At 55.3% G+C, this 56,617-nt stretch carries 55 protein-coding genes, 1 tRNA gene and 1 pseudogene (2 of these 57 only partly in view); 11 read left to right on the forward strand and 46 right to left on the reverse strand.

All coding sequences use genetic code 11. The features are described 5' to 3' along the window. On the forward strand, positions 1 to 619 hold the 3' portion of the coding sequence (locus tag VI01_RS11065) for a glycosyl transferase (RefSeq protein ID WP_045815138.1). The gene continues 602 nt to the left of window position 1, outside the view; 619 of the gene's 1,221 nt are visible here — the last part of the coding sequence; the start codon falls outside the window, past its left edge; its stop codon occupies positions 617 to 619. Here the strand turns inward: VI01_RS11065 and dgcQ are convergent. The 4 genes from dgcQ to VI01_RS11080 all read right to left on the reverse strand — a co-directional run bounded on the left by dgcQ (position 616) and on the right by VI01_RS11080 (position 3,843). Further along, on the reverse strand, positions 616 to 2,268 hold the full coding sequence (gene dgcQ / locus VI01_RS11070) for a cellulose biosynthesis regulator diguanylate cyclase DgcQ (protein ID WP_045815139.1): 1,653 nt from the start codon (positions 2,266 to 2,268) through the stop codon (positions 616 to 618). The genes VI01_RS11065 and dgcQ overlap by 4 nt on opposite strands. 132 nt (positions 2,269 to 2,400) lie before the next feature. Then, positions 2,401 to 2,580 (reverse strand): YodC family protein, encoded by a 180-nt coding sequence (locus tag VI01_RS11075; protein WP_034824498.1) that lies wholly within the window; start codon positions 2,578 to 2,580, stop codon positions 2,401 to 2,403. Between the two features lie 180 nt (positions 2,581 to 2,760). Further along, positions 2,761 to 2,895 (reverse strand): hypothetical protein, encoded by a 135-nt coding sequence (locus tag VI01_RS25835; protein ID WP_255253243.1) that lies wholly within the window; start codon positions 2,893 to 2,895, stop codon positions 2,761 to 2,763. Positions 2,896 to 2,931: 36 nt separating this feature from the next. Further along, on the reverse strand, positions 2,932 to 3,843 hold the full coding sequence (locus VI01_RS11080) for a DUF808 domain-containing protein (protein ID WP_038646314.1): 912 nt from the start codon (positions 3,841 to 3,843) through the stop codon (positions 2,932 to 2,934). Between the two features lie 75 nt (positions 3,844 to 3,918). Here VI01_RS11080 and VI01_RS25925 point away from each other — a divergent pair, with 75 nt between their 5' ends. Further along, positions 3,919 to 4,047, forward strand: a complete 129-nt coding sequence (locus VI01_RS25925; RefSeq protein ID WP_353604531.1) for a Vmc-like lipoprotein signal peptide domain-containing protein — start codon at positions 3,919 to 3,921, stop codon at positions 4,045 to 4,047. A gap of 153 nt (positions 4,048 to 4,200) precedes the next feature. Here VI01_RS25925 and VI01_RS11090 read toward each other — a convergent pair whose 3' ends face one another. Then, the gene (locus VI01_RS11090) at positions 4,201 to 4,677 is read right to left on the reverse strand and encodes a very short patch repair endonuclease (protein WP_045815140.1); all 477 of its coding nucleotides are present in this window, start codon (positions 4,675 to 4,677) and stop codon (positions 4,201 to 4,203) included. Between the two features lie 127 nt (positions 4,678 to 4,804). Between VI01_RS11090 and dcm the strand changes: the two genes are divergently transcribed. After that, complete coding sequence (gene dcm / locus VI01_RS11095; protein ID WP_045815141.1) at positions 4,805 to 6,205, forward strand: DNA (cytosine-5-)-methyltransferase; 1,401 nt, start codon at positions 4,805 to 4,807, stop codon at positions 6,203 to 6,205. Positions 6,206 to 6,327: 122 nt separating this feature from the next. Next, complete coding sequence (locus VI01_RS11100; protein WP_045815142.1) at positions 6,328 to 7,929, forward strand: methyl-accepting chemotaxis protein; 1,602 nt, start codon at positions 6,328 to 6,330, stop codon at positions 7,927 to 7,929. 45 nt (positions 7,930 to 7,974) lie between these two features. Here VI01_RS11100 and VI01_RS11105 read toward each other — a convergent pair whose 3' ends face one another. Both VI01_RS11105 and VI01_RS11110 read right to left on the reverse strand, forming a co-directional pair. Continuing rightward, entirely contained in the window at positions 7,975 to 8,223 is a 249-nt protein-coding gene (locus VI01_RS11105; protein ID WP_034824521.1) for a hypothetical protein, read from the reverse strand. Positions 8,224 to 8,299: 76 nt separating this feature from the next. Beyond that, positions 8,300 to 8,998: a phosphohydrolase gene (locus VI01_RS11110; protein ID WP_045815143.1), complete on the reverse strand. Its 699-nt coding sequence runs from the start codon at positions 8,996 to 8,998 to the stop codon at positions 8,300 to 8,302. A gap of 590 nt (positions 8,999 to 9,588) precedes the next feature. Here VI01_RS11110 and VI01_RS11115 point away from each other — a divergent pair. From VI01_RS11115 to VI01_RS11125, 3 genes are all read left to right on the forward strand, one after another. After that, positions 9,589 to 10,269, forward strand: a complete 681-nt coding sequence (locus VI01_RS11115) for a hypothetical protein (RefSeq protein ID WP_045815144.1) — start codon at positions 9,589 to 9,591, stop codon at positions 10,267 to 10,269. Positions 10,270 to 10,439: 170 nt separating this feature from the next. Continuing rightward, the gene (gene mtfA, locus VI01_RS11120; protein ID WP_045815145.1) at positions 10,440 to 11,207 is read left to right on the forward strand and encodes a DgsA anti-repressor MtfA; all 768 of its coding nucleotides are present in this window, start codon (positions 10,440 to 10,442) and stop codon (positions 11,205 to 11,207) included. A gap of 103 nt (positions 11,208 to 11,310) precedes the next feature. Next, positions 11,311 to 11,386, forward strand: a tRNA-Asn gene (locus VI01_RS11125). A gap of 61 nt (positions 11,387 to 11,447) precedes the next feature. Here the strand turns inward: VI01_RS11125 and VI01_RS11130 are convergent. The 12 genes and pseudogenes from VI01_RS11130 to VI01_RS11175 form a co-directional block, all read right to left on the reverse strand. Next, positions 11,448 to 11,780, reverse strand: a complete 333-nt coding sequence (locus VI01_RS11130) for a type II toxin-antitoxin system PemK/MazF family toxin (protein WP_045815146.1) — start codon at positions 11,778 to 11,780, stop codon at positions 11,448 to 11,450. Continuing rightward, complete coding sequence (locus VI01_RS11135; protein WP_045815147.1) at positions 11,781 to 12,038, reverse strand: antitoxin; 258 nt, start codon at positions 12,036 to 12,038, stop codon at positions 11,781 to 11,783. A 360-nt stretch (positions 12,039 to 12,398) separates the two neighbouring features. Continuing rightward, positions 12,399 to 12,528: pseudogene (locus VI01_RS24930) on the reverse strand (helix-turn-helix domain-containing protein); the annotation flags it as partial. Between the two features lie 114 nt (positions 12,529 to 12,642). After that, positions 12,643 to 13,320 carry a PKHD-type hydroxylase YbiX gene (gene ybiX / locus VI01_RS11140; RefSeq protein ID WP_038646295.1) on the reverse strand — a complete coding sequence of 226 codons (678 nt, stop codon included), beginning with the start codon at positions 13,318 to 13,320 and terminating at the stop codon, positions 12,643 to 12,645. A gap of 47 nt (positions 13,321 to 13,367) precedes the next feature. Then, the gene (locus VI01_RS11145) at positions 13,368 to 15,647 is read right to left on the reverse strand and encodes a catecholate siderophore receptor Fiu (protein WP_045815148.1); all 2,280 of its coding nucleotides are present in this window, start codon (positions 15,645 to 15,647) and stop codon (positions 13,368 to 13,370) included. Between the two features lie 359 nt (positions 15,648 to 16,006). Next, on the reverse strand, positions 16,007 to 16,174 hold the full coding sequence (locus tag VI01_RS25590) for a hypothetical protein (RefSeq protein ID WP_197079586.1): 168 nt from the start codon (positions 16,172 to 16,174) through the stop codon (positions 16,007 to 16,009). Between the two features lie 135 nt (positions 16,175 to 16,309). Beyond that, positions 16,310 to 17,722 (reverse strand): EmmdR/YeeO family multidrug/toxin efflux MATE transporter, encoded by a 1,413-nt coding sequence (locus tag VI01_RS11150; RefSeq protein WP_045815149.1) that lies wholly within the window; start codon positions 17,720 to 17,722, stop codon positions 16,310 to 16,312. A gap of 120 nt (positions 17,723 to 17,842) precedes the next feature. Further along, positions 17,843 to 18,592, reverse strand: coding sequence for an ABC transporter ATP-binding protein (locus tag VI01_RS11155; RefSeq protein WP_038646291.1), 750 nt, complete (start codon positions 18,590 to 18,592; stop codon positions 17,843 to 17,845). Then, complete coding sequence (locus tag VI01_RS11160) at positions 18,585 to 19,460, reverse strand: ATP-binding cassette domain-containing protein (RefSeq protein WP_045815150.1); 876 nt, start codon at positions 19,458 to 19,460, stop codon at positions 18,585 to 18,587. Before VI01_RS11160 ends, VI01_RS11155 begins: the two co-directional genes overlap by 8 nt. Then, positions 19,453 to 20,736 carry a high-affinity branched-chain amino acid ABC transporter permease LivM gene (gene livM / locus VI01_RS11165; protein ID WP_045815151.1) on the reverse strand — a complete coding sequence of 428 codons (1,284 nt, stop codon included), beginning with the start codon at positions 20,734 to 20,736 and terminating at the stop codon, positions 19,453 to 19,455. Before livM ends, VI01_RS11160 begins: the two co-directional genes overlap by 8 nt. A gap of 10 nt (positions 20,737 to 20,746) precedes the next feature. After that, the gene (locus tag VI01_RS11170; protein ID WP_045815152.1) at positions 20,747 to 21,661 is read right to left on the reverse strand and encodes a branched-chain amino acid ABC transporter permease; all 915 of its coding nucleotides are present in this window, start codon (positions 21,659 to 21,661) and stop codon (positions 20,747 to 20,749) included. An 80-nt stretch (positions 21,662 to 21,741) separates the two neighbouring features. Next, positions 21,742 to 22,800, reverse strand: coding sequence for a branched-chain amino acid ABC transporter substrate-binding protein (locus VI01_RS11175; protein WP_197079590.1), 1,059 nt, complete (start codon positions 22,798 to 22,800; stop codon positions 21,742 to 21,744). A gap of 402 nt (positions 22,801 to 23,202) precedes the next feature. On the opposite strand from VI01_RS11175, the gene VI01_RS11180 reads away from it, so the two are divergent. Beyond that, positions 23,203 to 24,651: an AMP nucleosidase gene (locus VI01_RS11180; RefSeq protein ID WP_045815154.1), complete on the forward strand. Its 1,449-nt coding sequence runs from the start codon at positions 23,203 to 23,205 to the stop codon at positions 24,649 to 24,651. 48 nt (positions 24,652 to 24,699) lie between these two features. Here VI01_RS11180 and VI01_RS11185 read toward each other — a convergent pair whose 3' ends face one another. Both VI01_RS11185 and VI01_RS11190 read right to left on the reverse strand, forming a co-directional pair. Next, positions 24,700 to 25,323: a hypothetical protein gene (locus tag VI01_RS11185; protein ID WP_231638502.1), complete on the reverse strand. Its 624-nt coding sequence runs from the start codon at positions 25,321 to 25,323 to the stop codon at positions 24,700 to 24,702. Positions 25,324 to 25,581: 258 nt separating this feature from the next. Next, entirely contained in the window at positions 25,582 to 26,880 is a 1,299-nt protein-coding gene (locus VI01_RS11190) for an NCS2 family permease (RefSeq protein WP_231638511.1), read from the reverse strand. 417 nt (positions 26,881 to 27,297) lie between these two features. Between VI01_RS11190 and VI01_RS11195 the strand changes: the two genes are divergently transcribed. After that, a complete protein-coding gene (locus VI01_RS11195) occupies positions 27,298 to 28,044 on the forward strand; it encodes a response regulator (protein WP_045815156.1) in 747 nt (248 codons plus the stop codon). On the opposite strand, the gene VI01_RS11200 is transcribed toward VI01_RS11195, so the two are convergent. The 6 genes from VI01_RS11200 to VI01_RS11225 all read right to left on the reverse strand — a co-directional run bounded on the left by VI01_RS11200 (position 27,981) and on the right by VI01_RS11225 (position 34,159). Beyond that, the gene (locus tag VI01_RS11200; RefSeq protein ID WP_045815157.1) at positions 27,981 to 29,033 is read right to left on the reverse strand and encodes a carbohydrate kinase family protein; all 1,053 of its coding nucleotides are present in this window, start codon (positions 29,031 to 29,033) and stop codon (positions 27,981 to 27,983) included. The genes VI01_RS11195 and VI01_RS11200 overlap by 64 nt on opposite strands. A 1-nt stretch (position 29,034) precedes the next feature. Next, a complete protein-coding gene (locus VI01_RS11205) occupies positions 29,035 to 29,895 on the reverse strand; it encodes a ketose 1,6-bisphosphate aldolase (protein WP_038646276.1) in 861 nt (286 codons plus the stop codon). Between the two features lie 11 nt (positions 29,896 to 29,906). Next, complete coding sequence (locus VI01_RS11210; protein WP_038646274.1) at positions 29,907 to 30,590, reverse strand: D-lyxose/D-mannose family sugar isomerase; 684 nt, start codon at positions 30,588 to 30,590, stop codon at positions 29,907 to 29,909. A gap of 50 nt (positions 30,591 to 30,640) precedes the next feature. Then, positions 30,641 to 31,579 (reverse strand): ABC transporter substrate-binding protein, encoded by a 939-nt coding sequence (locus tag VI01_RS11215; RefSeq protein ID WP_038646272.1) that lies wholly within the window; start codon positions 31,577 to 31,579, stop codon positions 30,641 to 30,643. A gap of 80 nt (positions 31,580 to 31,659) precedes the next feature. After that, the gene (locus tag VI01_RS11220) at positions 31,660 to 32,643 is read right to left on the reverse strand and encodes a ribose ABC transporter permease (RefSeq protein ID WP_038646270.1); all 984 of its coding nucleotides are present in this window, start codon (positions 32,641 to 32,643) and stop codon (positions 31,660 to 31,662) included. 10 nt (positions 32,644 to 32,653) lie between these two features. Next, positions 32,654 to 34,159, reverse strand: a complete 1,506-nt coding sequence (locus tag VI01_RS11225; RefSeq protein WP_045815158.1) for a sugar ABC transporter ATP-binding protein — start codon at positions 34,157 to 34,159, stop codon at positions 32,654 to 32,656. A 146-nt stretch (positions 34,160 to 34,305) separates the two neighbouring features. Between VI01_RS11225 and VI01_RS11230 the strand changes: the two genes are divergently transcribed. Then, entirely contained in the window at positions 34,306 to 36,891 is a 2,586-nt protein-coding gene (locus VI01_RS11230; RefSeq protein ID WP_045815159.1) for an ATP-binding protein, read from the forward strand. On the opposite strand, the gene phnE (VI01_RS11235) is transcribed toward VI01_RS11230, so the two are convergent. From phnE (VI01_RS11235) to phnF, 14 genes are all read right to left on the reverse strand, one after another. Beyond that, the gene (gene phnE / locus VI01_RS11235; protein WP_045815160.1) at positions 36,845 to 37,729 is read right to left on the reverse strand and encodes a phosphonate ABC transporter, permease protein PhnE; all 885 of its coding nucleotides are present in this window, start codon (positions 37,727 to 37,729) and stop codon (positions 36,845 to 36,847) included. The genes VI01_RS11230 and phnE (VI01_RS11235) overlap by 47 nt on opposite strands. After that, on the reverse strand, positions 37,726 to 38,589 hold the full coding sequence (gene phnE / locus VI01_RS11240) for a phosphonate ABC transporter, permease protein PhnE (protein WP_045815161.1): 864 nt from the start codon (positions 38,587 to 38,589) through the stop codon (positions 37,726 to 37,728). The genes phnE (VI01_RS11235) and phnE (VI01_RS11240) overlap by 4 nt, the downstream gene beginning before the upstream one ends. A 179-nt stretch (positions 38,590 to 38,768) precedes the next feature. Further along, positions 38,769 to 39,695, reverse strand: coding sequence for a phosphonate ABC transporter substrate-binding protein (gene phnD, locus VI01_RS11245; protein WP_034824564.1), 927 nt, complete (start codon positions 39,693 to 39,695; stop codon positions 38,769 to 38,771). A 26-nt stretch (positions 39,696 to 39,721) separates the two neighbouring features. Continuing rightward, the gene (gene phnC / locus VI01_RS11250; RefSeq protein WP_045815162.1) at positions 39,722 to 40,552 is read right to left on the reverse strand and encodes a phosphonate ABC transporter ATP-binding protein; all 831 of its coding nucleotides are present in this window, start codon (positions 40,550 to 40,552) and stop codon (positions 39,722 to 39,724) included. A gap of 79 nt (positions 40,553 to 40,631) precedes the next feature. Further along, positions 40,632 to 41,402, reverse strand: a complete 771-nt coding sequence (phnP, locus tag VI01_RS11255) for a phosphonate metabolism protein PhnP (RefSeq protein WP_045815163.1) — start codon at positions 41,400 to 41,402, stop codon at positions 40,632 to 40,634. After that, complete coding sequence (gene phnN, locus VI01_RS11260; RefSeq protein WP_045815164.1) at positions 41,399 to 41,935, reverse strand: ribose 1,5-bisphosphokinase; 537 nt, start codon at positions 41,933 to 41,935, stop codon at positions 41,399 to 41,401. Before phnN ends, phnP begins: the two co-directional genes overlap by 4 nt. Next, positions 41,935 to 43,071 (reverse strand): alpha-D-ribose 1-methylphosphonate 5-triphosphate diphosphatase, encoded by a 1,137-nt coding sequence (gene phnM, locus VI01_RS11265; RefSeq protein ID WP_045815165.1) that lies wholly within the window; start codon positions 43,069 to 43,071, stop codon positions 41,935 to 41,937. The genes phnN and phnM overlap by 1 nt, the downstream gene beginning before the upstream one ends. Further along, positions 43,068 to 43,772, reverse strand: a complete 705-nt coding sequence (gene phnL / locus VI01_RS11270; protein WP_045815166.1) for a phosphonate C-P lyase system protein PhnL — start codon at positions 43,770 to 43,772, stop codon at positions 43,068 to 43,070. Before phnL ends, phnM begins: the two co-directional genes overlap by 4 nt. 18 nt (positions 43,773 to 43,790) lie before the next feature. Next, entirely contained in the window at positions 43,791 to 44,552 is a 762-nt protein-coding gene (gene phnK / locus VI01_RS11275) for a phosphonate C-P lyase system protein PhnK (RefSeq protein ID WP_045815167.1), read from the reverse strand. Further along, entirely contained in the window at positions 44,542 to 45,390 is an 849-nt protein-coding gene (locus tag VI01_RS11280) for an alpha-D-ribose 1-methylphosphonate 5-phosphate C-P-lyase PhnJ (RefSeq protein WP_038646244.1), read from the reverse strand. Before VI01_RS11280 ends, phnK begins: the two co-directional genes overlap by 11 nt. Further along, entirely contained in the window at positions 45,383 to 46,459 is a 1,077-nt protein-coding gene (locus tag VI01_RS11285; protein WP_038646242.1) for a carbon-phosphorus lyase complex subunit PhnI, read from the reverse strand. Before VI01_RS11285 ends, VI01_RS11280 begins: the two co-directional genes overlap by 8 nt. After that, complete coding sequence (gene phnH, locus VI01_RS11290; protein ID WP_038646239.1) at positions 46,459 to 47,034, reverse strand: phosphonate C-P lyase system protein PhnH; 576 nt, start codon at positions 47,032 to 47,034, stop codon at positions 46,459 to 46,461. The genes VI01_RS11285 and phnH overlap by 1 nt, the downstream gene beginning before the upstream one ends. Continuing rightward, positions 47,031 to 47,480, reverse strand: coding sequence for a phosphonate C-P lyase system protein PhnG (gene phnG / locus VI01_RS11295; RefSeq protein WP_045815168.1), 450 nt, complete (start codon positions 47,478 to 47,480; stop codon positions 47,031 to 47,033). The genes phnH and phnG overlap by 4 nt, the downstream gene beginning before the upstream one ends. Beyond that, positions 47,477 to 48,193 carry a phosphonate metabolism transcriptional regulator PhnF gene (gene phnF / locus VI01_RS11300; protein ID WP_045815169.1) on the reverse strand — a complete coding sequence of 239 codons (717 nt, stop codon included), beginning with the start codon at positions 48,191 to 48,193 and terminating at the stop codon, positions 47,477 to 47,479. Before phnF ends, phnG begins: the two co-directional genes overlap by 4 nt. A gap of 309 nt (positions 48,194 to 48,502) precedes the next feature. On the opposite strand from phnF, the gene VI01_RS11305 reads away from it, so the two are divergent. Next, entirely contained in the window at positions 48,503 to 50,668 is a 2,166-nt protein-coding gene (locus VI01_RS11305) for a bifunctional diguanylate cyclase/phosphodiesterase (protein WP_045815170.1), read from the forward strand. A gap of 109 nt (positions 50,669 to 50,777) precedes the next feature. Here the strand turns inward: VI01_RS11305 and VI01_RS11310 are convergent, their stop codons facing one another. From VI01_RS11310 to VI01_RS11330, 5 genes are all read right to left on the reverse strand, one after another. Further along, a complete protein-coding gene (locus tag VI01_RS11310; RefSeq protein ID WP_045815171.1) occupies positions 50,778 to 51,620 on the reverse strand; it encodes an oxidoreductase in 843 nt (280 codons plus the stop codon). Between the two features lie 83 nt (positions 51,621 to 51,703). Beyond that, the gene (locus VI01_RS11315) at positions 51,704 to 53,719 is read right to left on the reverse strand and encodes a hydantoinase B/oxoprolinase family protein (protein WP_045815172.1); all 2,016 of its coding nucleotides are present in this window, start codon (positions 53,717 to 53,719) and stop codon (positions 51,704 to 51,706) included. 1 nt (position 53,720) lies between these two features. Then, positions 53,721 to 55,769 (reverse strand): hydantoinase/oxoprolinase family protein, encoded by a 2,049-nt coding sequence (locus VI01_RS11320; RefSeq protein WP_045815173.1) that lies wholly within the window; start codon positions 55,767 to 55,769, stop codon positions 53,721 to 53,723. 18 nt (positions 55,770 to 55,787) lie between these two features. Further along, positions 55,788 to 56,234, reverse strand: coding sequence for a GNAT family N-acetyltransferase (locus VI01_RS11325; RefSeq protein ID WP_045815174.1), 447 nt, complete (start codon positions 56,232 to 56,234; stop codon positions 55,788 to 55,790). A 322-nt stretch (positions 56,235 to 56,556) separates the two neighbouring features. Next, positions 56,557 to 56,617, reverse strand: partial view of an Lrp/AsnC family transcriptional regulator gene (locus tag VI01_RS11330; protein WP_045815175.1) — the 3' portion only. The gene runs 452 nt beyond the window's last position; 61 of the gene's 513 nt are visible here — the last part of the coding sequence; its start codon lies beyond the right edge, outside the window; it ends in the stop codon at positions 56,557 to 56,559.

Below are 56,617 nucleotides of genomic sequence, written 5' to 3' on the forward strand. Positions count from 1 at the left end.
GCGTTCGCTACAAAAAGTGTATGGCCATTCTGAGTATCTGGATTACCTTACCAGCTTCCGCTACCCACTTTCCGGCGAATTTGCCATGCGCACCCATGTGCTGAACGGCATCAAAATTCCTGGCGACTGGGGGCTGGAAATTGGCGTGCTATCGGAGATTTACCGCAACTACACCACGCGACAAACCTGTCAGGTGGAGATTGCCAATAACTACGATCACAAGCATCAGCCGCTGGCAGAAGAAGATGGCACCGGCGGCCTGAAACGTATGAGCAATGATATTGTGCAATCGTTGCTGCGTAAGCTGGCGACCATGGGCGTGCCGCTCACCAGTGATTCGTTCCGGGTGCTCAAAGCCACTTATTATCGCAACGCGCTGGATATGATGGAGATTTACAACCACGAAGCGACAATGAATGGCCTGAAGTTCGATCAGCATATTGAGGAAGCGGCGGTCGAGATGTTCACGCAGGCGATACTCGATGCCGGACAATCCTTTATTGAGCGGCCTAATGAAAAACCTTTCATTCCGAGCTGGAGCCGCGTGCAATCGGCTTTCCCGGATATTCTGCAGCGCATTTATCAGGCAGTGGAAGAGGATAACGAAGGCAACGTTTAATCTTCTGCTACCACGCGGTTGCGACCGCCGGTTTTCGCCAGATACAGGCGGCGATCGGCGGTGGCTTGCAGGCTCTCCGCATGATAATCGCCTTGCTCCTCACTGCCGGTCACGCCAGCTGACAGAGTGATGTTGAACGTCGAATTACAATTGACCAGAATGGTTTTTGCCGCTAAACGCGTACGGATGCGCTCAGCGACGGCAATCGCATCCGCCAGCGTGGTTTCCGGCAACACGATGCAAAACTCCTCCCCACCAATACGACCCGCCACATCATATTTGCGCAGTGTATGACTAATCACGCCTGCCACTCTGATCAGCGCCTGATCGCCCGCCGCATGGCCCCAGGTATCGTTCACTTTCTTGAAGTGATCGACATCCAGCTGAATCACCGCAAGCGGCGTTTGCTGCTGCTGACAGTGGGCAGAGATCGCGACAAACTGTTCAAAAAACGCATTACGATTGAGTAGTCGCGTCATACCGTCGTAGTTGGCGCGCCAGGTGAGTTGGGCGGAAAGATCGTCCATACGACGTACCAGACGAATAATGACCTGATGCGCCACCAGCAGCAGCAGAACAAACAGCAGCCACATGCTGAGTAAGAAGAGTGAAACGCGGCCCAGCTCCTGTGACATCCCCTGCCTCAGGCTCTGAATATTAACGATATACGCGTCCACATTCTTTAATTTGCTCCAACTGGCAAACTGAGTGCCAAGGCGCATGACACCACCGGGCAGTTGCCGGATTCGGCTCTCCAGACGCGCCTGCTGTTCAGGCGTCAGCGGCTCATCGTTGGGTGCATGCAAGCGGGTGATTTCTTTCAGCGAGCGGTCTACTATCAGCAGCTTGCCTTGCAGCAAGCTGTGTCGTGCTTCGGCCATCAACGCATGGATGCGTGACTGGGTGAAATCCATTGACAGCACACCATACCAATAACCATTACTGACGATCGGCGTGCTTACCGTCATCATCAGCCCTTCGTTGAATTCACCCTGATAGGCTTCCGTCCAGCGCAACCTGGCATGCGACGGATTATTGGGTGCCTGGTCGCGAAAATAGGGACGTTGCGTCATGGTGCTATAACTCTCTTCCAGCTCTTGCGGGCTTTGCGGCGGACGTGAGCTGATAAAGAAACCGGCGCGCGAGATATACCAAAAGCGTGAGTGAAAATCCTGAGCGGGATCGCTGAACTGCATGATAAAGCTGAATTCCATTGCAGCGCGCAGTTCTGCAATCAATTGATCGTTTTTTCGCAGCAGCAAGGGATCACGCGCCAGCCAACTGTCACTCACCCCATTGAGCGGCATACTGCGCAGGCTGGCCAACTTTAATTGCCAGGTGGTTTGCTGGCGCAGTTGCTCAAAGCGGGTAATCGCTTCGCGCGTTTGGCTCGAATCGAGCGGATGCATCAACGCATAGTTGAGCATTTTCTCGTAAAACATCAGCTCATCGATACTTTCCTGAAACTGACTGTCGAGGTTTTTCTGGATTTCAGCCAACTGTGCGCGCTGACGTGCTTCATAGTTATTTTTCAGTTCAATCGCTTCATGCACGGTGAGAAAAGCAGAGAACAAAAAGACCGCCAGAAAGCAGAGATGCACCGGTAAAAAAGGATTACCTGTGCGTGGCGTCAAAGGCGAAGTGGGCATGGGCAACAGTTATTCGGTAAAGGGCGGATGCGAAAAGTGTAGTCAGCAGGAGAAAAGTCGTACAGGCAGGGATCAAAGGAAAATCAAATAGGTAAAAAACGCAACGGGACGGCATCACCGTCCCGCACACGCTTAGCTGGCCAGCTGGCGCGCTCCGGATAAGTGACTCAGTTCGTCACTACGGAACGCCTCACGGCGCACGCTGTAGCCATCATACCAACGACACTCTACCATTCCGCTGGCATAGCCGGTCACCACCATCGTGGGTCCGCCCTCTTTATGCTGAACTTCGTCACTGATCGCAAAGGTCATACCGCGCCCTCCCTTTTTCCGTTGAATGAACGAATAAAGTTATAGCAGCTGAACCCCATTTGTGCCTATAGGATAATGTTATTACTGTGACGAAATCGGAATAAGCAGTGTAAAATGTTGTTTATAAAAAAAGCCGATAAAAATTATTATCGGCTTTGAATGCTTTCCCGGGTGGGAAAATCAGATTTTGCAACCTTCACAGTCTGCTTCATCACTGATATCAGCCGGGACTTCATTGGCTTTTTCAGCTGCTTTCGCTTCAGCCTGTTCCAGCTGCGCATCGATATCAAATTCAAACATATCGTCGTTCATCATCGTTCTCCTGACCCGTGATTGATAAATTCCTGCGCTTTATACCGATTTACCGCGCACTTTCGCAACCAGATTTACCGCCAACAGCACGATCGACCCAATGATAAAGCCGAGTACCAGATTGGCACCGTTGCTCAGCAAGGCGGAGATAACGCCATGGAAGCCGCTGCTGTACTCACTGATGGCATGATGTAACGGGGCAATACCGTGCACAATGATGCCGCCACCGACCAGAAACATCGCTACCGTACCCACCACCGATAACACCTTCATCAGCCAGGGCGCCAGGGCTAATAGCGCACTGCCGATCGCCTGCGCCAGCGTGGAGGATTTTTCCCGCAGCCAGTACCCGAGGTCGTCGATTTTCACGATCATCGCCACGATGCCGTAAACGCCAATCGTGACCAGAATCGCGATCCCCGCCAGAATCAGTACCTGATTCAGCAGCGGTGCTTCAGAGACAATCCCTAAGGTAATCGCCACAATTTCCGCTGAAAGAATAAAATCGGTGCGTACAGCGCCTTTCACTTTGTCTTTTTCGAACTGGCGCGGATCCTGCTGCGCCAGCTTGTCCAGACGCTGTTGACGTGCCTCCGGACTGCTTTCAGCCTTATCGTGATTCAGGCTATGCAGCACCTTTTCCACGCCTTCATAGCAAAGGTAAGCGCCGCCGAGCATCAACAGCGGTGTAATAAGCCAGGGCGCAAACGCCGAGATAATCAGCGCCAGCGGTACCAGGATTAATTTATTGAGAAAAGAGCCTTTCGCTACGCTCCAGACCACGGGTAATTCACGGTTGGCTTTTACGCCGGTGACCTGCTGCGCATTGAGTGAGAGATCATCCCCCAATACGCCAGCGGTCTTCTTTGCCGCGACCTTGCCCATCACTGAAATATCATCAAGCAGCGTTGCAATGTCATCCAGAAGCGTGAGTAAACTGGTTCCTGCCAAAATAGTTATCCTTATTCCGGTTCGTGATCCTGACAACAGGGGCATCGCTCAACCGCCGTCACTGACATATCAGCGATGCCCGCACAGTCCCATTCGACGCGAAGTGTTTGCCCGGCAAGATCGCCAGCGTGCACATATTTGCTCACCGGACTTTCCGTCATTCCGCTGATCTCCTCGGTGGCCACCAGTTGCTCGCCCAAATAAATGCGTGCCGTTGCGTGGGTGTTCACCATCCGCTCATCACGGAGTTGATACAGGCGTTTGACAGTCAGTTTGATGCTGCTCATGGCTCGATTCCGCGTCCCAGAGAAAGAGAAGATCTAAACCGTTATGGCGGCTAAAAGCAACAATCACACGCTATTCAAAGCGATAGTGACGCAAGCCTTGATGATCGATTTCGCCACTGTGCGTAGCGGCCAGCAGCCACTCTTCCAGTCGTTCAATCAGCGCCTCGTCTTCAAGGCGCAATTTACCGCGCAGCGCGCATTCCCAGACAATCAGCACTTTCCAGCCGCTTTGTTGTAATTGGCCGATATAACGGCGGTCACGTTCAACATTGCTGTTAATTTTGCCATTCCAGAACTCGGTGCGCGTCGCAGGCATCTTGAACAAATAGCAGTGATGGCGATGCCAGAAACAGCCATGGACAAAGATAATCGCTCGTTCCTGTGGCAGGACAAAGTCAGGCCGACCCGGCAACGCTTTATCCTGCACACGGTAGCTAAAGCCACGATCTTTTAAAATCAACGCGATACGCTGCTCTATCGCCGTGTCCTGATTGCGAATGGCACGCATATTTTTGCTGCGAATGGCTTGCGAGTGGACGTCGACCATGGCGTCTCCTTTTTAATGAGGCTCTTTCAACTTTAGCGGTTTGGCGTAAAAGCGAAAGGCACGCGCAACAAGTGTGTGAAGGCGCGAGGAGTGATAGCATAGCGGCTTCACTGTTAAGGAAAAACGCATGCTTGCTATCGATCCCGCCGCGACGGTTTCACCCTCCTCATTTTCTGCCCCTTCGGATGACGCCACATCGCTGTTATTGCAGGTTCTCGATATCTATGCCGCACGCGATGTGGTGCACACCTTAACCGAAGCGGGCGGATGCGACTGGAGCGTGCCGCGTCTGAATCGCATTCGCCAGGGTAAAAGCAGCGTGCCTGCGCTTTCCAGCCGTGAAGTCAGCAGCCTGCAAGAGTTACTGCCTTCGCGCCCTGCACATTACGCCGCGCCTAAATTTCAATTTGTCGATCTGTTTGCCGGTATCGGTGGGATTCGTCGCGGCTTTGAACAGATTGGCGGCCAGTGCGTGTTCACCAGTGAATGGAATAAAGAAGCGGTACGCACGTATAAAGCCAATCACTATAGCGATCCGCAACGACACCAGTTCAACAGTGATATCCGATTGGTGACGCAGCCCGCAGGACTCGCTGACGAGCAGGCGATTTATCAGCATATCGACCAAACCATCCCGGACCATCAGGTGCTACTGGCGGGCTTTCCCTGCCAGCCGTTTTCACTGGCCGGCGTCAGCAAAAAAAATGCGTTAGGCCGTGCACACGGTTTCGAGTGTGAAGCACAAGGCACCTTGTTCTTTGATGTGGCGCGGATTTTGGCTGCCAAAAAGCCACCGTTCTTCGTATTGGAGAACGTGAAAAACCTCAAGAGCCACGACAAAGGACGCACCTTTGCCATCATCATGGCGACGCTGGACGAACTCGGATACGACGTTGCCGATGCCGCCGACAGCGCGACACCGGATGCAAAAGTGGTAGATGCGCGCCATTTTCTGCCGCAACATCGCGAACGTATTGTGCTGGTGGGTATTCGGCGTGACACCGGATTGAGCGACGGCTTTTCACTGCGCGCGCTCTCTCAACACTATCCGCAGCAGGTACCCACGCTGCAGAGTTTGCTTGAGCCGACACCGGACGCGAAGTACACCTTGTCACCGACACTGTGGAACTATCTCTATCAATACGCCAAAAAACACAAGGCCAAAGGTAATGGCTTCGGCTTTGGTCTTAACGATCCCCGTAATCCCAACGTATGCGTACGCACCCTGTCAGCGCGCTACTATAAAGACGGTTCTGAAATCTTGATCGATCGCGGCTGGGATCAGGCGCAAGGTGAAGCGGATTTCCAGCACGCCAGCAATATGGCCCTGCGTCCGCGTCGGTTAACACCGCGCGAATGCGCCCGACTGATGGGATTTGAGGCGCCGGGACAAAGCCAGTTTCGTATTCCGGTCTCGGATACCCAGGCTTATAAGCAATTTGGCAACTCCGTGGTGGTGCCGGTTTTTGCTGCTGTGGCAAAGCTACTTTCGCCACTTATCGAACAGCATCTTAGCCAAAACGCTTAGCGCCACGGGGCCATAATTTCCTTTAGGGACGCGCATTATGCTGTTTTGCGCTGAATCGCGTCCTCTGTCACCGAACTGTCACGCCCGCTCCCAATACTCCTTTTTATTTTTGGGGGCGTTAGATGTCACTCCTTTCTGTAATCTCGTTACCGCTGCGTTTACGTACTCGTCTTACCTGGCGTATGCCGCTTTGGCTGACCAGCCTGCGCAGCCAGTTTTTGCTGTTTATCGTGCTGTTTTGTTTACTGCAGTTCGCGGGCGTACTGCTGCTCAGTAATCACGTTAATCAGTCGCAAATTTCACTCCAGCAAGCCAATCAACTGCGGGAAAGATTGGCCCTGCTGGATAAAGCACGTATCGAGTTGCTCACCGCCAGTGATAACAGCCACCGTGCCGGTATCTATTTAATGCAGGATCAGCAAAGCGGCTCAGTCGACAGCTGGAAAAGTCTGGCGGCCGCCTCTGATGATTCGTTAAAAAAAGCCCAGGCACTGTTCACCGCCTACCATGCTAAAGCGGACAGCCCGCTGGCTCAGGGCTTTGCAATGTTAGCGGAAGGTTTGCAAGAGCAGTTGAAAGGGTTAGCGGCCAATGACATCAATGCCTTCTTTATGGTGCCGATGCAGGCATTCCAGCAGCAGTTTAACGATGCCTGGTTCAGCGAGATTGAACAAGCTAACCACCAGTTGAGCAGCGTGAATCAAAATACCCTCAGTACGCTAAAGCAGAGTCGCAATATGTCGCTGATCGTCAGTGCCATTTTGATGGCGCTACTGGTGCTGGCCTCCAGCCTGCTGATGCGCGGCGTGCTATTGCCGCTACGACGCGCCAACCGACAGCTGGAACAGATTGCCACAGGTGACCTGGTACCGAGCCATGACACGCCGCGTCGCCAGTGCCTGGAGACGCGCCAGCTGTTTCAGTCGATCGAGTCGATGCGCTTAGGTCTGCAGCAGATTGTCAGTGACATTAATACTGTTGCGGTCAGCGTGGCGGCCGGTGCAGAAGATATGCAGCAGCATAACGAACAAGTCATGCAACAACATCAGGCGCAGAATGCCAGCTTCCATCATCTGTCACAGCGTTTACATCGCGTGTCTGAAGAAGTCGAAATTGGTGCGCAGTTCTCGCAGCAGGCCACACAGGAGGCGCAGTCTGCCGATGCCCTGATGCGCAACTGCGCCACGGAAGTCGACAATATGGAACTCAAAATGCAGCAGATCGTTACAGCTTCGGGCGATATCGCCGGAATTGTCGGCATGCTGGATAGCCTGTCGATGCAAACCCGTTTGCTGTCGTTGAATGCCGCGATTGAATCCGCCCACGCCGGATCGTACGGTCGTAGTTTCTCCGTTGTCGCCAAAGAGATGGGACTGCTGTCGCAAAAGAGTGGTGAATCAACCCGTCAGATTGATGGTTTAATTCAGCACACCCAGCAGCATGTGAATGATGGTTTTGACAAAGTGAAAGCGCTGGAAGTGTTGTTTACACAAATCAGCGGCGCGGTGTCGGGAGTCGTAACGCAACTCGATGAGTTGCAGCAAAATAGCACTGCGCAAAGTCACCGCGTCAGTAAAATTGCGCACGAAGTGGTGGAGATGAGTAACCAGCTACAGCAAAACGAAGCGCTCAACGCCCATCAGGTCAATTCGGCTACACAATTGCGTGAACTCTCTGATCGCCTCGCCCAGCGGGCACAGCAATTCCGCGTCGATGCCGCTTAAGTACAAAGATAAAAAAACCCGTCAATGACGGGTTTTTTATATCGCTTATTTTTTCTTTTTGCCTTTCTTCAGCAGTGCACGTACCTGCTTCAGTTCAGACGCGGAGAGCTGTTCAGCGACCGCTTCTTCGGTATTTAGACTATCGACGGCCGGTTGCTCAACCGCATGTAAACTGGCCTGCAGGCGGTTAACGATCTCCTGACTCATGGAGATTTGGTTATCGGCGGCTAACTGTTTGATGTGCTCTTTCAGCGCCGGGTCAATTTTAATGGTTAAGTTAACGGTCTCGGTCATCTTCATACTCCCTTTTGATTTACAACAACGTAGCGGAAGAAGATGAAAGTTAACAGACTGTCATAAAAATTTAATATTAAGAGTGTATAGGGCTGAAATCCCTTAATATAGACTCATCAATGCTGGTGAGATTGCCCTGCAATTCCGCGCACAGCTTAGCCATATAGTGCACCAGGAAATCCGCATTATGCTCCGCCAGCATGCGCCCCGCTTCGGTTTGCATGGTTTCGGGCAAGCGTAAAAGTTTCTTCTGGAAGTGGTCCAGCGTCCATTTCACATCGTCTAATTCACGTTCTTTTCCTAATGGATCTTCACTGTCAAACAGCGGACGGCCCAACGCTCCGGCCGTGTAGAAAACGCGTGCGAGGCCGATAGCACCTAAAGACTCGAGGCGATCGGCATCCTGAACAATTTTTGCTTCCAATGTCAGTGGCGTGATGCGTGCGCTGAAACTGTGCGCCTGGACAGCATGGGCGACACCCTCGAGCAATTCCTGTGGGAAGTCCGGAAAGTCCTGCTGCAAAATTCGGCGTGTCTCTTCAGCCGCATAGGTGGAAGCCAGATGGCGCTCTGGATGGTTTTTGGGCAGGTTAACCACGTCATGGAAGTAACAGGCGGTGAGGACCACCATAGGATCGGCTGCACTGTGCTGCATGATGCGCGTGGCGCTCATCCAGACACGACGCAGGTGCGCGATATCATGGGCTTTATCATCGTGCAGCCAGTTTTGCTGCAGCCAGTTCTCGTAGCGTTGTTGCCAGCGGGTGAGTGACATCGTGCTTCTCCTTATTGCTGTTATAAAAGCACCGCCAATTCAGGGTGCTGCTCCTGGGGACATCATAGCGGTCTGGTCGTGACACTTTTTTTACATCCGTCCTGGATGTGCAAAGCGTAAAAATGCGATCCCGATCTTGTTATAGCGCTGTTAATGTCGCTTTCCCAGCGGAGATCACGTTTTAGGCATTTCCTTAGCGTCATTGCAGTTAAAAAACTCTGTTAAACAGGCGTAATCTATTTCCACCATCAACAGTATTCACGCTTTTGAATTATTCCAGTTAATGATGCTAACTATCACAAGGTAAAAGCGATAAACACTCACGGGAAAATCTGAAAAGATTCCCATGCAGGCCGTTATAACGTACTGTATAGGGGATATTTCTGGTTCTCTCTCGCCTGAGAAGGCATTTCCAGCATGTATTTTGCTTAAGCGCCATTTTTAAAACCGGAATATGCAGGAATAGCCTGATACTGAGGCGACAAATTATTAAGCAAATTGATTCAAACCCATTATGCTAACTCTCACATCTGCTGATGCGGGTGATTCGTCGAAGTTTTCCGGGTGAGTAACACTACATGAGGTACGTAATGAAAGAACGGCCGATTCTTTTTTCCGAACAGCGGGTCCGCGCCCTGCTGGTTGGCCAGCAGACGCAAACCCGGCGCATTATGAAAACCCAGGCTTTTGGCCCAGGCCAGGATCATCACGAAGGCGTGCATGCATTTGACGTTAGCGCCAACCATTTGCATGGCTATAAATTGATGTCGATGGCAGATGTCAGCTCTCACTGCCCGTTTGGCCAGGCGGGTGACCGATTGTGGGTGCGTGAAACCTGGCGCGGCCCCATCGTGCCAGAAGAGCAACTCGCCGAATATGAACGCGATCCACTGCCGTTCCGTAGCCCGGCTTTCTGTCAATATCGTTCCGACAGCAATGAACTGGGTCAGTTGGATGAAGATGTGGAGCACGCCGAGCAGTTTGGCTGGCAAACGGCGATTCATATGCCGCGCTGGGCCAGCCGTATTGATTTGGCGATTACCTCGGTACGTGCTGAAAAGATTCAAGACATCAGTGAAGATGACATCATGGCTGAAGGCGTACAAACAGATACGCACTTCCTGAATAACTTCTTCACGATGAACATGAACGCAGAATCGCCGAAAGAAGCCTATCGTAAAGCGTGGCAGAAGCAGTATGGCGCCACCAGTTGGGAAGTGAACCCGTGGGTATGGGTGATCGAGTTTCAACGCGTTGATCGCGAGAGTTAATTGTCTTCAGCCCTTACCCGCCTGGGTGAGGGCAATTTTCCTGCTTTGCCATCTTAATCACAGAAAAATCCTGTAGTAACTGATTGAATACACGGCTTTGATTCTGCGCTGGCATTTTCTTTTTTGTCGCGCCAGGATAACCCTTTCCGCCCTGCAGAGTGAGTCGCGCGATGTTCAAATGGCCATGGAATGCGCAGGTAGATACCACCGTCACGGCACTTCCCTGGCAACAGGCGCTGGCGCAACCGATCTTCTCGCTGCTGACGACTGAAGAGCAAAGCGCCCTGACCACGCTTGCCCAACGCTTTCTGCAACAAAAAAAAATCTCGCTGTTGAATGGACTGCAACTCGACGAACGACAGCTGGCACGTCTTGCCTTGCTGTTTTGCCTGCCCGTGTTGAAGCTCGGTCTGGAGTGGCTGGATGGCTTTCATGAAGTGTTAATTTATCCCGAGCCCTTCAATGTTGACGACCGTTGGGAAGACAGCAGCGGCTTAGTCCACCAGGCACCTGCAGTGCATGCTGGTCAAAGCTGGACACAAGGTCCGGTGGTGTTAAATGCCCTGGATATTCAGGACTCTTTCGACCTTTCCGGCTACAACCTCGTCATCCATGAAATCGCGCATAAACTCGATGCACGCGGCAGCGGCTATACCAGCGGTATTCCCGCCATTGCGTTACGAGATGTCGCCCAATGGGAGAAGGACTTGCTACAGGCGATGGAAGAGATTGAGGCGGAAGTGGAATTGGTGGGTGAGCAGGCGGCAACTATCGATCCCTACGCTGCCAGCGATCCTGCCGAATGCTTTGCGGTGCTGTCGGAATACTTTTTCAGCGCCCCTGATTTACTGGCGGATCGCTTCCCTGCGATGTATCGCCACTTACAACTGTTTTATCGTCAGGACCCGATGGCGCGTCTTTCAGCAGGTTCTGATTAAATCGCGATCGCTTTGTACTATTGCTAGCCAGTTGAATACAAATGTATTTTTAGCTGTTGACACATTCAGGAGGTGCCATTAATATGCGCCTCGTTCACACGATTCCTCTGTAGTTCAGTCGGTAGAACGGCGGACTGTTAATCCGTATGTCACTGGTTCGAGTCCAGTCAGAGGAGCCATATTTAGAGAAGCCCGCTCAGGGAAACCTGAGCGGGCTTTTTGCTTTTCTGCGTCCTGGCGTTAACTCAAAATAGCATCCAGTCTGGCAAGCACTTCATCCACCACAGCGTCTGGTATGCTTTCCAGCCGCTTACCGTTTCGGGCAGCCATATCAATGGTTCTGGGCTGGTCGCAGCGAATAACGCCAATTGTTTTTGTACCTGCCCCTTCCATTGAAACGGTGAAACCTGCCGTGCGAGCAAAGTTTCCGCCGCTGGTGATGGGAACTACAACGGGTAGCCGGGTGAGCTTGTTAAACGATGCCTTCGATACGATAAGCACCGGACGTTTTCCGCTTTGCTCGTGACCGGCAATCGGATCCAGTGAAACGAGCCAGATCTCTCCTCTGTCCATTTACAGGATCTCCTTGCCCACCGCAGGCGCATCAATCCATTCCCGATCCTCTTCGCTCATTTCGGCGTGCGGATCGCACTGCGCCAGCAGCTCCTCAAGGGAATAATGAGGCCGTTTCTGGGGTTCAATAATCAGGCAGCCATTACTAATGGTCATGCCGACTTCGCTGTCCGTTGACAGCTCCAGCGTTTTCAGCACGGCGGGAGGAACCGCCAACATGATGGATCCGCCGACTTTTTTCAGGCGAGTGGTATACATAGAGCACCTCCGAATATTATATTTTAATATAACATCTACGGCAGGCGGTGCACAATTATTCATCAGATTCATGGCGATTTCCTTTTCGTCATAAAGCGTGAAAAAAGCCGTAATCCATCAAAGGACAGATCCGGCAGTTTTCGAAGGCAACGTTGCCGGCAAAAAGGCAACCATCCAGATACATCAGGCGCTTCTTTGAGATCATGAAGCAATTCGTACAGACGTGAGCTTAGTGCGTAACAAAGAAGGCCGATAATAGAAAACTGTTTTTGTGGTTCAAAGGATTATCGCGGTTCAGGTAAATGAAATGCGAGGCGGCTTCCGGATCGGAGCTGCTTTGGAGGAGCATCAGCAGCAGCGTTAAGGCCAGATTTTTCCAGGCTCGAAGTCGAACGCTTCAGCAATCAGTCTTTCGCCTTTAGGCCAGTGGTGGATAAGCCGACTAGCCAGCATGGAGGACACCAAGACCTGCCTGTCGCAAAAGCGCTGACTTTTTCATCGGCACAACCTCCACTCAGGGGAGTGAATATCATGCCGGAATTTCTGTTTCTAAATTGAGCAGGATTTCGGGGGAGGGTCACACTCTGCAAGCCCCCCTGATTCGTTACACTTCCGTCCAACCCCGCAACAGGTTGTGATACATGTTCAGCAGGGACAGCAGCTCATCGCTATCGCCATGACGCGCTTTGAGGCTTTGGATATTGCGGTCCAGTTCGAACAGCATGGCGCGTTGCTTATCATCACGCACCATCGACTGAATCCACAGAAACGACGCCACACGTGCGCCGCGCGTCACCGGTGTGACACAGTGCAGACTACTCGAAGGGTAAAGCACCAGATGGCCGGCAGGCAATTTCACCTTATGTTGACCATAGGTGTCTTCAATCACCAGCTCGCCGCCGTCATAACTGTCAGGTTCACTGAGAAAGAGCGTGGCCGAGAGATCGGTTCGCATCCAGCCAGCGGCACCGTTATGTCTCACCGCGCCATCAACGTGAAAGCCGTAGGTTTCACCCTGTTCGTAACGGTTAAACAGCGGTGTAGAAATAGAGCGCGGTAGTGCAGCAGAAAAGAACAGCGGGTTGTTGTTCAAAGCCTGCATCACTGCTGTTTGCAAGCGATCATAAAGCGGCGTACGCGTATCAATCTGCTGATTATTTTTTACCGTGGCGCCCTGGCTGCCCACCGTGGCGCGTCCGTCAATCCATTCGGCCTGTTGCAGCAGCGAACTGAAATTCGCCACGTCTTCTGGCGTCAGCACTGCAGGAATGTGATACATCATCGCGGTGTTCTCTCATAAATAGGGGCGCGAACGCCCCATGGTGAATCTTAGAAGTGCACGTTTGCCGTTAACAGGAAGGTACGCGGCTCACCCGGATGGTAGCGGTAGCCACTCTTATTGATGGAAGCCACATAGTTGGTATCGAAAATATTGTACGCGTTGAGCTGCAGATCGAGGTTGTTATTAACCTTGTAGCCCAGCTTCGCATCGGCCACCCAATAACCTTCAGTATGGTCTGGCGTGCCTACCGCGCCATCGCTGCCGCGACGCAGGCTGCCCACGTAACGCGCACCCGCGCCAACAGAAATCGCATCAGTGGCCTGATATTGCGTCCACAAGGTGAAGGCGTGTTTCGGTGTATAAGCGATAGCAGAAGAGCCATCCTGAGCAACCGCTGCGCCCTCTTTCACCGAAGCGTGCTGCTGAGTGTAACCGGCGATCACTTCCCAATCTGGGGTGATGTTGCCGGTAGCTGAAAGCTCATAGCCCTCTACGCGTTTTTTACCGGTTTGCGAATAAGTGCCGTCGTCGTTAGCGTCCACTTCATTCTCGATATCGGTACGGAACAGTGCAGCATTCAACAACAGGCGTTTATCCAGCACCTGCCATTTGGTTCCCACTTCGCTTGATTTGGCTTTTTGCGGTTTGAAATCAGTGCGGTTAGCACTATTGCCGGTGCCACCTGCCGCCAGCGCAAAGCTGCTGCCGCCTGGAGGCTGCTGAGAAATAGCATAGTTGACGTAAACATTGCCCTGCTCGGTCAGACGATAGAGCGCACCCGCTTTCCAGTTCACCAGATTGCCAGACTTGGCCGTATCAACGGTAGTGAGCGGCGTGCCGCGTGCGATGCCCGTCGGACACGCCAGTGCACCGCGCCCGCTGCCGCCACACGCCGTGGCACTGTCATAATCGGTGTGATAGCTATCAAGACGAATGCCGCCGTTCAGCTCGAAATTTTTGGTCATAGCCAGCGTATCGAAGGCATAAATTCCGGTGGTATCGGTCTGCCCGTTGGCATTGGCGCCGTTGCGATCCAGCCCTCCCACAGAAATGCTGCTGATCGGATGGTAGATGTTAACCGCAGGCGCAGTAATGGCGTTGACGCCGTAGTTGGTCTGGTTTTCACGCGTGAATTCCACGCCAGCACTGACATCATGCCCCACTGAACCGGTATAGAATTTCGAGGTAATATTGGTCTGGTTGGTAAGGATGCGGTTACTGACATCTTTCAGGTTTGCGTTGCGCGTCCAGGTCCAGGTGCCAACATCATTAGGATTTGGCGTGGTAATGGTGCTGCCCATTACCGCGGTCAGCAGATATTCCTGCTTCACGCGCGACCAGCGTGTGGTGTTACGAATCGTGGTGCTGTCGCTGAGATCGTGCTCGAAGCGAACGGTGCCGCTATCCGTGGTGGATTTGTCGAAATCGGAATCGGTGCCGTAATAATTGCTGGTCGCCACTTTGCCAGAATGGTTGAGTGCAGAAGTGGCTGCCGTCGGCGAAGCGTATCCTGGCAGGCCAATGGTTGGGATGCCACCATCTGGCGTATTGTTCTGATGTACATGCAGATAGTTCAGGTATAAACGTGTTGACGTATCCAGACCCAATGCCAGTGAAGGCGCGACACCATAACGCTCATTTTGTACATTATCGCGTGCGGCATCGTGGGTTTTCTCGCCCATCAGATTGAGGCGAAACGCGCTGCTGTCGTTGATAGCCTGGTTATAGTCCAGCGTACCGCGGCGCATCCACGCACTGCCGACACTGACCGACGCATCCAGGCCCGTGTCCAGACGCGGCTGCTTACTGATCATGTTGATTGAACCCGACGGCGCGCTGCGACCGTAATCGGTGCCAGACGGCCCTTTAATCACTTCAATCTGCTGAGTATTAAAGGTATCGCGTGTCACGCTACCAATGTCGCGAATACCGTCCACATAGATGCTGTTCGACGTATCCATGCCACGCATATACACGGCATCACCGGTCGAAGAACTGCCATTTTCCCCGGCATAAAACGCCCCCACACCTGGCACATTTTTCAGTGCATCGGTCAGGTTATTGACGCCTTGATCTTTAATTACCTGATCAGGAATCACCGTCATGGTGCGGGTGGTATCCACCAGCGGGCGCGTGAATTTGGGATCGGCAGATGTATTAGGCGCATAAAGTGAAGGCGTTTGCGCCGTCACCACGAGAGTATCGTCTGTTTTTTTGTTGGCATTATCAGCGGCCAGAGCGGCAGCAGGTGAAATACCAATACATAGCCCGGTGAACAGGGTCAGCGAATTGAAACTGCCAAACGGCAAATTGCGATTGTTATCCATTTAAAAGGTAAATTTCTTATCGTTATTGACGGGCTCATCGCATCCGTCAAATCAGCGCATGTAACCTGCCCTGACCTCCACTGCCTGGGGATGCAACACCTAAATGATAACGCCAATGGTTATCATTTACTTTTTTATTCTTGCATGAGCGCAGCGGCTTGGGAATACATTTCTTTACGGTGGCCTTACATAATTAATACAATCAGTGCCAGCAGGAGAGTTGCGTCAGGGTTTGCTCAAGAAGTCGTCAGGAAGGGCTATCTTTCAGGTACAAAAAACCCGCTGGACAGGGCAGCGGGTTTTTAAGCAGCGCGCACAGTTCATTCCAGTAACTGTAACGCATAGCGTGATGCAGGCGTTCATCGCTCATAGTAGCGATAAACCGACGGGTGGAATTCAATGCCATAAAGCTGGCTGACCGGGATCAGCAGATCGATATGATTGCTGAGATCGAATTCACGCTCTTCAGCGGGTGTCGATGTGGCGTTGACTAGGCGATGGAACCACTGTGACAGTATCGTTTTCATCGTCAGGTTCTCCAGTAATGGTTGACCCTGACAGTAAAGCTTAACTTGCTTTATAACCAAAACGATTAGATATGCGATGGAATCCCAATTAATGCATATATTCATGGCCGCCTTCTGCTGCGGCGGCCATGCAGGTTATGCCCGGCTCTTGGCCAGCATGCGTCGATAATTGTTAAGCCACTTGCCACTGGTCAAACGGAACCAGAAGAACACACCGCGCACCGTCCAATCGAGGAACATACCCAACCACACCCCGACCACACCCATACCGAGCATGATCCCCAGCACGTAGCCGGCAACTACGCGCGCACACCACATGCTGAACATCGACACGTACATGGTGTAACGCGCATCGCGCGCGCCTTTCAAACCAGCAGGCAGCACCCAGGATGCGGTCCAGATGGGCATAAAGGCCGCATTGAGCCAGATGAGGTGTTTGGTGACTTCGATAACTTCGGGATCGCGGGTGTAGAATTTAGCCAGCGTGCCCGCCAGTGGTACGGTGATCAATGCCAGTGTGCACAGCCCAATCATCGCCAGCCAGAACACATGTTTAATCTGCCTTTCCGCCTGCATCACCTGATTTTTACCCAGCCGCTTACCGGTAATGATGGTGGAAGCCGAACCGAGGGCGTTGCCCGGTAGGTTAATTAAAGTGGCAATGGAGAACGCGATAAAGTTACCGGCGATTTCATTGGTGCCCATACCTGCCACAAAAATCTGCGTCAGCAATTTACCGCCGTTAAACAGCACCGACTCAATACTGGCCGGTACCCCGATCCCCAGCACTTCCATCAGGATGTTGCGATCCCAGCGACGGAAATAGCTGGCGATACTGATTCTTAATGCCGGCGTAATGCCACGATACAGCACATAAATGGCGGCCGCCGCGCCGATATAGCGTGAGATGGTTAATCCCAACCCGGCCCCGACAAAGCCCATCCCTTCCCACCCCATCGCACCATAAATCAGTACGCTACTGATCACGATGTTAAGGATATTCATGCCGCCATTAATCAGCATCGGAATTTTGGTGTTTCCCGCTCCGCGCAGCGAGCCGCTACCGATCAGCGCGATCGCCGCGGCCGGATAGCTCCACGCCGACGTTTGCAGGTAGCTCAGCGCCAGTTCCTTCACCTTGGGTTCCGCGCTGCCCGCGATAACATCGATAATCAGATGCCCCCAGATCTCAATCACGATCACCAGCACGAATGCCAGCACCGTCATCAAGCCTAGCGACTGCCGCGTAGCTGCGCGCGCGCGTTTGCCGTTGCGCTTGGCAAGGCTAAAGGCCACCACCACCGTGGTGCCGAGATCAATCGCCGCAAAGAAGGAGATAATCACCATGTTGAAGCTGTCGGCCAGACCCACGCCCGCCATCGCCTCTTTCCCCAGCCAGCTCACGAGGAAAGTACTCAGGACGCCCATCAGCATCACGCACAGGTTTTCAATAAAGATGGGCACGGCTAACGGGGTAATTTCACGCCACAACAGCGTGCGATAAGAGCGACGTTTCGGATACCACGCCGTATTTCTGACCGCCCGCATCACTGCTACGCCAGGATTTTGCAAGGGAGTACCAAATCACTTTGGAGAGGAAGAAGAGTAATAATGATGATAGGCCACTGAGAAATATGCAAAGTGTTTCCCATCACCATTTAATCATTATTACAAACTTTTTGTCGCCACCACCGCAGGATCCGCTGCACCACCGAGATAAGCGCTGCGCACCTCATCGTTATTTAGGAGTTCTTCCCCACTGCCGCTCAGTTTTATCTCTCCGTTGACCATCACATAACCGCGATCGGCCAGTCGCAGCGCATGACGGGCATTTTGTTCTACCAGGAACAGCGTCATGCCCTGCTGGGTGAGTTCGCGAAGGATGTTAAAGATCTGCTTCACCACAATCGGCGCCAGGCCGAGACTCGGTTCGTCCAGCAGTAACAATTTAGGGCGACTCATCAGGGCACGCGCAATCGCCAGCATCTGCTGCTCACCCCCGGAAAGCGTCATCGCACGCTGTTTGCGGCGTTCGAGCAGACGTGGGAACAGTTGGTACATCCGCTCCTTGTCCTCTTTCACAAAGCGGTCGCCCACCGCAATCGTGCCCATCAGCAGGTTCTCCTCTACCGTCATATCGGGAAAGATGCGGCGGCCTTCGGGCGCCTGCGCAATGCCGCTGGCGGCGATAAAATGGGTGCTGCGATGGCTGATCGACTCGCCGCGCAAGCGAATGTCACCACTGGCAATGCGCGGCTGGCCAAAAATCGACATCAGCAGCGTAGATTTTCCCGCGCCGTTAGCACCGATCAATGCCACCGTTTCCCCCTGGTTCACCGTCAGGGAAACCTGTCTGAGCGCCTGAACCGGACCATAAAACACGTCCACCTGTTCAAAACTTAACATCGGTTCAGTCATGGTCCCTCTCCTCATCTGCGCCGAGATAAGCGGCGATAACGTTGGGATCGTGGCGAATTTGCTGCGGCGTACCCTGTGCAATAACATCGCCATGATCCAGTACCACAATGTGATCGGAGATGCGCATGACCATCGGCATGTCGTGCTCAATCAACAACACGCTGATACGGTGATCGGCGCGTAAGCGATGCAATATCTGACTCAGCGCATCGGTTTCAACGGGATTGAGCCCCGCCGCAGGCTCGTCCAGGCAAATGAGTTCCGGTCGCGTGCACATGGCGCGCGCAATCTCCAGTCGGCGCTGCTGACCATACGAGAGCGTGCCAGCCAGCCGATTGGCGCTGGAAACCAAATCCACATTTTCCAGCCAGTAAAATGCGCGGTCTAACGCGCGGTTTTCCGCTTCGCGATAACCACGGGTATTCAATACACCGGCCAGCAGTTGACGATTGACCTGCATGTGCTGCGCCACCAGCAGGTTCTCTACCACCGACATCTCACGAAACAAGCGGATGTTCTGGAACGTCCGCGCCAGTCCAGCACGGTTAACCAGGTGCGCGCCGCCAAACATTTTGTACCAAACACGCGATCCCAGCCGTGCCGGATGAAGCCAGTCCTGCGGATGAATTTTTTGCCCCAGTACCTGAATCACGTCGGTACTGCGCTGGTGGGCATTGAGTATGATGCGCCCGCCGGTGGCACGATAAAACCCGGTCAGGCAGTTGAACACCGTGGTTTTTCCCGCCCCGTTCGGACCGATTAATGAGGTAACCGAACCGCGCGCCACAGAAAGGCTGACATCGTTCAGGGCTTTGATGCCGCCAAAGCGCATCATTAAGTGATCAACTTGTAGAATGGCATCACTCATGGCGCACTCCTTTCCGCAGCGGAACACCCACACGCGCGGTACGAACCAATCCGCGTGGTCGCCAAATCATCATTAACACCATCAGCATGCCAAACAGCAGCACGCGATATTCGGCAAAACTACGCAGCAGTTCCGGCGCGACCGTCAGCACAAAGGCGGCAAGCACCACGCCGAGTGTCGAGCCCATCCCCCCCAGAACCACAATCGCCAGGATTAATGCCGATTCGAAAAAAGTAAAGGAAGTGGGATTGACGAACCCCTGATAGCTGGCGAAAAACACCCCGGCAATCCCGGCCGTCGAGGCACCCAACATAAAGGCGGAGAGTTTGACCAGTACATGATTAAGCCCCATGGCGCGGCAGGCAATTTCATCTTCCCGCAAGGCTTCCCAGGCGCGACCAATTGGCATGCGCGTTAACCGATGCTTGATCAACAGCACCAGCAGCACCACGAGTACCAGCACCACATAAATGAAGATGAATTTCATATTGGGGTTGTAATCGAGATGCAGAAACTCGTGATAAGGCACACCCCCGTCCCGCGCCCGGCGAGCAAATTCGAGGCCAAAAAATGTCGGTGAAGGCACCGATACGCCATTGGGGCCGCCGGTAAATGACAACCAGTTGGTTAAGACCAGACGGATGATTTCACCAAAGCCGAGGGTTACAATCGCCAGATAGTCACCATGCATGCGCAGTACCGGAAACCCCAGCAACGCTCCGGCAAACGCCGCCATTAATGCCGCGATCGGCAACATACTCCAGAACCCCAGGCCGAGGTACTCGTAGCCCAGTGCCAGGCCATAAGCGCCGATGGCATAAAATGCGACATAACCCAAATCGAGTAATCCGGCCAACCCCACCACAATATTGAGCCCTAGCCCCAGCAGCACATAAATCAGCCCCAGAATAGCGACCGTTAGCAGGTATTTACTGGAGAGAAAAGGAAAGGCCAGCGCAGCAATCAGTATCAGCGGCAATATCCAGCGCATCCGCGAGCGATAACCCGGCTCGCGGACATATACGCCATCATCATTGCCTTCAAACTTGCGTGTAAAGCGTTGACCATAAAGCGTACTGGTGAACAGGCTGAGCATTAAGCGCCCTGCCATCACCAGTCCCACCAACAGCGCTACACGTTGCGGCGACAGTTTGAAGCTGTAACCATCCAGCACCACACCCACAATCGGACCAAACACCACCAGCGCAATTACTCCCGCCAGCAGCGTGTCGAGCAATGCTTCACGCACGCCCGCTTTTTGCGTCATTGCATTCATCGTGGCTTCCTCACACTTTCGCGACCAGCGGACGACCCAGCAGTCCCTGCGGACGGAAGATTAAAATCACCACCAGCAGCGAAAACGAGAACACATCTTTGTAGTCAGAGTTAACCAGCCCCGCAAACTGCGCTTCCGCTACCCCAAGTAGCAGTCCACCGAGCATAGCACCGGGTAGAGAACCGATACCGCCCAGTACCGCCGCCGTGAAGGCTTTGATACCAATGATGAATCCCGCATAAAAATCAAACGTGCCATAGTTCATGGTCACCAGCACACCCGCCAGTCCGGCCATGGCTGCGCCGATGACAAACACCAGCGAAATCACGCGTTCAGTGTTAATACCGAGAATGGATGCCATGCGCCGATCCTGCTGAACAGCCCGGCAGATGCGCCCAAGTTTGGTGTACTGAATAATCCAGGTGAGCAGCGCCATACCGCAGAACGCGGCAATCAGGATAAACACCTTGGTCCAGGTGATTTGCACAATGCCGCCATCCACTTCCATTCGCAACACTCCCGTGAGCAGCGTCGGAATGCCCTGCTGGTTGGGACCCTGGCTGAGCTGCACGTAGTTTTGCAGAATCAGCGACATGCCGATGGCGGAAATCAACGGTGCAAGACGTGTCGAGTTACGCAGGGGTCGATAAGCAATACGCTCAATGGCCCAGCCATAAGCCGCCGTGACAATAATGGTGAACAGCAAAGTGCCAAAAATCAGCAACGGGAAGGAGTGAATACCGAAGAAGCTCAGGAGTGCTAAGCCTATCGCGCACAAATAGGCGGAGATCATATACACCTCGCCATGCGCGAAGTTGATCATGCCGATAATGCCGTAAACCATGGTGTAACCGATGGCGATCAACCCATACACTGCGCCCAGCGTCAGGCCGTTGATCAACTGCTGTAAGAAGAAGGCGTCCATAAATCCATCCCGCGCGTAAAGGGAGCGCATACCTCGCGCCCAATGGCGAAAGGCCCCGTGATACGGGGCCGCGTATCGAATTACAGTTGGTGATATTTGCCTTTGTCATCCCACTGATAAATCACATAATCCGAGACTTTCAGATCGCCTTTACCATCCCAGGCTTTTTTACCCATGACGGTGTCAACGCTATTCGCTTTCAACCAATCGCTGGCTTTCGCGTTGTCTTTACCCGCCGCTTTGTAAGCCGCCGCAATGGCCTGCACAGAGGCGTAAGCGTACAGGGTGTAACCTTCCGGTTCGAAACCGCTGGCACGGAACTTCTCAATCACCGCTTTGCCATCCGGAATGGTGCGCGGGTCATTGCCAAAGGTCATGTATACCCCTTTGGTGTACTGAGGGCCGCCTGCCGCTGTTACCATCTCTTCCGTCACGATGCAGTCACCGGAGAAGAAGGCGGCATTCACACCTTGTTCACGCATCTGGCGCACCAAAGGACCGGCTTCCGGGTGACAGCCACCAAAATAGACCACGTCGGGTTTCACCGCGCCAATCTTGGTGACCAGCGCATTGAAGTCCTTCTCACCGCGAGAAAGCCCTTCATAAAGCACCTCTTTTACTCCGCGTTTTTCCAGCGCAGCTTTGGTGGCATCGGCCAGCCCCTGACCGTAAGTGTCTTTGTCATGGATGACCGCCACTTTTTTCGCTTTCAGTTTGTCGATAATGAAGTCCGCTGCAATCGCGCCTTGCTGATCGTCACGGCCACACATACGGAACATGGTTTTCATGCCGCGCTCGGTAATTTGCGGGTTGGTTGATCCGGGAGTAATCGCCAGCACGCCAGCTTCGTCATACACCTCTGACGCAGGCATGGTGGAAGAGGAGCAGAAGTGCCCCACCACCGCCATCACTTTGTCCTGATCGACAAGTCGGTTTGCTACCGACACCGCCTGCTTGGGTTCACAGGCATCATCGCCCTGCACCAGCACAATTTTTTCGCCGTTAATACCACCAGCGGCATTGATATCATCGGCTGCCTGACTTGCGCCCTTCCAATATTGCGCCCCGTAGGTCGCATTCGGGCCAGAGAACGGGCCTGCCACACCAATCTTGATATCCGCCTGAGCGTAAAATGCCATGCTCAGGCAACCTGCAAGTACCACCTTCACTGGGTGTTTCATGAATTTCAAAGACATGCTTTCAATCCTCAACGGGTCAGGAACGGAGCCATACCACGGCCTGGGAGAAATCAATTTCTGAAACTTTTGCAGCGCATAGTGTGGCTGGTAGGGCCACGGTTATGAAATAAGCAAGAAACTCGCCAAAGAAGACGGTCGGTGGCAGCTTTTTGCAGTGACATCGCGCCAGGGCAGACAAGGCGCGAGTTGACATCCCTGCTAATCATAAACATAGCCAGAGTTAAGCCGCATACCAGCACCGTGATGGTGCAGAATGCGGTCGATCACAGATTATTGATCGTGCTGGGGTGTTTATCCGCTATGCTCTGGTCAAATCGGTCCACGTTTCCTGAAGGAGAATCTATGAATACGCAACGGAACGGATTGAGTAGCCAGCAAGCACTGGATGAGCTGGAGCGCCTGTATGACAATGCGGTGGAAGCACTGCGTAATGCGATTCGCGATTTCACGACACAGGGCACGCTACCGGATGAGGATGCGCGACAGAAAGGCCTGTTTGTTTATCCGGAACTGCGCATCACCTGGCTGGGTGAAGGCCCACAGCAAAACCGCACTCGTGCATGGGGACGTTTTACCCACACCGGCAGTTATAGCACCACCATTACCCGCCCGGCACTGTTGCGCCACTATCTGAGTGAGCAGCTGCAGATGCTGGAGAAAGAGTACGACGTCCTGGTTGAAGTGGTGCCTTCCCAGCAGGAGATCCCGTACCCCTATGTAATTGATGGCCTGACACTGGATCGCTCGATGAGCGCCAGCATTGCCCGCCATTTCCCCACCACTGAACTGTCACAGATTGGCGATGAAACCGCAGACGGCCTCTTCCATGCCAACGCGATTTTCCCGCTGTCACATTTCGATGCGCTGCGCACCGACTTCTCTCTGGCGCGTTTACGCCATTACACCGGCACCGCTGTGGAGCACTTCCAGCCGTTTGTGCTGTTTACCAATTACACGCGTTATGTTGATGAGTTCGTGCGTTGGGCCATTGAACAGGTTCAGGATCCTTCCACACCTTATGACAGCCTTGCTTGTGCTGGCGATGTGGTGATCACCGCTGACACCCAGGATCCCACAGCAATGATGTCTGATCTGGCGTGGAAGAAGCACCAGATGCCCGCCTGGCACCTGACGTCACCAAATCGTCGTGGCATCACACTGGTGAACATTGGTGTGGGTCCGTCCAATGCCAAAACCATCTGCGACCATCTCGCAGTGATACGTCCACACGCCTGGTTGATGATTGGTCACTGCGGCGGCCTGCGCGAAAGCCAGACCATCGGTGATTACGTGCTGGCGCATGCTTATTTGCGAGACGACCATGTGCTGGATAGCGTGCTGCCGCCGGACATTCCTATTCCAAGCATTGCTGAAGTGCAGCGAGCGCTGTATGACGCCACTAAGGCCGTGAGCGGCATGCCGGGAGAAGAGGTGAAACAGCGGCTGCGCACGGGTACGGTGGTAACAACGGACGATCGCAACTGGGAGCTGCGTTACTCTGCTTCTGCACTGCGTTTCAACCTGAGCCGCGCGGTCGCGGTAGACATGGAGAGCGCCACTATCGCGGCACAGGGTTATCGCTTCCGCGTTCCCTATGGCACCTTGCTGTGCGTGTCGGATAAACCACTGCACGGCGAAATTAAACTGCCGGGCCAGGCGAATCGCTTCTATGAAGGGGCGATTTCTGAGCATCTGCAGATCGGCATCTGCGCGGTTGAGCTGCTGCGTGCCGAGGGCGATAAGTTGCATTCAAGGAAACTGCGCACCTTTAATGAACCCCCGTTCAGGTAAATGCTTCATTCCGGTCCCACTGGGGCCGGAATGACATTGGATTACAGGTCAAACTTTCACCAATAGATCTTTCACAAACCAGGCTAGCACAGCCAGAATAGCGGGTACCATAATCGACCAGGTTAGTCGATCATTCAGCTTTTCAAATTTCACATTGAGCTTTTCAAATTTCTCATCGATCCTGACAAATTTCTTCTCGAATTTTTCATCCATGCGTTCAAACTTCACATCGATGCGTTGTTCCATTTTGTCCAGCTTGTCATCGATGCGCAGTTCCATTTTGTCCAGCTTGTCGTCGATACGCACTTCTAACTTTTCCAGTTTATCGTCAAAGTGCAGCGCTATTTTTCCAAGCTTGTCGTCGAAGTGCCGCGACATTCCCCCCAGTTTATCGTCAAAGTGCAGCGCCATTTTTTCAAACTTGCCATCGGTACGCTTTTCCGACTGTCCCATTTCACCCAGCAGTTCGCTACGCAGCGTGCCGATATCAGCTCTGGTCGCAAAATTCTCCGATCGCGCGGTCAGGACGGCAACATCCTGTTGAATTTGATGGGTGGTCTTTTCCAACAACCCGACTCGTTGAGTGAGCTCTTCCATTTTTAAATCTCCGATATTCCTGACGACGTAAATAAGTGGCGGAAGAAACGGGGCAGTACGCATGGCGTATTCCATTACAAACCTCCAGAGCGTCCCGGCTACCTCTTCACCTTGCAGAGTAGTGAAACAGATTCGAGCCGATTAAACATTCCACGAACCCGCCATACACGGCAAAAAAAATCAGGCAGGCATCAATACGCCGCACAGGCTAAAACTGGCAGAGAAATAACAAAAGCCGCCACAGCGAAGGATTGCGAGAAATCGCACAGGAAATATTTGCGGGGGATGGAACAGAAAACACGGAAGCCCGAGCGGGCTTCCGGAAACCAAAACTTAAGCGCTCAGCCAGCCCAGTTTGATAACGAACAGAATCGAGAGAATCACCAGTGCGGCATTGATCTCTTTCGTACGGCCACTCAGCAGTTTGACTACGGTCCAGGTAATGAAACCGAAGGCGATACCGTTAGCGATTGAGTAAGTCAAAGGCATGGTCAGCGCGGTCACGGTCACTGGCGCAGCCGTGGTGATATCTTTCCAGTCGATTTCGGCCAGACCAGAAGCCATTAACACCGCCACAAACAGCAATGCCGGTGCGGTAGCGTATACCGGAACGCTTCCGGCCAGCGGTGAGAAGAACAGGCTTAGCAGGAACAACACCGCAACCACAATCGCTGTCAAACCGGTACGACCACCAGCACTGACACCCGCAGCCGATTCCACATAGCTGGTGGTGGTTGAGGTGCCCAGTAATGAACCAAACAGTGCAGCCGCACTGTCAGCGATCAGCGCACGACCCATTTTCGGCACATTGCCTTGCTCATCAGCCAGACCGGCACGCTTGGTCACACCCAGCAACGTGCCGGTGTTATCGAACACATCCACAAACAGGAAGGCGAAGATGACGCTCACCAGACCCACGTTAAACGCACCCGCGATATCCAACTGCATAAAGGTCGGTGCAATTGACGGTGGTGCGGAGAACACGCCACCAAATGGCGTCAGGCCAATTCCCATCGAGATAAAGGTGACAATCAGGATGCCAATCAGCACCGCGCCGGTTACGCGACGCGCTTCCAGTGCCACAATGATGAAGAACCCCAACAGTGCCAGCAGCGGACCCGGTTTGGTCAGATCGCCCAGGCCAACCAGTGTTGCCGGGTTATCCACCACGATGCCCGCGCCTTCCAGCGCGATCAATGCCAGGAACAAGCCGATACCCGCAGCGATACCTGCGCGCAAGGGAAGCGGGATACTGGCAATAATCCACTCACGAATTTTGAAAATTGACAGCGCAAAGAAGATCACCGCTGACAGGAACACCGCACCGAGTGCGATCTGCCAGGTGTAACCCATGTGCAGCACAACGGTATAAGTGAAGAAAGCATTGAGCCCCATGCCTGGTGCCAGCGCGATGGGATAGTTGGCGATCAGCCCCATCAGCACACAGCCAATTGCCGCCGCTAAGCAGGTCGCCACAAAGACCGCACCTTTATCCATGCCGGTCGCACCGAGAATACTCGGGTTAACAAACAGAATGTAGGCCATGGCCAGGAAGGTAGTGATACCCGCAATGATTTCGGTGCGCACGGTGGTGTTGTGCGCTTTAAGTTTGAAGAGTTTTTCTAACATCATCATCTCTCATGAGCGGAGACGGCACGGGTGCACGTTCTCTCTTGCCAATGTGGTTAACAAACTAATTATTGTATTGATGAAAGCGACACACGCTGGACCCAAGGCAGACACACCTTCCGCTTTCCCCTGTCCACATAGCAATAGCTATGCCATCACCGTACGCAATCGTTTACGTTTCAAAATGCGGTTACGGTTAGGATAATTCTGAACCCGATCAGGGCGCGATTATGGTGCATTGCACCATGGCTGCGCAATCGTTTTCCCTTCTACTGCTCTCAGGAGAAAAAAGATTGCGGCACCGCACGCTTTCGTACACTGCTCAGCGATGGCGCTCACGTTTCTGCAGCATAGGGCAGCAGCTTAAAAACATCGGGTTACACTGCTTTTTAACCCTTTCGCAACATAAGAGACAGTGCAATGAAGCCCGCGATTTTGGTCGTTGATGATGATCGTGCCGTGTGTGAATTGCTGCACGTTGTTTTGAGTGAACATGTGTTTACCGTCTACAGCTGCCATCAGGGCAAAGATGCCCTTGCGCTGCTCAGCCTGCATCCCGAGATCTCCCTGGTGATGCTGGACATGATGCTACCGGACACCAATGGCTTACTGGTGCTGCAACAGATGCAGCGACAGCGGCCGGACCTGTTGGTCATCATGCTGACCGGAATGGGGTCGGAAGCGGATATGGTGGTGGGATTAGAGATGGGTGCTGATGATTACATCGCCAAACCCTTTAATCCTCGGGTAGTTGTCGCGCGTGCACGTGCGGCACTGCGCCGCTGTGGGCGTCTGGCACAAGCTGATGCGCAGCAGGATGAAGGATGGCAATTCAATGGCTGGCGGCTGGATGATGCGCGTTGTCAGCTGTTTAATCCTCAGCGCGAAAGTGTCGCCCTCACCCAAGGCGAATATACCCTGTTGCGCGCCCTTGTAGGTCACGCACGCAAAGTGCTGACGCGCGATCAACTGCTGGAACTGACCCACAATGAAAGTCTTGAGGTGTTCGACCGTACTATAGACGTGCTCATTATGCGACTGCGGCGGAAAATCGAAGCCAATCCACATCAACCCAGCCTGATCCGCACCATCCGTGGCCTCGGTTACGTGTTTTCCGCTGATGTATTGCGTCCGGCTTCAGCCGCACGTGAAACACAGATTGCCTGATCCATCCAGCGCTGCATCTCGGCCAATGGCCGCGTGCCGTCCAGCGCGTTTGCTGCATGCAAATTGAAACAGGCGCAGGTGTGTGCCAACTTCAAGGTCTCCAGCAGGGGCCAACCTTCATGGCTGGCAAATAACACCCCAGCGCAAAATGCATCTCCCGCGCCAACACTGCCCACAATCTCTTCTGGTTTCAGGCACCACGCCGGCTGCCACCCTTTCTCACCCATTCTCTCTTGTCCCCACGCACCTTCAGGGGCATGGATCACCACGCGTTGGCGCACGCCCTGTTCCATTAACCAGGCGGCGGCCTCGGCAAACGCGCTGGGTGCTGCCAGCCCCGAAGCGCTGCGCAGCGTCACTCCGGTGAGTGATTGCGCTTCCAGTTCATTAATCACCAGATAGTCGAGCCAGCGTAACGCCGGCATCACCAACGGGCGATACTCCCCGGTTCGCGACACCAAATCCAGCGACGTGAGGTAACCGCGTTGCTGCATTTGTGCCAGCAGATGCGCACTGCGCGTACCAAACACCTCATCAGGCTGGTCGAGACTATCCAGCAGCAGCAAATAGCCAAGATGAAAAATGCGGTGTGACGTGGCAACTTCAGCAAAATGGGGCAAATCCAGTTCAGCATTGGCCCCGCGCGCATGGAAAAACGTACGTTGACCATCGGGCGTGGTCATCACTTGCGTCATCGCCGTGCTGACACTGCGCGTACGTTGCACAAACTGACGATCAATCTGATGCTCGTCCAGCAACTGCACGATGTAATCGCCGTCGCTGTCCCCGCCCACCATGCCAACACCCGCCAGCGGCAAATTGACCTGCATGCGCGCCAGGGTGAACAGCACATTCAGTGCAGCGCCTCCGCTGCACTTCTCGCTGTGGGTAATCTCGGCTAACCAGCCTTGTTCCGGCCAATGCGTGATGCGTTGCACATGATCCACCAGCATACTGCCCGCACCGAGAATACCGTTGCGTTGCACCATGTCAGGCCCTCCCGGCGCTGCCAAACACCTGCATCTGCTGCGCCACCACATTGGCAATATCGTGTTCTACCGCCATCAGCAGTTCAGCAAAGGCATCGTAGCGTGCATCACGCTGGGTAATTTGCTTTTCAATTGCACCGAGTGCGGCTTGCGACATGCCCGTGTAGAAATTGATTTTATGGATGCCCAGGCTGATGGCGTGGCGGAAATCGGCGTCACTGATCCCTGAGCCGCCATGCAGCACCAGAGGAATGCCTGCGGCCGCGCGGATGGCCGCCAGACGGTCAAAATCAAGTTTCGGTTCGCCTTTGTATTTGCCGTGCGCATTGCCAATCGCCACGGCCAGACAATCGATCCCGGTCGACTGGACAAACTCCGCCGCCAAAGCAGGATCGGTAAACTTGTTGCTGTCAGCCTCGCCAAACAGCGCCCCACCTTCATCGCCGCCTACCGCGCCGAGTTCCGCTTCAACCGAAACGCCAATGGCGTGGCACATTTTCACCACTTCGCGCGTCTGGCGCACATTCTCCTCATAGCTGAGGGTTGAGCCATCAAACATCACCGAAGTAAAACCGAGGCGAATCGCCTGCATCACCGCTTCAAAGTGCAAACCGTGGTCGAGATTGAGCACTACCGGGATATCATGCAGCGCCGCTTCGGTGCGAATAGCGGCAATCAGAGGCGCGAGACTGACATACTTAAAGTGCACTTCCGCGATATTGATGATAAACGGCGATCGCTGTTGCTCTGCCGCCTGAAACAGGGCGCGCAGAAAGTGGGTATCGAGCACGTTAAATGCGCCGAGTGCGTATTGGTGCTGTTGCGCGTGGGCCAGACCCTGCGCCAGAGAAATCAGTGCCATCGTGAACTCCTTTATGCCAGCCAGCGGTGATATTCGTTGCACAACAGCCAGCGCGGATCTTCATCCTCATCAATCGGGTTGAAGCGTGCCAGCGGCGTGAGAAAGACATTGTCATGCTCGTCATCGTTGGGCATCGAGACTTCGCCAACCAGCACATCGCCATAGCCCTCTTCGCCCCAGAAGCTGTGCCAGATTCCGGGCTGCAGGGTTACGCTCTCACCCGGGGACAGGCGCAGTTGCGATCCCGCGGCGTGAGTCTGGCGGATGCCATCCAACGTTACGTTCACCGGCGAATCATCAAGCCGGTCGCCCGCGCGGTTATGCAGTGTCACGATCAGATTTCCGCCGCCGCGATTGATGATGTCTTCCATTTTTTGCGGATGGTAATGCATGGGCGTCACCTGCCCTTCCCGCACGTGCATGATCTTTTCGGCATAGGGTTTGCCCCACGGCTGGCCTCCGCGCGATCCGTTACGCAGAGTAAACAAAGTTAAGCCGGTCTGAGAAAAATCATCAGCACCAAAACTGGTGACATCCCAGCCCAGATGCAGCGCCAGCAGCTCTTCTGCGCTGCGTTTATCCAGCGCACGCCATTGGCTGAGGCCATAATCGGCCCACGGCGGCAGATGCACGTCCTGACGCATAAAGAATTCTCGGGTGAGTTGCAGAATGGCGTTCACTTCGGATCGATGCATAACTCCTCTCCCAATACGGGCGGCCCAGAGACCGCCTCAAGTGATCAACGTTATTTCACTGTCCAGCCTTTGTAGCTGCTGACGGTATTGCGATCGATCATGGTGACCGGGATCAGCACCGGTTTGTCAGGCGCGGGTTTGCCCTGCAGGATGTCGTAGCCAATCTCCACCGCTTTGGCCGCCATCACCTGTGGGTCCTGTGCTGGCGTTGCGACAAACAGCGAACCTTTACGTTTCAGCGCCTCTTCACCATCAGGCGATCCATCGACGCCGACAATAAAGAACTCACTGCGCTGTGCCTGTTTAGCCGCCAGATCCGCACCTATCGCCGTTGGATCATTGATCGCAAATACCGCATCGATCTTCGGATTGGCTGACAGCAGTCCAGTCATCACTTCCAGGCCACCATCACGGCTGCCCTTGGCATTCTGGTTGTAGGAGAGCAGTTTGATATCCGGATGGGTTTTCAGCTCGTTCATGCAGCCTTCAACCCGGTTTTGCACCGCTGATACAGGCGGTCCGTTGATGATCACCACGTTACCTTTATCTTTCAGGCGATCAGAGATGTATTTACACGCCATAGCCCCAGCCTGGGTGTTATCGGAGGTAATGGTGGCGTTAGCACCGTCTGCGGCCACGTCCACCGCCACCACCACAATACCGGCGTCACGCGCACGTTTTACCGCAGGCGCGATGCCTTTGGAGTCGGCGGCGTTCAGGATAATCATGTCCACTTTAGCGGCGATGAAGTTATCAATCTGCGCCACCTGCTGACCGAGATCGTAACCGCTGGAGACCAGCGTCACATTGACCTTGTCGCCCGCCAGTTCGCGCGCCTTGAGCTCTGCGCCTTTGGTGATCTGCACGAAGAACGGGTTGGCGAGATCGCCGACCGTGACACCAATGGATTTGAGTTCTTTTGCCTGCACCAGTGGCGCACTCAACAACGTCGCCGCCAGCAGTCCGGTAATAATCGGATTAAAACGCATAGTCGATGTTCTCCTGCTTTTTTGATTATATTGGCGACCCAGCAGATCGCCGTTGTGTGACAACCTGTTGCAAATAGCCCTTAACCCACGTGATGACGCGTACGGTACTTATCGATCAGCACGGCAATAATGATCACTCCGCCCTTGATCACCAGTTGCCAGAAGTAAGACACGCCCATCAGCGTCATGCCGTTGTTCAACGTGGCGATAATCAGCGCACCAATTAGCGTGCCGGTGATGGTGCCGATGCCGCCGACAAAACTGGTACCGCCCAGGATCACCGCCGCTATCGCATCCAACTCGTATCCCACCCCCAGATTGCCGTTGGCGCTGTAAAGGCGTGATGCACTCATCAATCCGCCCAATCCCGACAACATGCCGCTCATGGCATAGACAAACACCAGCACCATGCCGACCTTAATGCCAGTAAGACGAGCCGCCTGCATGTTGCCGCCCACAGCGTAGATGTGCACACCCAGGGTGGTACGGCGCAGAATGAACCAGCACAGCGCGATGACGGCAAAGGCAATAATGATCAGCCATGGGATCGGCCCGAGATAACCGTTGCCTATCCACTCAAAATTGATATCAGAGTTGATGACGGTGGTGCCGTTCGCCAGCAAATAAGCCGCGCCGCGCAAGGCGGTATAGGTGCCGAGCGTGACAATAAAGGGCGGTAAACCGGCCCACGCCACTAAAATGCCGTTGAAAAGCCCCATAATCAGCCCTGCGCCGAGCGCCGCCGGTATCGTCAGCCCGGCAAAGGCGGGATCGAGTGACACCACCATCGCCACCACCGCCGTGGTACCGAGCATCGAACCGACGGATAAATCTATCCCGCCAGTGAGGATGACAAAGGTCATGCCTGCCGCCAGCACGATATTGATCGAAGCCTGGCGGGTGATATTCAGCAGGTTGGCTTCGGTAAAGAAGTTCGGTGCGACAAAGCCAAATACCGCCACAATCAGAATCAAAATCGGCAGAATGCCCACCGTTTGCAGCAGATCGCTCATTAAGGCGCGTTTGAGCGTAGGACTTTTTACGCGTGCGGTTTCACTGGTCATTTCGGTCTCCTCAGGCCTGAACCGGCTGAGCGCCGGTGGCCAGTGTCATGATGTTTTCCTGGCTGATCTCTGCGCCGCTCAGCTCGCCCGCAATGCTGCCTTCGCGCATCACGTAGACGCGGTCACTCATCCCGACCACCTCCGGCAACTCGCTGGAGATCATCAAAATCGCCACGCCCTGTTGCGCCATCTGATTCATCATGCGGTAGATTTCGCTTTTGGCGCCGACATCCACGCCGCGCGTGGGTTCGTCCAGCAGCAGGATGCGCGGTGCAATCGCCACCCAGCGTGAAATCAGCAGCTTCTGTTGGTTACCGCCCGATAATCCACCTGCCCGCACCTGGGCGTGCGGCACACGGATATTGAGTGATTCGATGGCATCACCGGCGATCTTTTGCCCTTTGCGCCGATTGAGCAGACCGTAACTGGCATCACGCTCCAGCGTGGCCATCACGATGTTTTCCTGCGCGGCCAGTTCCAGAAACAGCCCTTGCTCTTTACGGTTCTCGGTCAGGAAACCAATGCCACGTGCTATGGCATCCCGCGGGGAGTGAATTTTCACCTTCTCCCCATCGATCCAGATCTCGCCGCCTTTCGGCTGGTGCACGCCAAAAATCAGCTGTGCCAGCTCACTGCGCCCGGCGCCGACCAAACCTGCCAGCCCAACAATTTCCCCGGCGCGCACCGAGAGACTGCTGGGATGCACTTTACGGTTATCGGTGAGATGATTAACGGCCAGGCGCACCTCACCGAAGGGAATATTGCGGTCTTTATTAAACAGATCGCTGAGTGGACGCCCGACCATCATGCGCACCAGTTCGCTGGCATTCAGTTTTTCACGCGTCAGGCTGCCGACATACTGCCCATCGCGCAGCACGCTGACGCGATCGGAGAGCTCATACACTTCCGCCATGCGATGACTGATATAAATGATCGCCATGCCTTCGCTGCGCAGGCGTTTAATCAGCGCAAACAGCTGCTCAGTTTCACGGTTGGAGAGCGCAGCCGTGGGTTCATCCATCACCAGAATGCGGCTGTTGCGATGCAGCGCGCGGGCGATTTCCACCTGCTGCTGCTCGGCAATGCTCAGCCTGCTCACCAGATCGGTTGCACTGAATTGCGCACCCAAACGATTAATCACCTGCTGTGCTTCTTCTGCCATCTGCCGACGTTTCACCAGCCCGCCACGCGTGATCTCGCTGCCGAGAAAAATGTTCTCTGCCACCGTGAGATTGGGCGCCAGATTGATTTCCTGATAAATCAGTGTGATGCCCGCTGCCAGCGCCTCTTTCGGGCCTTTAATAGCGTAGGGCTGACCATCAATAAGAATTTCCCCGCTGCTGGCGATATACGCACCGGCCAGAATCTTCATCAGCGTACTTTTTCCGGCACCGTTTTCGCCCATCAGCGCATGGACTTCACCCGGCCACACGGTCAGATCCACGCCTTTTAAGGCGTAGAAGCTGCCGAAGCGTCGGGTGATTTCGCGCATTTCTAATATCGGTGTCGCCGCCATCGCCAGGCTCCTGCTGTGTGAAGTTGTCGCCGAGTGTTGCAACGCCAGATAAATGGAAAATGTCAGCAGCCATTCATATTTGTCATATTGCGTCCCGGTCACGCTTTTATACTCGCCGGGAGTTGAGAGGTAAGGAGTGTCCGCAAATGAGTCAGAGTCTGCACTGGCACGCTGGCGCACGGGGTCGGTTGCTGCTGTTTAACCTGTTAGTGGTGAGCGTGACGCTGGCGGTGAGCCTGGTGGCTATTTTTGGATTTCGCCACGCGGGTCACATTCAGGAGCAGGCACAGGCGCAAACCCTGGCGGATATGAACGGCAGCCTGGCGCTGGCGCGGGATACGGCCAATGTGGCCACCGCCGCCGTACGATTGGCGCAGGTGGTGGGTGCGCTGGAGTACCAGAGCGAGTCGGCACGTCTGCAACAGACGCAGCAAGCCTTGCAGCAGTCTTTATCCCTGCTGGCGAACGCGCCATTGGCCGCACAGCAACCCGCGCTGCTGGCGCGCATTCGTGAACGCAGCCAGATGCTGGAACAGAGCATCAATCAGCTGCTGCGTGTTGGTCATCAACGCCACTTACAACGCAACGTGATGCTGAGTGGTCTGTGGCAGGCGCAATTGCTGCTGAATCGCATTGATGTGCTCGCCAGCGACGGCGCTTTTTTGCCGCTGCGCCAGCAAACGGATGCCTTGTTAAAGGTGGCGATCCAGTCCACGGCACCGCAAGCTGCTGAACAGCAATTACAACAGGTACTGCCCATTTGGTCCGCCCTGCCGCTACAGGATGCGCTGGCGATGCAGCGTGACCGCTTGGTCGACACCACGCGCAGCTTACAACCCGTCGCTCAACAGCTTGAGCAGAGCGATATCGCCATTGCCTACGCGACCTATCGCATCAAAGCACTGGTCGCGATGCTGAATGGTGACATCACCCATTATGTGCAACTGGTCGCGCAGCAGAGCGATGCACGCAGCACGGTGACGCATCAGGAGCTGGACTCCATCATCGGGTTTATTGGCCTGTTTATGCTGCTGGCACTGTTGATCACCGGTTACGCGGGTTACTACATCTATCGTAATCTCGGTTCGAGCCTGACCGCTATCGCCCACGCCATGACGCGCCTGGCCCAGGGCGAGAAAAGCGTCAATGTTCCGGGATTGGCCCGCCGCGATGAGCTTGGCGATCTGGCTCGCGCCTTTAACGTCTTTGCGCGCAATACCGCTTCACTGGCCCACACTTCGCGCCTGTTAAAAGAGAAAAGTAATCAACTGGAATCCACTTTCCTCGCGATGCGCGATGGCTTTGCGTTGTTCGATAACAGCGGGCAACTGGTGGTCTGGAACGCACAATATGCTGAGTTGCTCGGCATTCCGGCGCGCGACCTGCATCGCGGCCTGCATTATCAACGTCTGCTAGAGCGGATGGATGTGCAACTCACCAGCCTGCACGATGCGCAGGAAGTTCGCCTGCCCGACGGCCGCACGCTGGAACTGCGCTTTAGCCCGGTGCCACGCCGTGGCATGGTCAATACCGTACTGGAGCGCACCACGCGCAAGGCGCTGGAAGAAGCGCTGCTGCACAGCCAAAAAATGAAAGCGGTGGGCCAACTCACCGGCGGCATCGCTCATGACTTCAACAACCTGCTGGCCGTGATTATTGGCAGTCTGGCGCTCACCGTGGGCCAACTCCCCTCTGGTTCGCTGGCCAGTCGAATCGATCGTGCGCGGCTGGCGGCCGACCGCGCGGCACAGCTTACCCAGCGGCTGCTGGCATTCTCACGTAAACAGTCGCTATATCCGCGTGCGGTATCAGTGATTGAGCTGGTCGATAATCTGCACTCACTGTTGCAGCATTCACTGTTGCCCGGTCAGCAATTAGTGGTAGATGCGCAACGCCCCGCTTGGCCAGCGTGGATCGATGCCGGGCAGTTGGAAAATGCGCTGATGAATCTGGTGGTCAATGCGCGCGATGCCATGGAGAAACAAAGCGGGGAAATTCGCCTGCGCATCTGGAATCAGCGAATGCAGGAAGCGGATGGCAAACGCGATCGCGTGACCATTGAAGTTATCGATCACGGCTGCGGCATGTCAGCCGAGGTGCGAGAACAGGTGTTTGAGCCATTTTTCACCACCAAAGAGACCGGCAGCGGCAGCGGACTTGGGTTGTCGATGGTATATGGATTTGTGCGTCAATCTGGCGGACAGATCGAGGTGGAAACCGCCCCCGGCCAGGGCACCACCGTGCGCCTGTTACTGCCGCGTGCACCGGAAGCGGCCCAGTCTGCACCGGCGCTGCCGGAATTCACGCCAGTTGCCAGCAGCGACCGTCTGGTGTTAGTCCTGGATGATGAACCCGCCGTCAGGCAGACATTGTGTGAGCACTTGCATCAGCTCGGCTATCTCACATTAGAGTGTGACGATGGCGAATCCGCGTTAACGCTGCTGCGGCAGACGCCGGACATTGAGTTACTGATCAGTGATTTGATGTTACCCGGGGCGTTAAACGGCGCGGATGTGATTCGTCAGGCACAACAGCAGTGGCCGGAACTGGCCACGCTGCTGATTAGCGGTCAGGATTTGCGTCAAAGTCAGGTCACTTTGCCGCTGTGTGAACGGTTGGCAAAACCCTGGCAACAGGTGCAGTTGGCGCAGGCGCTGGAGCGCGCCTGGCAACGCAGTGAACGGCTTAATCGCGCACGGCAGGCTGCCACAGCGGCAACGGTTTCCCCGTGATGTAGCGTTTACGCAATTTGCTGGAGATGACATCCATAATCATCACCACGCCGACCAGAAGGATGGTCAGGAACATCACCACATCCCAGTTCCACAGACGCATGTTCTCGGCATACACCAGACCGACGCCACCTGCCCCGACAAAACCGAGTACCGCCGCCGAACGGGTATTGGATTCAATCTGGTACAGACTCAACGCCAGGAAGGTCGGGAAGGATTGGGTAAAGATGCCAAAGCGATGTTTCTGCAGACTATTAGCCCCCACCGCACCTAAACCACGGCTTGGCGAACGTTCAACCGCTTCATGCCCTTCCGCATACAGTTTACCCAGCAAGCCCACATCCTGAACCACAATCGCCAGCACGCCCGCCAGCGGCCCCATGCCAACCGCACGCACAAAGATCAGGCCCAAGATGGCCATATCGACACCGCGCAGGATGTCGAGCAAACGGCGCACCACTAAGGAGATCGGACGGGCAATGGGATCGTGCATCACGTTACGCGCTGCAAGGAACGACACTGGCAACGCGATCAGCGATGCGGTCAATGTCCCGGCAAATACAATCGCCAGCGTTATGCCAATCTGCGAGAAATAATAGCCAAATGGCCAATTCATAAAGTCTTGCCAAACGAACATGCGCAGGAAGTAACGCCCTAGTTGCTCGCAACCGATAATGACTCGGCTCCACTCAATGCCAAAGAACTCAAAGAAGAACAGGTAATAAAGCGCGATGGCAAGTGCAATGCCAGCCACCCGGCGCAGATAACGGTTTTGGGCGGCGAACAGTGCTGGATTTTCCTGCTTCAGTTTCGCTACATCCGGTGCTAATGCGATCATTTGATATCCCCTTCCACCACGCGACGGCGCAACCAGCCGGATATCGTATCCAGCAGCGAAACCACCACAATGATCAGCAGCAGCGTAATACTGACCTGATCGTAACGGTCCAGTTTGATGTTAGTCATCAACTCCTGGCCGATACCGCCCGCACCGACCAATCCAAGGATGGTGGAAGAACGGAAGTTCACTTCAAGGCGCATAAAGCTGTAGGAGAGAAACGTCGGTTTCACCTGTGGCCAGAAGGCGAAGCGCATGCGCTGTAATTTGGTGGCTCCGCAGGCCGCGAGGCCGCGCACCGGTTTGTCCGAAGCGCTCTCAATCGATTCATAAAACAGTTTGGTCAGGCTTCCCACGGTGTGCAGCGCCAGCGCGAGGAAGCCGGGAATCGCCCCAATGCCAAACGCCATGACGAACATCACCGCCCACGCCAGTTCAGGCATGGTGCGCAGGAAAGCGACAAAGGCACGGATCGCAAAGCGGACGCTGCGCGGCGTTTGGGTGTTGTCGGCGGCGAAAAACGCCAGTACCCCAGCGATCATCACGGCAACGATGGTCGACGACAGCGCCAGCTGCAAAGTTTCCCAAATCAGCGGCAGCTGAAAATGCAGGCGGTAGCCCCAGTAGGCCAGCGAGCCTTCGGTTTTGACATCCGCGAACAACACCGACCAATGCAACACCGGCACGGTTTCGCCGATGTAATCAAAAAAGTGTGGCAGTGATTGCCAGACGGTGACCAGATTGAATTCCGCCATCTTGCCCGCAGCGAGGTAGAGCGCCACCAACAGAAGCGACCAGAGCACAGTGTCGCGTTTTTGCTGACGACGGATGCGTTGGTAGTAGTGTTCGAAATCGGTCAAGGGGGATGTCCTGTATTGGAGGTAATATTGCGTGGCACAACGGTGTAGCGGCACGATTCATTGCGCACTGATACCCGCTCATTTGCGAGTGAAAACCGCGCGATTCATCGCGCCGCTACGGTTTTCTGCAAGCGCATCAGGCAGGTATGCTTTGCCAGCACACCTGCCCCGCAGGTTCATTAACCGCGTGAACCTTTCATCAAATCACGTTTCATATCGATGATGTTCTGATAATCGGCAACGGTTGCCGGGCCGATGTGCTGAGCACCGCCCACCGCTTTAACAAAGCAACTGTGGTCTTCTTTATCCAGCTTCTTGATCGCAGCCACCAGCTTCTGTTTGAAGTCAGCGGGCAAGTTGTTGCTCACCAGAATTGGACCGTTCGGGATCAGAGGAGACTGCCAGATGATGCGGATTTTCTTCATCAGGTCAGGCTGGTCCATACGCATCATGCGGCCAAAGGCACCAGAGGTATAACCCTTGTCATAATCGCCGATCATTGAAGTCCAGGTCACAGCACCTTCAAACTGACCGTTCAGCACACCCAGGATGTCCTGCTCGTGGCCGCCAGAGAAGGTCACGCTGGAGAAGGTGTTGTTGTACTTGTCGTCAACCGTGCCACCAAACTCTTTCTTGAACGCCTGGTTTGGCATCAGGAAGCCAGAAGTTGAATCCGGATCGGCCATACCAAAGGATTTGCCTTTCAGGTCTTCCAGCTTTTTGTACGGGCTGTCTGCTTTCACGATCACCACAGAGTGATAACCCTGTGATCCGTCTTTGTCATCCACCACGATGCCGACCACGTCAACCGCTTTCGGGTTCTGCAGATAAACCGACGCATAAGATGCTGGAGACATGCTCAGCACCATATCAATTTTGTTACCCAGCAGGCCCTGAATCACGCCTGAGTAGTCAGACGAGTTGCGCATTTTGGTATCGACGTTCAGCTCTTTGTCGAAGAAATCTTTCACGCACTGGTTATCGCCGATCTGCTGAGTGGCGTTCTGTCCACCCAAAATCCCGAGGTTCAATTCTTTTGGTGCATCCGCTGCGTTAACGCCAAAAGTCATTGCAACAGTCAATAAAGCTAAAGAGGTCAGTTTCATTCGTGTTTTTTCTCTTGCCGTGGAAGTTAGTGGAGCTGGTTAATTTCGTCGCCGTACAGCTCATGCAGCAAGCCATCGGTCAACTGAGAAGGATGTCCGTCAAACAGCACTTTGCCGCGCTGAATGCCGATAACACGGGTGCAGTACTGCTTCACCAGTTCAATCGAGTGCAGGTTCACCATGACGCTGATGCCCTGCTCACTCACCTGACGCAGCACATCCATGATGCGTTTGGTGTTTTTCGGATCGAGTGAGGCCACCGGCTCATCTGCCAGCAGAATGCGCGGGTTTTGCATCAGCGCACGGCAAATCGCCACGCGCTGCATCTGCCCACCTGACAGGTTCTCCGCACGCTGCAGCGCCTGCGGCAGCATGTTCATCCACTGCAGCAGCTCAATCGCCTGCGCGCGGTCCGCTTCGGAGAACACTTTGAAGAAGGATTTCAGTGTTGAAGTCTGGCTCAGGCGCCCCAGCAGTACGTTGGTCAGTACATCCAGACGCGGCACCAGACAGAAATCCTGGAAAATCATGCCGCATTCGCTGCGCCATTCGCGCATCTGGCGGCTATTGAGCGTCACCACATCACGATCGGCTTCACCCTGACGATGACTGAGAATCGCACCCTGCGAAGCACTGATGGTGCCGTTCAGCATGTGTAACAGTGTCGATTTGCCTGCGCCTGAGCGACCAATCACGGCCACCAGCTCGCCCGCATGCAGATCGAAGCTGACATTATCCAGTACGCGGTTCTCGCCGTACGCCTTGCACAGTCCCTGCACCGACAGCACCTTGTTGCCTTGCCCGGCGTGCGGAACATAAGGATTGTCGATAACGGTTTTCAGTAATGCCTGTGCCATGTTGCACTCCATCTCTCTGAGGTCTTGATTGCCCGTTATTACGGGCAAATCCGATGAAGACTTAATGACAGTAAAATGATTAAACAGTGACACTGAGTGCGGAGCCGACCGTAATCGTCTGGCCGTCGGTGGCCGCCAGCACATTGTCAGGTAAGCGATTATTAAGTAACCAGCCATCCATCTCATGACTGAGGTGGATAAGCCACGCCTGGCGCGGTGCCAGCTGTTCAATAATCTGCAATGCGCGCGTCACATCGTTATGATTGCGTACGCTTTCTCGTGGCGGGTCATTGCAGTCAATCACCAGTTGATCCAGGGGTTGACCATGAAGAAAATCTGCAGTGTCAGGTGGCAATCCACAGGTATCACAAAGCCAGGCGAGACGCGTACCCTGCCAGTCGAACAGGTAACCATAAGTGAGTTTTGAGTGCTGCAGCGGTAGAGGTGTCACCTGCAACGCACCAAAGCGATGAGGGACGAAAGGCGTGAGGGCAGAACGGAAATCCAGCAAACCAGGATGTTTAAACAGGTCATCGCAGCCCTTCTCATCCGGCGGTGCCCACACCGGAATCGGCTGACCTAATCCCCAACGTAAACTGAACAGTCCTGCCACATGGTCCATATGAAAATGGGTGAGCAAAATACGGCTCAGTTCACCGGGTCGAAAGCGCTGATGCAGGTCGTGGCGTCCGGCATCCAGCAATATACGCTCGCTGCCCGTGTCAATGAGTGCACTGGTCGCGGCACGCGCGCGCCTTGGCTCAAGACGTGCACGTTCGCAAGCGTGGCAATCACAGCCAAACAGCGGCGCAGATTGCACGCCACCCGTACCGAGAAAAGTGAGTTTCATGGTGGATGCTCCAGCAATTGACGCAACCCGTTGAGCGTATCGCTGAGTGCGCCATCGTTATTGAGCGGATGGCAGTGCGCAGGCAGCGGTTCTGATGCGCGCGCCAGCCGTTGACGAATCTCCCCTTCACTTTCACGTCCGCGCTGCCGTAAGCGCATTTCCAGCACCGCCGGTGAAACGTGCAGCACCAGCGGCAACAGTTGTGTGCCGTAATGTTGCTCGACAATCGGCAGATGCAGACGCGAACCGTTGACCAGCACATTCAACCCGCGCGCCAGCCAGTGGTCGATCTCTTCTCCCAGCCCGTAGTAGAGGCCGTGTGCCTGCCAGCTGATGGCAAACAATCCCATGGCTTGACGACGCCGAAACTCAGCCTCGCTCAGCGCCACATGATTTTCGCCCCCGGCATCAGCCGGGCGCGTAATGTAGCGATGGGCGATCACCAGGTTATCTGGCGGCGCTTCGCGTAGCGCATTCAACAGACTGTCTTTACCCGAGCCCGAAGGCCCGGTGAGCCAGATCAGGCGCGCCATCAGAACACCAGCCTGCCCTGCGACCAGACGTGGCGAATGTGTGGATGCCCATGTTCGGTATGCGCCAGCACCAGGTCGGCACGCATGCCTTCGCCAATCACGCCGCGATCGTGCAAGCCAATGGCACGCGCCGGATGGCGTGTCACCAACGCGGCGGCCTGTGGCAACGTCAGGCTGTTGCGTTCATCTGCCACTAAGCGGAACACCGCGTCCAGCAGGCTCGCTGGGTAGTAATCCGATGACAGAATATCCAGCAGCCCATGGCTGGCCAGCTCCCAGGCTGCCACGTTGCCCGAGTGCGATCCACCACGCACGATATTCGGCGCGCCCATTAACACCTGCATACCGCACTCACGCGAGGCGCGTGCAGCCTCGATGGTGGTGGGAAACTCCGCAATGGTGCTGCCCACCTCATGCGATTCGGCCACATGTGCGGCAGTAGCATCATCGTGACTGGCAATCGGGATCCCCCGTGAACGGCACAGGCTGGAGATGGCGTTGCGGTTCGGTGTCGAGAACTCGGCAGCCAGTGCCAGTTGCTCACGTTCGAACTGATCCATCTGCTCATCATTCAACAAGTATTTGCCCTGGTAATAGGTGCGATACATCTCCAGCGAGGCGTATTGACGTTGGCCTGGCGAATGGTCCATCAGCGATACCAGTGACAGCTCAGGCGTGCTCATCAACTTTTCAAACAGCGGCAGCGTGGTGTTGTGTGGCAACTCACAGCGCAGATGCAGATGGTGGTCGACCCGGTTGATGCCTTTGCGGTTGCTGTCCTGAATGGCGTTGATCATTTTGCTCAGGTTCTCGAGGCGATGACCGCCATCCCGCACATCGCCGACGCCAATCGCATCCAGCACCGTGGTAATGCCGCTGGCAACCATCAGCGCATCGTGGCTGCTCATTGCCGAGTGCGCGGGCCAATCCACTTTTGGACGCGGCGTGAAGAATTTGTCGAGGTTGTCGGTATGCAGCTCAACCAGTCCTGGTAACAGGAAGGCGTTTTCGCCATCCAGCGCACCAGGCAATTGGCTGGTGCTGTCGCTGAAACTGGCGATGCGACCGTCGCGGATCTCCAGCGAACCGGCGACAACCTCATTTTCCAGCACCAGACGGACATTATTGACGATCATGCTTCTGCTCCTGTTTTAACCGGCTGCATGACGTGCAGGCGATCGGCCACGCGTGCGCGCACCGCTTCGTCATGGAAAATGCCCACAATAGCGGCACCACGGGTGCGCGCCTGTTCAATCAACTCCACCACCGCTGCGCTATTCGCACTGTCGAGTGAGGCGGTGGGTTCATCCAGCAGCAGTACCGGATAATCCGCGATAAAACCCCGTGCGATGTTCACGCGCTGCTGTTCACCGCCCGAGAACGTGGACGGCGCGAGTGACCACAAACGTTCAGGCACATTCAGCCTGGTCAGCAGGTCTTTGGCTCGCTTCTCGCAAAAAGCACGATCCACGCCGCGTTCGAGCAGAGGTTGCATGACGATTTCCAACGTGGGCACACGGGGAATAACGCGCAAGAACTGGCTGACCCAGCCAACGGTTTCGCGACGAATCGCCAAAATCTGCCGCGCGGGTGCCTGTGCCATGTCGATCCATGCGCCCTGATGTTGCAGCCAGATATGGCCGCTGTTGGCCTGATAGTTGCCGTACAGCGCGCGCAGCAGCGTGGATTTACCGCTGCCGGAACGGCCGTGCAGCACCACACATTCACCGGCACCGACCTCAAGATTGGCATCCTGCAGCACCGGCAGTTCAGCACTGCTCTGGTTGTGCAGCACGAAGGTTTTGCTAAGTTTCTCTACGCGCAATAAAGGTTGCATGTTGATGTCCTGATGAAGTTAAGCCAGCACCGATGAGACCAGCAGTTGCGTGTAAGGATGGTGCGGATCGTCCAGTACCCGGTCGGTCAGACCGCTCTCCACCACCTTGCCCTGCTTCATCACCAGCAGGCGGTGCGCCAGTAAGCGCGCGACGCCGAGATCGTGGGTGACGATCACCACCGCCAGATTGAGCTCGCGCACCAGCGTACGCAGCAGATCCAGCAGTCGTGCCTGCACCGACACATCCAGACCACCGGTCGGCTCATCCATAAACACCAGCGTGGGTTGCGTCACCAGGTTGCGTGCAATCTGCAAACGCTGCTGCATACCGCCGGAGAAGGTGGTCGGCAAATCGTCGATGCGGTTGGCGGGGATTTCGACGTCCTGCAACCAGCGCATCGCCTCTTTACGGATGTCACCGTAATGACGCTGGCCGACGGCCATCAGGCGCTCGCCGATATTGCCGCCCGCCGTGACCTGCGGGCGTAATCCGTCCAGCGGATGCTGATGCACCACGCCCCATTCGGTACGCAACAAGCGGCGGCGGTCGCTCTCACTCAGTAGATAAAGATCCTGAGCACGATAAAGAATGTTGCCCTGCTGCGGCGCTAAACGCGCAGACAGGCTGCGCAGCAAGGTGGTTTTGCCGGAACCCGACTCACCCACAATGCCCAAGACTTCCCCTGGATAGAGTTCAAAGCTGACGTCTTCAAAACCTTTGCCTGGCGCATAAAGGTGCGTCAGATTGTTGACCGCAAGCAGCGGCTGTTCACTGTGCATGTTGTTGTTCCTGCTGCTGGTGGCAAAAATCGGTATCGGAGCAGACAAACATGCGCGTACCGGCATCATCCATGACCACCTCATCGAGGTAGCTGTGGCGTGAACCGCACAGGGCACAGGGTTCATCCCAGCTTTGTACGGTGAATGGGTGGTCGTCGAAGTCGAGGCTTTCCACTTTGGTATAAGGCGGCAAGGCATAAATGCGCTTTTCACGCCCGGCGCCAAACAGTTGCAGCGCAGGCATCATGTGCATTTTCGGGTTATCGAATTTCGGGATCGGCGAAGGGTCCATCACGTAGCGATCGTTGACCTTCACCGGATAGGCATAAGTGGTGGCGATATGGCCGTAGCGGGCGATATCTTCATACAGTTTGACCTGCATGATGCCGTACTCTTCCAGTGCGTGCATGGTGCGGGTTTCCGTTTCGCGCGGCTCGATGAAGCGCAGCGGCTCAGGAATCGGCACCTGGAAAATCAGCACCTGATCTTCCTGCAATGGCGTCTCCGGAATGCGGTGACGCGTCTGGATCAGCGTGGCGTCTTTGGTGGCTTCGGTGGTGGCTGCCCCGCTGACACGCTGGAAGAAGCGACGGATCGACACGGCGTTGGTGGTGTCATCCGCGCCCTGGTCAATCACCTTCAGCACGTCGCTGTCGCCAATGATGCTGGCGGTGATCTGGATCCCGCCGGTGCCCCAGCCGTAAGGCATCGGCATTTCACGTCCGGCAAAGGGCACCTGATAACCCGGAATCGCTACCGCTTTGAGGATCGCGCGACGAAGGGTGCGCTTGGTCTGCTCGTCCAGATAGCCGTTGTTATAGCCGGTTAACTCACTCATCGTTTTGCTCCTGAACCTGTTCACGCAGCCGTTTCAGCAACTCCAGCTCCGCCTGGAAATCGACGTAGTGCGGCAGTTTCAGATGCGAAACAAAGCCCGCCGCTTCCACGTTGTCGGCATGCGACAGCACGAACTCTTCGTCCTGCGCCGGGCCGGCAATACGTTCGTTGTAATCGGGTGCTTGCAGGGCACGATCCACCAGTGCCATCGCCATCGCCTTGCGCTCTGAACGGCCAAACACCAGCCCGTAGCCGCGCGTGAAGTGCGGCGCACCTTCGGTTTGCGTGGTGAAGCCGTTGACCATTTCACACTCGGTCAGCAGGATTTCACCGATATCAATCTCAAAGCCCAGTTCTTCCGGGCAGATCGACACGCTGAGATAGCCGGTACGGATTTCGCCAGCAAACGGGTGGTTGCGGCCATAACCGCGCTGCGTGGAGTAGCCGAGCGCCAGCAAGAAACCTTCGTCGCCGCGCACCAACTGTTGCAGACGTGCCGCGCGCGTGGCCGGATAGCCAGGCGGTTCACGCGTGATATCACAAGGCTCGCTGCCATCATCCTCTTCGCGCGCTGCCAGGCCCTCTCTGGTCATCATGCTGAACACATGCGGGCAGTGCTCTGGCAGCGCCTGATCGTCACGCGGTGCCGCCGGAGTTTCACCGTTAGCCAGCAGGGTGAAATCGAGCAGGCGATGGCTGTAATCGTAGGTGGGACCGAGCACCTGACCGCCCGGCAAATCTTTGTACACCGCCGAGATACGACGTTCGATGCGCATCTCATCGGTGTCCAGTGCCAGGCTGTCAGCCAGACGTGGCAGCGTCGTGCGATAGGCACGCAGCAGAAAGATCGCTTCGACCAAATCGCCGCTGGCTTGTTTAATGGCGAGCGCCGCCAGTTGGGGATCGTAAATACCGCCTTCGGTCATCACGCGATCCACCGCTAATCCCAGCTGCTGTGCGACCTGATCGCAACCGAGTTCTGCGATATCGCGGTCGCCACGGCGCAAATCAGCCTGTAGCTCATGAGCACTGGCTATCGCCTTCTCGCCCCCTTTCACCGCAACGTACATCAGCACACCTCCACGTCGGTAGTGCGTGGCAAGGCCATCATCGCTTCACCGCAGGTGAAAATCAGATCCACGCCCAGTGGGAACGGGTGCGGACGCTCGCGCAGATAGGTCAGAATGGCTTCGGGAAGCTGCGGGGCGATGGCGCGTGATTCACGCAGGCCAGGACCAGACAGGCGTAGGGTTAAGCCGCCGTTCAGTGATGGCACTTCAATGATCAGTGTGGTGCTTTTTTCCGGTGACATATTGTCGCCCGGCGCAAACTGCGCGGGATCCGGATTGGATGCCGCATGCGTCAGGGCAAAAGGGGCATGGCGCTCTTCCACAATCGGCACACCGGTGTGAAAACGCAGGTTATTACGCACGATTTCACTATCTACGCGACCATCCAGCCACAACGCACTCTCCTGATCCACCAGCGTCAGCAGTACCGCCGTCGCGGCAGGCGACAGGTCGCCCCAGCCCTGTTCCAGTGGCAGAGAGACCATCACGCCTGGCTCGCTCATTGCTTTGAGAATGCGGCGGAAGGCACGCTGTGAATCGGCAACCGGATGGTTAAAACTGGCGAGTAATGTCATGAGTTATCTCCGCGTACCAGCGTAAAGAAGTCCACTTTAGAGCTGGCGATTTCACGTGCGCGCAGCTGACGCTGCTCTTCACGCAGGGCCGCCAGCGGGGCAATTAATTTTTCCTGCAACAGCGCATGGGTTTCCGGCTGTTGCAGCAGCGCATCGATCACGGCGCAGCGTTCGGCATGGGCTTTATCGCGGCCCAGCACATAACTGAAACCGAGGGTGCCATCATGCAGTTTCACTACGGCACGCGTGACGGTGGCATCGCCCATCACGAAGCGTTTGCCGCTACCGCCCATGCGCGCCTGCAAACGGGTTAAACCGGTTTCGGCGGGACGAATCGCTTCAAATTGCGCTTTGAGGTGCAGCGACTGCCAGTGGGCATTTAGCTGGCTGGCTTTGCTGTGCGCGAGTACCGATAGCCAATGCTGGCGAGCGGTTTGCTGTTTCATTCATGCTCCAGAGTCAGTTCAATCATGTCGCCACGCGTCAGGCTGACGGAGTATTCCGCTACCTGACCGTCACGGTGTTTATTCAGGGTGCGCACGCACAGCAGCGGTGACTGCAGGGCAATCTCCAGCTGTTTACACTCTTTAGCCTGGGCGCGGCGGGTGCTGATTCGGGTTTGCGAACGCGTTAAATCGAGGCCAAGGTGCTGCTGCATAAAGTCATGCAGCGAGCCGTTCTGGAACTGCTGTATCGTCCGCCACCAGCTCAGTTCCGGCAGGAAGTGATTGATGACACACACCGGCACGCCATTCACGCGGCGCAGCGTGCGCAGATGAATCACGTTGTCGCCTTCATTAATGGCGAGCGCACTGGCCACATCGCCACTGGCGGGACGCAGCACCGCCAGCAGTCGCTCACTGGTGGGGTGGCTGCCCTGCTCCAGCAGGTTTTGGCTAAAGCGCGCCTGCGCATGTAAGGGGTAATCATAGGGACGCATCAGCACCAAAATGCCGACGCCGTGACGGCGTTGCAGCAGCCCTTTGTTCACCAGTTCATCTACCGCGCGGCGCAACGTATGGCGGTTGACTTCATAGTGATCGGCTAACTGTTGTTCAGAAGGCAGATAGTCACCACAGCGATAACGCTCTTGCAGTGCCTGCTCCAGTTGGGCGGCGACCGCCTGATACACAGTGGTCGGATGTCTGGATATCTCCATCACGTTCAATACCTCATTCGCTATGGGTTGAGGAGCGCAGCGACAAGTGCTGCGAGATGGCGACTACAGTGCGCGAGCCAGATGACAGCGCCGTGACGGCTCAATGACGTGAAGATGAATTTGCTTTAGGGCAGCAGGATCGAAGCGAAACGGCTGTGGTTTTAATAAAAAATTTTTAACTGTTACCTTTGTGACAGTGTTCAAAAAATTATCGCTTGTTTTCACAGCTTTATCGCTTCCCTTACAGGATGCAGCTTGCGTAAAGTCTGCTAACGTTATTAATGAGCCCTCCTTGTTACGCGAACCCTAATGATTAACACAATCAAACTGTCCGACGGTTTTCGCCGCAATTTTGTACGGGAAGTTATTTTGCCGTTGGTGGCGATTTTAGTTTTAACCTTTGCCGGAGCAGGTGTTGGCTTGTTCTGGGGCACCTCGCTGAGCAATGAACAGGCTCGCGATCAACAGCAACGCATGATTGAGGCCTCCTTTAGCCAAAGTTTGAATGAACATTTGCGTCAGCTGCGCAGTTTGACTCGCTGGTCGCCTCTCGCGGACCAATTGGCATTGGGCGTACCGGATCAGAGCTGGTTAGATCAAAATATCGGCGGCTGGCTTTATGACATGTTTGACCACCAGTTGATTCTGCTGATGGATCGTAACAATCAGCCGCTGGCGATCTGGCGTGAGGGTAAACGCGTGCCCAGTGACAGCGTGGGGCAATACCTAAAAGACATGCTGGCCAGTCCGCTCGTGGTGAGCAGTGATGACGTGGCGGGTCCCAGCGATCGCGCCGATTTCGTGCGCATTGGGCAACGTGCCACGGCACTCGCTGTGGGCGATATCAGCAGCACACGTGAAGCAGGCCGCTATCGATTAGTCAGTATCAAATTCCTCGATGATGGCTATTTACGTAATCTGGCGGATCGCAGCCAACTGCAACAGCTGCATTTCAGCGATGGCGCACCGCAGCCTGGAACAGATGCACTCTACCAACTGAATTCACAGCAAGGCGATGCAGTGGGTTACCTGAGCTGGCTACCAGATAAACCCGGCGCGCAGATGCTGCGCATGCTCGGCCCTTCAACACTGTTATCCGTGGTGCTGATTACCCTGCTCTGCCTGTTTATGGTCAGGCGCATCTGGACCTCCTCTCTCAATCTGTCGCAATCGTTGCTTAAGCTCGGCGCCAGTGAGGCGCAGGCGCAGCATCTGGCTTTTCACGATGTGCTTACCGGCCTGCCTAATCGGGCACTGGTGGAAGATCGGCTGACCCAGGCGCTGGCTGCATCCGCCCGGCACGATCAACGTGTGGCGCTGCTGTTGCTTGATCTCGATCGCTTTAAAAACATCAATGATACCTATGGCCATCATGCGGGCGATGAGTTGATCATTGAGGTGGCGCGCCGCCTCACGCACATCTTGCGTGCCAGCGATACCGTAGGGCGCATCGGCGGGGATGAATTTATTGTGATGATGCCGGACGTCGATAACATCGGTCAGGTGCAGACGTTGGCAAAACGCATTATCAGTGAGCTGAGTGAAGCCTATGAGCTGCAAGGCAGCGAAGTGTGGGTTGGGGTCAGCATCGGGCTGGCGCTGGCCCCTAAAGATGGCATTGATCGTCTGGAGCTGATGCGTAAAGCGGACATCGCGCTGTATGAGGCAAAAAACAGTGGTCGCGGCCAGTATCGCCAGTTCGAAAAAGTGATGGATGAATCGCTGCGCACCCGCCAGCAGATGGCGACGGATTTACGTCAGGCGCTGGTCAATTTCGATGGCCTGCGCGTGTGGTATCAACCCCTGATGGAGATCAGCGGACAGCGAGTGGTGGGATTAGAAGCCCTGCTGCGCTGGCAGCATCCGGTGCGTGGTGATGTCTCGCCGGGTGACTTTATCGCCATCGCCGAAGAGACCGGGATGATCATTCCGCTGGGCGAATGGGTGTTACGTGAAGCCTGTAAAACCTCACTGAAACTGCCGCAGGTGATTGTGGCGGTTAACGTTTCTCCCGTGCAGTTTCGCGCCAGTGGCTTTGTGGAGCGCATCGTTGAAATTGTGCGTGAAGAAGGCGCCAATCCACATCATATGGAACTGGAGATCACCGAAGGCGTATTGATTGAGGATGAGCACGAAGCACGCAATAACATCATCGCGCTGCGTGAGGCCGGTTTCCGCATTGCGCTGGATGATTTTGGCACCGGTTACTCCAGCCTTAACTATCTCAGCACATTCCCGGTCGACAAAATCAAGATTGATCGCTCCTTCACCCAATCGCTGGGCGTCGCGCAAAACTCTGCGGCAATCGTTGAATCCGTGGTGCGTCTGGGTCACGCCATGGGCTTAACCGTCACCGCCGAAGGAGTAGAAACCGGAGGCCAAAAGGTGGCGCTGGCCGATGCGGGCTGTAATCAGCTACAGGGATATCTGTTCAGCCAGGCCGTACCGTTTGAAGAGATTGAAAAGATGGTATAAATGCCCGGCGGGAGGAGCGTGTTCCGCCCTGCGGGCATTGGCGTCAATGCCGCGCCGCTCGCGTTTAATCCCGGTTAGCGGTGGCGGCGCGATCTACCGTGCATCAGGGTTATGACGGAAAATCCGTATCAATCGACGTCTGCTTCCAGTCTTCGATTTGTGCCAGTCTCTCTTTCAACTTACTGGTCACTGCCTCATAACCCCATGCGCCCATCACCAGATGGCGCGGAGGATTATCGTGCTCCGTGATGGCGATCATCGCCGTGGCCGCACGAGCCGGATCGCCCGCCTGGGTGCCGCTGTATTCGGAAGTGGCTTTCATGCGCGCCGCCGCGGTATCAGCATATTCCGGAATGGTGCTCGGCGTCTGGTGCAGTGAACGCCCCGCCCAATCCGTGCGGAATGGGCCCGGCTCGACACAAGTGACATGAATGCCTAAAGGCGCCGCTTCCACTGCCAGGGAATCAGACCAGCCTTCCACCGCGTGTTTGCTGGCCGAGTAATAGCCTGAACTGGCAAAGCCAATGAATCCGGCGACCGAGGTGATATTGATCACGTGTCCGCGGCGCTGTTTACGCATCGCTGGCAAAATCGCGCGCGTTAAGGCAAACAGACCAAAGACGTTGGCATCGAACTGAGCACGGATCTCACGCTCATCGCCCTCTTCCACTGAACTCTGATAGCCATAGCCGGCATTGTTCACCAGCACATCCACCGTACCGAATTTGTCCAGTGCGGCCTGAACGGCTTGCTCGATACTTTGCGCATCGGTCACATCCAGTGCCACCGCAAGGGCGTTGTCATGCCCCGCCACCAAATCCTGCACTTTTGCCGGGTCACGCGCGGTCACCACGGTATGAAAACCGCGCGCAATGGTCTGCTGCGCCAGCTCCCGGCCAAAGCCGGTTGAACAACCAGAAATAAACCAAACGGGCGTGTTTGCTGAAGCCATAGTGACATCCTCTTAAATGCGCCTGATGAACCGTCATCGGGCAACAAAAGACTATGGCAAAGCCTGAAGCTGAATATTAGCGCTTAGTGCGACCTGTTCATCATCGCCGGATAGCGTTGTTGCAGCTTCTGGAAGATGGCCTGCATCTGCGCCTCAAGCATTGCCGGTTGTGGATCTGCTGCAACCGCCTCACGTGTTGCCGGTTGTGCCTCCACTGCCACGGCGTCAAACACCTGCTGCTTGAGGAAGTGGCGCCAGCTGACCGGCGCTTGTGCCAGAAACGTGGTGAGCAACGCATAGCGCGCCGGTGTCCACTGCTGTTCAAACGCGGTGCGGGCTGGGCCGTGATCAAAATGCTGCCGGGCTTCGTGCTGCATCTCAGCTCGTAAACGCGCAGTGGTGATCGCATCCACCTCATCATCGATGATCGCCACGCCGTAGCGCTCACGCGCCATCTGGCAGGAGACGAATCCGCAGCGCACATCCTGCAGCACTGCCGCCGTGTCACGTTCCACTGGCAGGCCATACCCTCCCGCGCCCGGACCGCGCACCTCAACGATATCGCCCGGCTGGCAACGAATGACATCGGTGTTGCCGTGTTCAATGGCCTTGCCGTTGCGCAGCGTGCGGAAGTGCGACAATGCCCCTGACTCACCGCCCAGCACGCCAGCCGAGGCGAACACTGACCGGTTGCGATTGCGCGCCGTTACCGTGGTGTTGGGCGCGGTAATTTCAAACGCCATCTCCGTGGCCAGGCCGCCACGATAGCGCCCGGCACCGGCACTGTCCGCTGCCAGCCCATAGCGATGGAATTGGATGGGGACTTCTGCCTCGTTGATCTCAATAGGCGTGTTTTTCAGAAACGCCGATAACCCGCCAGAACCATCCGGGCCATCATGACGTGGCGTACCGCCCGCGCCACCGCCGACGGGTCCTAGCGAAGCCACCACGCTGCGGTTCTGACTGTCGCTGGTACGGATATTCATGATCGAGTTGCCGCCGGGTGAGTTGGCCGGTAAGCGATCGGGCAATGCCTGGGAAAAGACGCCAATGGTGGCGATCTGCGACAACGCGCAGGTCAGCGATCGCATGCCCACCGCGGCAGGCGCTTCACAGTTCATCACCGTACCGGGCGGCAGGATAGCCCGCGTCGGGCGTAAGGTGCCCGCATTGAGCAGCAGATGGCGATCCAGCGTGGAAAGCACATAAGTGACACCCACCAGCGCCAGCGGATGGCGTTCACGGCCGCCCGTAGGCATATTCAGCGACGAGGCCAACTGCGGATCGCTGCCGGTGTAATCCAGTTCCAGCGTGTCGCCGCTAATGCGCAGCGTGATGGCTACGCGGCACGGATAGCCGCCTTCACCATCTTCATCGGCAAAGTCAGCATAGAAGTAATCCCCGTCCGGGATAGTGGCAATAATGCTGCGCGCCTGCGCTTCGGCGTAGTCCAGAATACCCTCGATACCCTGCAGGAAATCCTCAACACCAAAACGCGCGATGATGTCATGGATCTTACGCTCGCCCACGTTCACCGAGGCAATCTGCGCCTTGAAATCCCCCCAGTTTTGCTCTGGTGCACGTACGTTGAGACGCATGATGCTGGCGACTTCTTCATTCAACTCACCGTTGCGCACAATCTTGAGTGGCGGAATGCGGATGCCCTCCTGCACGATGTCGGTCAGCGATCGCGACAGCGAAGCCGGCACCGCGCCGCCCACATCGGTGTTATGAATATGGCCCACCACAAAACAGACAATCGCACCGTTGTGAAACACCGGCTTCCAGATATGGATATCCGGCGAGTGCGTTGCCACATTGCCCGCATACGAATCATTGGTGATGCAGATATCGCCCTCCTGATAGCTGTCGATTAACGCCAGCACCGGGCCGTAATCGATGCCGCTGTACCAGGGCGCGCCAAAGCTGCGCGGTGAGGCGAACGCCATGCCGTCACGACTGACAATCTGACAGGAAAAATCTTCGGTCTCTTTGACGAAAGTGGAGTGCGCGGTGCGCATCAGCGTAAACGCCATCGCATCGGCCGCCGCCGCGCAATAGTTCGCCAGAATTTGCAGGTTACGTCCGTTAATGGCCATGTTAGTTTGCCTCCAGAGGCGTAATCAGCAAGTTGCCAAAACTATCGACATCCACCTGCATGAACGGTGGAACGCAGGTGGTGCAGTCATCCTGTGCGATGATCACCGGTCCGTTGAGATGGTGTCCGGCACGCAGAGTGGCACGCAACACCACATCGACCGGATGCGACGCACCGTCAATCCAGGCATGCACCTGTTTTGCGACCTCGACGGCATGAGTGGCCGCAGGCAACAGATTGAGCGTGGGTTTCGGTGTGGGAGACGCAATCACCAACCGCAGATTGATAATCTGCACCGGCGCATCGGCATCACAGTGACCAAACAGCTGCTGATGCTGGCGGTCAAAGGCCTCATGTAAGGCCGCCACGTTGGCCTGCACCAGCCACTCCGGCTGTAATGCGACTTCTATCTCAAACGATTGGCCGCGATAGCGCATATCGGCGCTGTAATGCAAAGCGAACGGCATGTCCGCGCCGTGTTGCTCGTGCAGCCAGCCACGCGCACGTTGGCTCAGGGCTTCCGCTTCCGTTGCCAGCTTATCCGCAAGGCTGGCGTCCAGATCGCTGTAGAGCGTGCGGATAAAATCATTGCGGATGTCCGCCACCAGCCCTCCCAGCGCAGACAGTACCCCCGGCGTAGGTGGCACGATCACCCCTTTCATGTTGAGTTCGCGGGCGAGGAAACACCCCATCATCGGGCCCGCGCCACCAAAGGCGAGGAACCAGAACTCACGCGGATCCAGCCCAAAACGCGACAGCAATCCGCTGGTGTCACCGTACATACTGGAGATCGCCAGTTCGATAGCCGTTTCCGCCGTCTCTTCCACCGTAATGCCCAGTTGCTCCGCCAGCGGCTGCCAGGCGGCACGCGCGGCGGCGACATCGACTTTCACCGCGTTGTAGCCCAGATCGCCATGACCGATCATCCCACAGGCTGCAAAAGCATCGGTCGCTGTTGGCTGCGTCCCTCCGCGCTGGAAACACACCGGTCCCGGCAGCGATCCGGCGCTGTCTGGACCCATTTGCAGTACCCCCTGGTTATCGATCCACGCCAGCGATCCGCCCCCCTGTCCCACCGACGTAACGGCCACCGACGGAATATAAATGGGGAAATCACCGATGATTTCACCGTTGCCCTGCGCGACTTGCCCATTGACGATCACCGCCACGTCCGCGCTGGTACCCCCGATATCCAGACTGAGAATTTTGTCGAAACCGCAGGCGCTGGCGAGGAAGCTGGCACCGATCACTCCCGAAGCCGTACCTGACAACACCATCTGCACGCATTCACTTTTTGCCTGCTCCACACCCATCACGCCGCCGTTGGACTTAGTGATACGCGGCGGTGGCTTAACGCCCATGGTGTGTAACGCCTGTTCAAACGATTCGAGGTAATGAATCACCATCGGCTGCACGTAAGCATTGATAGTGGCGGTGATGGTCCGTTCATATTCACGAATAATCGGCCAGATGTCGGCAGAACAAGAGGTAAGCAGTTCAGGCGCCACGTCCTCGATGATCGCTTTGACCGCCGCTTCGTTCTGGCGATTGCGATAGCTGTGCAATAGCGACACCACAATGCCCTGACAACCCGCCGCACGCGCCTGTTCAATAGCCTCCAGCACACTTTGCCGGTCGACTGGCTGCAACACCTCTCCGTGGCGGTCAGTGCGTTCTTTGATGGCATAAACCCGGTCGCGGGTAATCAACGGCGCCGGACGTCGCGAGAAGAGATCGTGGATATGGGGGATTTTAAGACGCGCCAGCTCCAGCACATCGCAAAATCCCTCGGTGGCAAACAGCGCCAGCCGCACGCCACGTCGCTGGATCACCGCGTTGATGCCCACGGTAGTGCCGTGGGTAAAGTAGTCAATATGCTGGGGTTCAATACCGTCACGCTGCTGCAACTGCGACAGCCCGGTGAGAATTTCGCTGCCGGGCTGATCCGGCCGCGACAGCACTTTTAAGGTATGGATCTGATGAGTTTGTTCATTCAGCACGGCAAAATCCGTAAAGGATCCGCCAATATCAACGCCAACGCGGTAACCCATGGTGAGCAAGCTCCGTTATCAGGAGAGAGGAAATTCCATCAGTTTTTGTGGGTCCTGCACCACGCGCCAGCCAAGGCGCTGATACAGCTGATGGGCATCATTGGTTGAAAGCATCCAGCGGTGCACCGTGGCCAGTTCCGGGTGCGCACGCACACAGGTTGCCAGCCAGCTGCCCAGACCATGACCCCGCCAGTTTTCATCAATCATCACATCGCACAGCCAGCCAAATCGGGTGTAATCCGTGACCAACCGCGCGAAGCCAATCTGCTGCTGAAGATGGTAAACACCGAACGGTAACGAGCCGGCAAACGCGCGCTCAGTTTTCGCGCGTGGCTGCGCGCTGGCCCAGTAAGACTTCTCAGTTAATTGCTGGTGGATGTAATCCATATCAAGGCGCTGACGTTCGGTAGAGATGGTGAAGTCGTCGCGCTTCCATTGATGATCGGCAAGGGTTAGAGCGGTCATGGCAACTCCTTGTAAAGCGATGAATTGAGTGTACGAATATGCAGGCACCGGGCGCGCGTGAAGCCACGACCTGAACAGTAAAGATAAAGGGAATTTACGGCAGAGAAGAAATTTTATGCTGCGGGGTCAAAGCGCGTGTTACCGTTTTCTCCCACCCGCCAGCAACCGCGCCAATCGATGCGGCGGGCAACATGACAATGGCTGGGTTAGCTGAAACGAAAAATGAGATCTGAGGGAGGGGAGAATCATGTTCCCGTATCGTCAATACAGGTGCTTAGTGGATCCCTCCTCCCACAACGGGAGAAGGTCTCATGAGGGAACATCAGACACTAAAATCAACTGAGTTATGCTTAGCAATCAGCGATCGCAGTGGAACGGTACTT

Origin of the sequence: Pantoea sp. SM3 (genome assembly GCF_000963995.1) — a bacterium.
GTDB classification, from domain to species: domain Bacteria; phylum Pseudomonadota; class Gammaproteobacteria; order Enterobacterales; family Enterobacteriaceae; genus Pantoea; species Pantoea rwandensis_B.

What these genes read in the sequence shown, in the direction of transcription:
- livM (WP_045815151.1), bottom strand. Translation starts at nt 20,736, where the DNA reads ATGAATGCAATGACGCAAAAAGCGGGCGTGCGTGAAGCATTGCTCGAC.
- phnP (WP_045815163.1), bottom strand. Translation starts at nt 41,402, where the DNA reads ATGAAACTCACTTTTCTCGGTACGGGTGGCGTGCAATCTGCGCCGCTG.
- VI01_RS11230 (WP_045815159.1), top strand. Translation starts at nt 34,306, where the DNA reads ATGAGTCAGAGTCTGCACTGGCACGCTGGCGCACGGGGTCGGTTGCTG.
- VI01_RS11280 (WP_038646244.1), bottom strand. Translation starts at nt 45,390, where the DNA reads ATGAGTGAGTTAACCGGCTATAACAACGGCTATCTGGACGAGCAGACC.
- phnM (WP_045815165.1), bottom strand. Translation starts at nt 43,071, where the DNA reads ATGATCGTCAATAATGTCCGTCTGGTGCTGGAAAATGAGGTTGTCGCC.
- VI01_RS11315 (WP_045815172.1), bottom strand. Translation starts at nt 53,719, where the DNA reads ATGGCCATTAACGGACGTAACCTGCAAATTCTGGCGAACTATTGCGCG.
- VI01_RS11180 (WP_045815154.1), top strand. Translation starts at nt 23,203, where the DNA reads ATGAATACGCAACGGAACGGATTGAGTAGCCAGCAAGCACTGGATGAG.
- VI01_RS11220 (WP_038646270.1), bottom strand. Translation starts at nt 32,643, where the DNA reads ATGACCAGTGAAACCGCACGCGTAAAAAGTCCTACGCTCAAACGCGCC.
- phnE (WP_045815160.1), bottom strand. Translation starts at nt 37,729, where the DNA reads ATGATCGCATTAGCACCGGATGTAGCGAAACTGAAGCAGGAAAATCCA.
- phnH (WP_038646239.1), bottom strand. Translation starts at nt 47,034, where the DNA reads ATGACATTACTCGCCAGTTTTAACCATCCGGTTGCCGATTCACAGCGT.
- mtfA (WP_045815145.1), top strand. Translation starts at nt 10,440, where the DNA reads ATGTTCAAATGGCCATGGAATGCGCAGGTAGATACCACCGTCACGGCA.
- VI01_RS11075 (WP_034824498.1), bottom strand. Translation starts at nt 2,580, where the DNA reads ATGACCTTTGCGATCAGTGACGAAGTTCAGCATAAAGAGGGCGGACCC.
- VI01_RS25590 (WP_197079586.1), bottom strand. Translation starts at nt 16,174, where the DNA reads ATGAAAACGATACTGTCACAGTGGTTCCATCGCCTAGTCAACGCCACA.
- phnK (WP_045815167.1), bottom strand. Translation starts at nt 44,552, where the DNA reads ATGCACAGTGAACAGCCGCTGCTTGCGGTCAACAATCTGACGCACCTT.
- VI01_RS25835 (WP_255253243.1), bottom strand. Translation starts at nt 2,895, where the DNA reads ATGATGAACGACGATATGTTTGAATTTGATATCGATGCGCAGCTGGAA.
- VI01_RS11210 (WP_038646274.1), bottom strand. Translation starts at nt 30,590, where the DNA reads ATGCATCGATCCGAAGTGAACGCCATTCTGCAACTCACCCGAGAATTC.
- VI01_RS11320 (WP_045815173.1), bottom strand. Translation starts at nt 55,769, where the DNA reads ATGGGTTACCGCGTTGGCGTTGATATTGGCGGATCCTTTACGGATTTT.
- VI01_RS11160 (WP_045815150.1), bottom strand. Translation starts at nt 19,460, where the DNA reads ATGAGTGATGCCATTCTACAAGTTGATCACTTAATGATGCGCTTTGGC.
- phnD (WP_034824564.1), bottom strand. Translation starts at nt 39,695, where the DNA reads ATGAAACTGACCTCTTTAGCTTTATTGACTGTTGCAATGACTTTTGGC.
- phnG (WP_045815168.1), bottom strand. Translation starts at nt 47,480, where the DNA reads ATGAAACAGCAAACCGCTCGCCAGCATTGGCTATCGGTACTCGCGCAC.
- VI01_RS11225 (WP_045815158.1), bottom strand. Translation starts at nt 34,159, where the DNA reads ATGGCGGCGACACCGATATTAGAAATGCGCGAAATCACCCGACGCTTC.
- phnF (WP_045815169.1), bottom strand. Translation starts at nt 48,193, where the DNA reads ATGGAGATATCCAGACATCCGACCACTGTGTATCAGGCGGTCGCCGCC.
- VI01_RS11190 (WP_231638511.1), bottom strand. Translation starts at nt 26,880, where the DNA reads ATGATGTTAGAAAAACTCTTCAAACTTAAAGCGCACAACACCACCGTG.
- VI01_RS11205 (WP_038646276.1), bottom strand. Translation starts at nt 29,895, where the DNA reads ATGGCACTGATTTCTCTGGCGCAGGGTCTGGCCCACGCGCAACAGCAC.
- VI01_RS11285 (WP_038646242.1), bottom strand. Translation starts at nt 46,459, where the DNA reads ATGTACGTTGCGGTGAAAGGGGGCGAGAAGGCGATAGCCAGTGCTCAT.
- VI01_RS11195 (WP_045815156.1), top strand. Translation starts at nt 27,298, where the DNA reads ATGAAGCCCGCGATTTTGGTCGTTGATGATGATCGTGCCGTGTGTGAA.
- ybiX (WP_038646295.1), bottom strand. Translation starts at nt 13,320, where the DNA reads ATGATGTATCACATTCCTGCAGTGCTGACGCCAGAAGACGTGGCGAAT.
- VI01_RS25925 (WP_353604531.1), top strand. Translation starts at nt 3,919, where the DNA reads ATGCCCGCACAGTCCCATTCGACGCGAAGTGTTTGCCCGGCAAGATCG.
- VI01_RS11115 (WP_045815144.1), top strand. Translation starts at nt 9,589, where the DNA reads ATGAAAGAACGGCCGATTCTTTTTTCCGAACAGCGGGTCCGCGCCCTG.
- VI01_RS11200 (WP_045815157.1), bottom strand. Translation starts at nt 29,033, where the DNA reads ATGGTGCAACGCAACGGTATTCTCGGTGCGGGCAGTATGCTGGTGGAT.
- VI01_RS11185 (WP_231638502.1), bottom strand. Translation starts at nt 25,323, where the DNA reads ATGGAATACGCCATGCGTACTGCCCCGTTTCTTCCGCCACTTATTTAC.
- VI01_RS11150 (WP_045815149.1), bottom strand. Translation starts at nt 17,722, where the DNA reads ATGCGGGCGGTCAGAAATACGGCGTGGTATCCGAAACGTCGCTCTTAT.
- VI01_RS11130 (WP_045815146.1), bottom strand. Translation starts at nt 11,780, where the DNA reads ATGGACAGAGGAGAGATCTGGCTCGTTTCACTGGATCCGATTGCCGGT.
- VI01_RS11170 (WP_045815152.1), bottom strand. Translation starts at nt 21,661, where the DNA reads ATGGACGCCTTCTTCTTACAGCAGTTGATCAACGGCCTGACGCTGGGC.
- VI01_RS11100 (WP_045815142.1), top strand. Translation starts at nt 6,328, where the DNA reads ATGTCACTCCTTTCTGTAATCTCGTTACCGCTGCGTTTACGTACTCGT.
- dcm (WP_045815141.1), top strand. Translation starts at nt 4,805, where the DNA reads ATGCTTGCTATCGATCCCGCCGCGACGGTTTCACCCTCCTCATTTTCT.
- phnL (WP_045815166.1), bottom strand. Translation starts at nt 43,772, where the DNA reads ATGCAACCTTTATTGCGCGTAGAGAAACTTAGCAAAACCTTCGTGCTG.
- VI01_RS11090 (WP_045815140.1), bottom strand. Translation starts at nt 4,677, where the DNA reads ATGGTCGACGTCCACTCGCAAGCCATTCGCAGCAAAAATATGCGTGCC.
- VI01_RS11175 (WP_197079590.1), bottom strand. Translation starts at nt 22,800, where the DNA reads ATGGCATTTTACGCTCAGGCGGATATCAAGATTGGTGTGGCAGGCCCG.
- VI01_RS11310 (WP_045815171.1), bottom strand. Translation starts at nt 51,620, where the DNA reads ATGGCTTCAGCAAACACGCCCGTTTGGTTTATTTCTGGTTGTTCAACC.
- phnC (WP_045815162.1), bottom strand. Translation starts at nt 40,552, where the DNA reads ATGGCACAGGCATTACTGAAAACCGTTATCGACAATCCTTATGTTCCG.
- VI01_RS11325 (WP_045815174.1), bottom strand. Translation starts at nt 56,234, where the DNA reads ATGACCGCTCTAACCCTTGCCGATCATCAATGGAAGCGCGACGACTTC.
- VI01_RS11145 (WP_045815148.1), bottom strand. Translation starts at nt 15,647, where the DNA reads ATGGATAACAATCGCAATTTGCCGTTTGGCAGTTTCAATTCGCTGACC.
- VI01_RS11105 (WP_034824521.1), bottom strand. Translation starts at nt 8,223, where the DNA reads ATGACCGAGACCGTTAACTTAACCATTAAAATTGACCCGGCGCTGAAA.
- VI01_RS11215 (WP_038646272.1), bottom strand. Translation starts at nt 31,579, where the DNA reads ATGCGTTTTAATCCGATTATTACCGGACTGCTGGCGGCGACGTTGTTG.
- VI01_RS11305 (WP_045815170.1), top strand. Translation starts at nt 48,503, where the DNA reads ATGATTAACACAATCAAACTGTCCGACGGTTTTCGCCGCAATTTTGTA.
- dgcQ (WP_045815139.1), bottom strand. Translation starts at nt 2,268, where the DNA reads ATGCCCACTTCGCCTTTGACGCCACGCACAGGTAATCCTTTTTTACCG.
- VI01_RS11155 (WP_038646291.1), bottom strand. Translation starts at nt 18,592, where the DNA reads ATGACTGAACCGATGTTAAGTTTTGAACAGGTGGACGTGTTTTATGGT.
- phnN (WP_045815164.1), bottom strand. Translation starts at nt 41,935, where the DNA reads ATGGCGCGCCTGATCTGGCTCACCGGGCCTTCGGGCTCGGGTAAAGAC.
- VI01_RS11135 (WP_045815147.1), bottom strand. Translation starts at nt 12,038, where the DNA reads ATGTATACCACTCGCCTGAAAAAAGTCGGCGGATCCATCATGTTGGCG.
- VI01_RS11110 (WP_045815143.1), bottom strand. Translation starts at nt 8,998, where the DNA reads ATGTCACTCACCCGCTGGCAACAACGCTACGAGAACTGGCTGCAGCAA.